The sequence below is a fragment of the Thermaerobacillus caldiproteolyticus genome, assembly GCF_013761245.1.
GTDB classification, from domain to species: domain Bacteria; phylum Bacillota; class Bacilli; order Bacillales; family Anoxybacillaceae; genus Thermaerobacillus; species Thermaerobacillus caldiproteolyticus.
On the sequence record NZ_JACDUT010000002.1, the window covers coordinates 230,245 to 287,318 of the forward strand.

61 protein-coding genes, 2 pseudogenes and 1 riboswitch (2 of these 64 only partly in view) are annotated in these 57,074 nt (G+C 41.4%); of the genes and pseudogenes, 17 read left to right on the forward strand and 46 right to left on the reverse strand.

The window, feature by feature from the left end; all coding sequences use genetic code 11:
- Positions 1-216 carry the beginning of a 2,4-dienoyl-CoA reductase gene (fadH, locus tag HNR31_RS04660; protein ID WP_181555099.1) on the reverse strand. Its footprint begins 549 nt before the window's first position, so only the first 216 of its 765 coding nucleotides appear in the window; the start codon lies at positions 214-216; its stop codon lies beyond the left edge, outside the window.
- 155 nt (positions 217-371) lie between these two features.
- Here fadH and HNR31_RS04665 point away from each other — a divergent pair, with 155 nt between their 5' ends.
- Positions 372-1,256 (forward strand): metallophosphoesterase, encoded by an 885-nt coding sequence (locus HNR31_RS04665; protein WP_181555100.1) that lies wholly within the window; start codon positions 372-374, stop codon positions 1,254-1,256.
- 206 nt (positions 1,257-1,462) lie between these two features.
- Here the strand turns inward: HNR31_RS04665 and HNR31_RS04670 are convergent, their stop codons facing one another.
- From HNR31_RS04670 to HNR31_RS04680, 3 genes are all read right to left on the reverse strand, one after another.
- Positions 1,463-1,675, reverse strand: coding sequence for a hypothetical protein (locus HNR31_RS04670; protein ID WP_181555101.1), 213 nt, complete (start codon positions 1,673-1,675; stop codon positions 1,463-1,465).
- 191 nt (positions 1,676-1,866) lie between these two features.
- A complete protein-coding gene (locus HNR31_RS04675) occupies positions 1,867-3,963 on the reverse strand; it encodes an RNA degradosome polyphosphate kinase (protein ID WP_181555102.1) in 2,097 nt (698 codons plus the stop codon).
- 14 nt (positions 3,964-3,977) lie between these two features.
- Entirely contained in the window at positions 3,978-5,513 is a 1,536-nt protein-coding gene (locus HNR31_RS04680; RefSeq protein WP_181555103.1) for a Ppx/GppA phosphatase family protein, read from the reverse strand.
- Positions 5,514-5,628: 115 nt separating this feature from the next.
- On the opposite strand from HNR31_RS04680, the gene HNR31_RS04685 reads away from it, so the two are divergent.
- Complete coding sequence (locus tag HNR31_RS04685) at positions 5,629-6,063, forward strand: YkyB family protein (protein ID WP_181555104.1); 435 nt, start codon at positions 5,629-5,631, stop codon at positions 6,061-6,063.
- Between the two features lie 451 nt (positions 6,064-6,514).
- Here the strand turns inward: HNR31_RS04685 and HNR31_RS04690 are convergent, their stop codons facing one another.
- The 4 genes from HNR31_RS04690 to HNR31_RS04705 form a co-directional block, all read right to left on the reverse strand.
- Positions 6,515-6,862, reverse strand: coding sequence for a hypothetical protein (locus HNR31_RS04690; RefSeq protein ID WP_181555105.1), 348 nt, complete (start codon positions 6,860-6,862; stop codon positions 6,515-6,517).
- A gap of 84 nt (positions 6,863-6,946) precedes the next feature.
- Positions 6,947-8,554, reverse strand: a complete 1,608-nt coding sequence (locus HNR31_RS04695) for a GGDEF domain-containing response regulator (protein WP_181555106.1) — start codon at positions 8,552-8,554, stop codon at positions 6,947-6,949.
- A gap of 69 nt (positions 8,555-8,623) precedes the next feature.
- Positions 8,624-9,529: a chemotaxis protein gene (locus HNR31_RS04700; protein WP_181555107.1), complete on the reverse strand. Its 906-nt coding sequence runs from the start codon at positions 9,527-9,529 to the stop codon at positions 8,624-8,626.
- A 749-nt stretch (positions 9,530-10,278) separates the two neighbouring features.
- Complete coding sequence (locus HNR31_RS04705) at positions 10,279-10,929, reverse strand: glycoside hydrolase domain-containing protein (RefSeq protein ID WP_181555108.1); 651 nt, start codon at positions 10,927-10,929, stop codon at positions 10,279-10,281.
- 167 nt (positions 10,930-11,096) lie between these two features.
- On the opposite strand from HNR31_RS04705, the gene HNR31_RS04710 reads away from it, so the two are divergent.
- Positions 11,097-11,669 (forward strand): TetR/AcrR family transcriptional regulator, encoded by a 573-nt coding sequence (locus HNR31_RS04710; protein ID WP_181555109.1) that lies wholly within the window; start codon positions 11,097-11,099, stop codon positions 11,667-11,669.
- Positions 11,670-11,743: 74 nt separating this feature from the next.
- Here HNR31_RS04710 and HNR31_RS04715 read toward each other — a convergent pair whose 3' ends face one another.
- Entirely contained in the window at positions 11,744-12,967 is a 1,224-nt protein-coding gene (locus HNR31_RS04715; RefSeq protein WP_258561010.1) for a PLL family lectin, read from the reverse strand.
- Positions 12,968-13,107: 140 nt separating this feature from the next.
- On the opposite strand from HNR31_RS04715, the gene HNR31_RS04720 reads away from it, so the two are divergent.
- The gene (locus HNR31_RS04720) at positions 13,108-14,631 is read left to right on the forward strand and encodes an MDR family MFS transporter (protein ID WP_220129401.1); all 1,524 of its coding nucleotides are present in this window, start codon (positions 13,108-13,110) and stop codon (positions 14,629-14,631) included.
- Between the two features lie 126 nt (positions 14,632-14,757).
- Here HNR31_RS04720 and HNR31_RS04725 read toward each other — a convergent pair whose 3' ends face one another.
- Together HNR31_RS04725 and corA are read right to left on the reverse strand one after the other, a co-directional pair.
- Entirely contained in the window at positions 14,758-15,312 is a 555-nt protein-coding gene (locus HNR31_RS04725) for a TIGR00725 family protein (protein WP_181555111.1), read from the reverse strand.
- 82 nt (positions 15,313-15,394) lie between these two features.
- The gene (gene corA, locus HNR31_RS04730) at positions 15,395-16,360 is read right to left on the reverse strand and encodes a magnesium/cobalt transporter CorA (protein WP_181555112.1); all 966 of its coding nucleotides are present in this window, start codon (positions 16,358-16,360) and stop codon (positions 15,395-15,397) included.
- A gap of 202 nt (positions 16,361-16,562) precedes the next feature.
- Between corA and HNR31_RS04735 the strand changes: the two genes are divergently transcribed.
- Positions 16,563-16,790 carry an IDEAL domain-containing protein gene (locus tag HNR31_RS04735; RefSeq protein ID WP_181555113.1) on the forward strand — a complete coding sequence of 76 codons (228 nt, stop codon included), beginning with the start codon at positions 16,563-16,565 and terminating at the stop codon, positions 16,788-16,790.
- A gap of 186 nt (positions 16,791-16,976) precedes the next feature.
- The gene (locus HNR31_RS04740; protein WP_181555114.1) at positions 16,977-18,134 is read left to right on the forward strand and encodes an aminotransferase A; all 1,158 of its coding nucleotides are present in this window, start codon (positions 16,977-16,979) and stop codon (positions 18,132-18,134) included.
- A gap of 202 nt (positions 18,135-18,336) precedes the next feature.
- On the opposite strand, the gene HNR31_RS04745 is transcribed toward HNR31_RS04740, so the two are convergent.
- From HNR31_RS04745 to HNR31_RS04805, 13 genes and pseudogenes are all read right to left on the reverse strand, one after another.
- Complete coding sequence (locus HNR31_RS04745) at positions 18,337-19,320, reverse strand: quinone oxidoreductase family protein (protein WP_181555115.1); 984 nt, start codon at positions 19,318-19,320, stop codon at positions 18,337-18,339.
- 264 nt (positions 19,321-19,584) lie between these two features.
- The gene (locus HNR31_RS18560; RefSeq protein ID WP_258561011.1) at positions 19,585-19,719 is read right to left on the reverse strand and encodes a hypothetical protein; all 135 of its coding nucleotides are present in this window, start codon (positions 19,717-19,719) and stop codon (positions 19,585-19,587) included.
- Positions 19,720-20,315: 596 nt separating this feature from the next.
- The gene (locus HNR31_RS04755; protein ID WP_181555117.1) at positions 20,316-21,083 is read right to left on the reverse strand and encodes a 2-phosphosulfolactate phosphatase; all 768 of its coding nucleotides are present in this window, start codon (positions 21,081-21,083) and stop codon (positions 20,316-20,318) included.
- A gap of 9 nt (positions 21,084-21,092) precedes the next feature.
- Positions 21,093-22,148 (reverse strand): phosphotransferase family protein, encoded by a 1,056-nt coding sequence (locus HNR31_RS04760; RefSeq protein ID WP_181555118.1) that lies wholly within the window; start codon positions 22,146-22,148, stop codon positions 21,093-21,095.
- Between the two features lie 19 nt (positions 22,149-22,167).
- Positions 22,168-23,046, reverse strand: a complete 879-nt coding sequence (locus HNR31_RS04765; protein ID WP_181555119.1) for a 3-hydroxyacyl-CoA dehydrogenase family protein — start codon at positions 23,044-23,046, stop codon at positions 22,168-22,170.
- Positions 23,047-23,094: 48 nt separating this feature from the next.
- Positions 23,095-23,600 (reverse strand): annotated as a pseudogene (locus HNR31_RS04770) (TetR/AcrR family transcriptional regulator).
- A gap of 21 nt (positions 23,601-23,621) precedes the next feature.
- The gene (locus HNR31_RS04775) at positions 23,622-24,398 is read right to left on the reverse strand and encodes an SDR family oxidoreductase (RefSeq protein ID WP_181555120.1); all 777 of its coding nucleotides are present in this window, start codon (positions 24,396-24,398) and stop codon (positions 23,622-23,624) included.
- Positions 24,399-24,414: 16 nt separating this feature from the next.
- Positions 24,415-25,623, reverse strand: a complete 1,209-nt coding sequence (locus HNR31_RS04780; protein ID WP_181555121.1) for an acyl-CoA dehydrogenase — start codon at positions 25,621-25,623, stop codon at positions 24,415-24,417.
- Between the two features lie 139 nt (positions 25,624-25,762).
- Positions 25,763-26,629 carry an NAD(P)-dependent oxidoreductase gene (locus HNR31_RS04785; protein WP_181555122.1) on the reverse strand — a complete coding sequence of 289 codons (867 nt, stop codon included), beginning with the start codon at positions 26,627-26,629 and terminating at the stop codon, positions 25,763-25,765.
- Positions 26,630-26,703: 74 nt separating this feature from the next.
- The gene (locus HNR31_RS04790) at positions 26,704-26,919 is read right to left on the reverse strand and encodes a TM2 domain-containing protein (RefSeq protein ID WP_181555123.1); all 216 of its coding nucleotides are present in this window, start codon (positions 26,917-26,919) and stop codon (positions 26,704-26,706) included.
- A gap of 114 nt (positions 26,920-27,033) precedes the next feature.
- Positions 27,034-27,819 (reverse strand): SDR family oxidoreductase, encoded by a 786-nt coding sequence (locus HNR31_RS04795; RefSeq protein ID WP_181555124.1) that lies wholly within the window; start codon positions 27,817-27,819, stop codon positions 27,034-27,036.
- 114 nt (positions 27,820-27,933) lie between these two features.
- A complete protein-coding gene (locus HNR31_RS04800; RefSeq protein WP_220129402.1) occupies positions 27,934-28,131 on the reverse strand; it encodes a hypothetical protein in 198 nt (65 codons plus the stop codon).
- 82 nt (positions 28,132-28,213) lie between these two features.
- Positions 28,214-30,187 carry a methyl-accepting chemotaxis protein gene (locus HNR31_RS04805; RefSeq protein ID WP_181555126.1) on the reverse strand — a complete coding sequence of 658 codons (1,974 nt, stop codon included), beginning with the start codon at positions 30,185-30,187 and terminating at the stop codon, positions 28,214-28,216.
- Between the two features lie 292 nt (positions 30,188-30,479).
- Between HNR31_RS04805 and HNR31_RS04810 the strand changes: the two genes are divergently transcribed.
- Together HNR31_RS04810 and HNR31_RS04815 are read left to right on the forward strand one after the other, a co-directional pair.
- Positions 30,480-30,668, forward strand: coding sequence for a DUF5370 family protein (locus tag HNR31_RS04810; protein ID WP_181555127.1), 189 nt, complete (start codon positions 30,480-30,482; stop codon positions 30,666-30,668).
- Between the two features lie 54 nt (positions 30,669-30,722).
- Positions 30,723-30,926: a hypothetical protein gene (locus HNR31_RS04815; protein ID WP_181555128.1), complete on the forward strand. Its 204-nt coding sequence runs from the start codon at positions 30,723-30,725 to the stop codon at positions 30,924-30,926.
- Between the two features lie 305 nt (positions 30,927-31,231).
- On the opposite strand, the gene ptsP is transcribed toward HNR31_RS04815, so the two are convergent.
- From ptsP to glcT, 4 genes are all read right to left on the reverse strand, one after another.
- The gene (gene ptsP / locus HNR31_RS04820) at positions 31,232-32,953 is read right to left on the reverse strand and encodes a phosphoenolpyruvate--protein phosphotransferase (RefSeq protein ID WP_181555129.1); all 1,722 of its coding nucleotides are present in this window, start codon (positions 32,951-32,953) and stop codon (positions 31,232-31,234) included.
- Positions 32,953-33,219 carry a phosphocarrier protein HPr gene (locus HNR31_RS04825; protein WP_181555130.1) on the reverse strand — a complete coding sequence of 89 codons (267 nt, stop codon included), beginning with the start codon at positions 33,217-33,219 and terminating at the stop codon, positions 32,953-32,955. Before HNR31_RS04825 ends, ptsP begins: the two co-directional genes overlap by 1 nt.
- A 118-nt stretch (positions 33,220-33,337) precedes the next feature.
- Positions 33,338-35,359, reverse strand: coding sequence for a glucose-specific PTS transporter subunit IIBC (gene ptsG, locus HNR31_RS04830; RefSeq protein ID WP_309505611.1), 2,022 nt, complete (start codon positions 35,357-35,359; stop codon positions 33,338-33,340).
- A gap of 290 nt (positions 35,360-35,649) precedes the next feature.
- Entirely contained in the window at positions 35,650-36,501 is an 852-nt protein-coding gene (gene glcT, locus HNR31_RS04835) for a glucose PTS transporter transcription antiterminator GlcT (RefSeq protein ID WP_181555132.1), read from the reverse strand.
- Positions 36,502-36,707: 206 nt separating this feature from the next.
- On the opposite strand from glcT, the gene HNR31_RS04840 reads away from it, so the two are divergent.
- The 4 genes from HNR31_RS04840 (at position 36,708) to HNR31_RS04855 (ending at position 39,182) form a co-directional block, all read left to right on the forward strand.
- Positions 36,708-37,517, forward strand: a complete 810-nt coding sequence (locus HNR31_RS04840; RefSeq protein WP_181555133.1) for an HAD family hydrolase — start codon at positions 36,708-36,710, stop codon at positions 37,515-37,517.
- A 70-nt stretch (positions 37,518-37,587) separates the two neighbouring features.
- Positions 37,588-38,037: a staygreen family protein gene (locus HNR31_RS04845; protein WP_181555134.1), complete on the forward strand. Its 450-nt coding sequence runs from the start codon at positions 37,588-37,590 to the stop codon at positions 38,035-38,037.
- Between the two features lie 138 nt (positions 38,038-38,175).
- Positions 38,176-38,940 carry an alpha/beta fold hydrolase gene (locus HNR31_RS04850; protein ID WP_181555135.1) on the forward strand — a complete coding sequence of 255 codons (765 nt, stop codon included), beginning with the start codon at positions 38,176-38,178 and terminating at the stop codon, positions 38,938-38,940.
- 32 nt (positions 38,941-38,972) lie between these two features.
- The gene (locus tag HNR31_RS04855; protein ID WP_181555251.1) at positions 38,973-39,182 is read left to right on the forward strand and encodes a hypothetical protein; all 210 of its coding nucleotides are present in this window, start codon (positions 38,973-38,975) and stop codon (positions 39,180-39,182) included.
- Here the strand turns inward: HNR31_RS04855 and HNR31_RS04860 are convergent.
- From HNR31_RS04860 to HNR31_RS04870, 3 genes are all read right to left on the reverse strand, one after another.
- Positions 39,148-40,296 (reverse strand): cation:proton antiporter, encoded by a 1,149-nt coding sequence (locus HNR31_RS04860; protein WP_181555136.1) that lies wholly within the window; start codon positions 40,294-40,296, stop codon positions 39,148-39,150. The two genes, HNR31_RS04855 and HNR31_RS04860, sit on opposite strands and share 35 nt — an antisense overlap.
- Before the next feature lie 375 nt (positions 40,297-40,671).
- Positions 40,672-40,914, reverse strand: a complete 243-nt coding sequence (locus HNR31_RS04865; RefSeq protein WP_181555137.1) for a hypothetical protein — start codon at positions 40,912-40,914, stop codon at positions 40,672-40,674.
- Between the two features lie 83 nt (positions 40,915-40,997).
- Positions 40,998-43,406: an EAL domain-containing protein gene (locus HNR31_RS04870; RefSeq protein ID WP_181555138.1), complete on the reverse strand. Its 2,409-nt coding sequence runs from the start codon at positions 43,404-43,406 to the stop codon at positions 40,998-41,000.
- A gap of 304 nt (positions 43,407-43,710) precedes the next feature.
- Between HNR31_RS04870 and HNR31_RS04875 the strand changes: the two genes are divergently transcribed.
- Positions 43,711-44,346: a nitroreductase family protein gene (locus HNR31_RS04875; protein WP_181555139.1), complete on the forward strand. Its 636-nt coding sequence runs from the start codon at positions 43,711-43,713 to the stop codon at positions 44,344-44,346.
- A 110-nt stretch (positions 44,347-44,456) separates the two neighbouring features.
- Here the strand turns inward: HNR31_RS04875 and HNR31_RS04880 are convergent, their stop codons facing one another.
- Together HNR31_RS04880 and HNR31_RS04885 are read right to left on the reverse strand one after the other, a co-directional pair.
- Entirely contained in the window at positions 44,457-45,716 is a 1,260-nt protein-coding gene (locus HNR31_RS04880; RefSeq protein WP_181555140.1) for an ATP-binding protein, read from the reverse strand.
- Between the two features lie 107 nt (positions 45,717-45,823).
- The gene (locus tag HNR31_RS04885; protein WP_181555141.1) at positions 45,824-46,069 is read right to left on the reverse strand and encodes a YueH family protein; all 246 of its coding nucleotides are present in this window, start codon (positions 46,067-46,069) and stop codon (positions 45,824-45,826) included.
- A gap of 184 nt (positions 46,070-46,253) precedes the next feature.
- On the opposite strand from HNR31_RS04885, the gene HNR31_RS04890 reads away from it, so the two are divergent.
- On the forward strand, positions 46,254-46,403 hold the full coding sequence (locus HNR31_RS04890; protein WP_181555142.1) for a hypothetical protein: 150 nt from the start codon (positions 46,254-46,256) through the stop codon (positions 46,401-46,403).
- Between the two features lie 42 nt (positions 46,404-46,445).
- Here HNR31_RS04890 and HNR31_RS04895 read toward each other — a convergent pair whose 3' ends face one another.
- The 4 genes from HNR31_RS04895 to HNR31_RS04910 all read right to left on the reverse strand — a co-directional run bounded on the left by HNR31_RS04895 (position 46,446) and on the right by HNR31_RS04910 (position 48,646).
- Positions 46,446-47,195 carry an SDR family NAD(P)-dependent oxidoreductase gene (locus HNR31_RS04895; protein ID WP_181555143.1) on the reverse strand — a complete coding sequence of 250 codons (750 nt, stop codon included), beginning with the start codon at positions 47,193-47,195 and terminating at the stop codon, positions 46,446-46,448.
- 30 nt (positions 47,196-47,225) lie between these two features.
- Positions 47,226-47,408, reverse strand: coding sequence for a GH32 C-terminal domain-containing protein (locus HNR31_RS04900; RefSeq protein ID WP_309505612.1), 183 nt, complete (start codon positions 47,406-47,408; stop codon positions 47,226-47,228).
- Between the two features lie 60 nt (positions 47,409-47,468).
- Positions 47,469-47,714 (reverse strand): hypothetical protein, encoded by a 246-nt coding sequence (locus tag HNR31_RS04905; protein WP_181555145.1) that lies wholly within the window; start codon positions 47,712-47,714, stop codon positions 47,469-47,471.
- A 464-nt stretch (positions 47,715-48,178) separates the two neighbouring features.
- Positions 48,179-48,646, reverse strand: coding sequence for a hypothetical protein (locus HNR31_RS04910; RefSeq protein ID WP_181555146.1), 468 nt, complete (start codon positions 48,644-48,646; stop codon positions 48,179-48,181).
- Positions 48,647-48,837: 191 nt separating this feature from the next.
- On the opposite strand from HNR31_RS04910, the gene HNR31_RS04915 reads away from it, so the two are divergent.
- From HNR31_RS04915 to HNR31_RS04925, 3 genes are all read left to right on the forward strand, one after another.
- A complete protein-coding gene (locus tag HNR31_RS04915) occupies positions 48,838-49,032 on the forward strand; it encodes a hypothetical protein (RefSeq protein ID WP_181555147.1) in 195 nt (64 codons plus the stop codon).
- A gap of 189 nt (positions 49,033-49,221) precedes the next feature.
- On the forward strand, positions 49,222-49,809 hold the full coding sequence (locus HNR31_RS04920) for a cell wall hydrolase (protein ID WP_181555148.1): 588 nt from the start codon (positions 49,222-49,224) through the stop codon (positions 49,807-49,809).
- A gap of 133 nt (positions 49,810-49,942) precedes the next feature.
- A complete protein-coding gene (locus HNR31_RS04925; RefSeq protein WP_181555149.1) occupies positions 49,943-50,119 on the forward strand; it encodes a YkvS family protein in 177 nt (58 codons plus the stop codon).
- A 46-nt stretch (positions 50,120-50,165) separates the two neighbouring features.
- Here HNR31_RS04925 and HNR31_RS04930 read toward each other — a convergent pair whose 3' ends face one another.
- From HNR31_RS04930 to HNR31_RS04970, 9 genes and pseudogenes are all read right to left on the reverse strand, one after another.
- Positions 50,166-50,825, reverse strand: coding sequence for an oxidoreductase (locus tag HNR31_RS04930; protein ID WP_181555150.1), 660 nt, complete (start codon positions 50,823-50,825; stop codon positions 50,166-50,168).
- A 98-nt stretch (positions 50,826-50,923) separates the two neighbouring features.
- Positions 50,924-51,268: pseudogene (gene queF / locus HNR31_RS04935) on the reverse strand (preQ(1) synthase); the annotation flags it as partial.
- A gap of 291 nt (positions 51,269-51,559) precedes the next feature.
- Positions 51,560-51,733 (reverse strand): tunnelling fold family protein, encoded by a 174-nt coding sequence (locus tag HNR31_RS04940; RefSeq protein WP_373367390.1) that lies wholly within the window; start codon positions 51,731-51,733, stop codon positions 51,560-51,562.
- Positions 51,734-51,763: 30 nt separating this feature from the next.
- Positions 51,764-52,495, reverse strand: coding sequence for a 7-carboxy-7-deazaguanine synthase QueE (gene queE, locus HNR31_RS04945; protein WP_181555151.1), 732 nt, complete (start codon positions 52,493-52,495; stop codon positions 51,764-51,766).
- The gene (gene queD / locus HNR31_RS04950; RefSeq protein WP_181555152.1) at positions 52,495-52,932 is read right to left on the reverse strand and encodes a 6-carboxytetrahydropterin synthase QueD; all 438 of its coding nucleotides are present in this window, start codon (positions 52,930-52,932) and stop codon (positions 52,495-52,497) included. The genes queE and queD overlap by 1 nt, the downstream gene beginning before the upstream one ends.
- Positions 52,932-53,594, reverse strand: a complete 663-nt coding sequence (gene queC, locus HNR31_RS04955; RefSeq protein ID WP_181555153.1) for a 7-cyano-7-deazaguanine synthase QueC — start codon at positions 53,592-53,594, stop codon at positions 52,932-52,934. Before queC ends, queD begins: the two co-directional genes overlap by 1 nt.
- An 80-nt stretch (positions 53,595-53,674) precedes the next feature.
- Positions 53,675-53,719, reverse strand: a riboswitch (PreQ1 riboswitch).
- A gap of 61 nt (positions 53,720-53,780) precedes the next feature.
- Positions 53,781-54,887, reverse strand: a complete 1,107-nt coding sequence (locus HNR31_RS04960; RefSeq protein ID WP_181555154.1) for a GerAB/ArcD/ProY family transporter — start codon at positions 54,885-54,887, stop codon at positions 53,781-53,783.
- Positions 54,888-54,925: 38 nt separating this feature from the next.
- A complete protein-coding gene (locus HNR31_RS04965) occupies positions 54,926-56,011 on the reverse strand; it encodes a Ger(x)C family spore germination protein (protein WP_181555155.1) in 1,086 nt (361 codons plus the stop codon).
- A gap of 14 nt (positions 56,012-56,025) precedes the next feature.
- Positions 56,026-57,074, reverse strand: the 3' portion of a protein-coding gene (locus HNR31_RS04970; protein WP_181555156.1) for a spore germination protein. The gene runs 466 nt beyond the window's last position; only the last 1,049 of its 1,515 coding nucleotides appear in the window; the start codon falls outside the window, past its right edge; its stop codon occupies positions 56,026-56,028.

A 57,074-nucleotide genomic window follows, 5' to 3' on the forward strand; every position in this document is an offset into this window, starting at 1 on the left:
CTTCACCATTTCGGCCACCAGCTCTGGATCCCGCACATCCATTTGAATCGGCAATACCTTTCCGTTTGGCGATTCAATTTCCTTTTTTGCTTCCTCAAGTGCTTCGAGCCGCCTCCCAGTAATGACGACATTGGCTCCTTCTTCAACAAATCGCTTCGCCATATATTTTCCCATCCCGCTTGAACCGCCAGTGACGATAATGACTTTTCCGTTCATCCTTCTCCCCCTCACCAAAATGACTGATTATTCATTCACATTTATCTTACTACAAATATACAAAATTTTCTAACATTGTTTTCGTCCATTTGTCGCTTTTCTATTTTTCTTTTTCCATTTATAATAAAACTAATTGTGAAAGGACGGCAAAAGAGATGGAACGTCTAGAAGTGACAAAAATGAATCGAAGAACGTTTCTAAAAAAAAGTATATGGACGGGAATCGGAGGAATGATTGCAACATCGTTTGGTTACTATTACGCTCGATTTATTGAGCCGGCGCGACTGACCGTTACCCATCATACGATTTTTCATCCGCTCATCCCCAAGGGATTTACCGGCATCAAGCTTATTCAATTTAGTGATGTCCACCTCGGCCATTATTACGGGTTACGCCGCTTTGTGCATACGGTTCAAAAAATCAACGAGTTGCAACCGGATATTGTGCTATTTACGGGAGATCTGCTGCACGAGCCAAATAAATACGCTCATATCGATGACGTCATTTCCGCTCTCGCTGGCATTCGCGCTCCTCTTGGGAAATTTAGCATTTATGGAAACCATGATCATGGCGGATATGGAACAGATACATATCGTCACATTATGAACAAAGCGGGATTTCGCATGCTTGTCAATGAGCATGTGATGATTGAGCTTATGGATAAAAGTAAAATTGCCATCGCCGGCGTGGATGATATGATGCTTGGAAACCCGAATTTTCCTGAGATGTTAAAAAACATTCCTCCCTCTACGTATACGATTGTTTTACTACATGAACCAGACGGTGCGGCAGAAACAAGCCGTTATCCTGTTCACCTACAGCTGTCTGGACATAGCCATGGCGGACAAATTCAGCTTCCGTTCATCGGTCCACTCATTACCCCACCGCTCGCCACCAAGTATTATGAAGGATTTTATCAAATTGGCGATTTAACGTTATATGTAAACCGCGGGCTAGGAACGACGAGAATGCCGCTTCGTTTTCTCACTCCACCTGAACTCACCGTTTTTACATTAAAGCATCAACCACCCGTATCATAGGGTGGTTGATTTGTAAAAGTACATACGCGATGGCGAGTATGGCAATGCTTCCAATAACGAAGCAGCAATGTGAAAACAGGCGTTTCGATATTGTCTGTCGCAGCAGTTGAATCCTCTTGCAATGCAAAACGCCAAAAAGGGTAATGTACCAAAAAACATGAGCGCAACGGCAACGATTAAAACGCGACACGCTTGTAAACCACGCTTCAAACCAATAGTGACAATACGGCACCAAAGGCTCTCCCTAGCGCCATTGTCCCAAGCCTCACGACGCTCTTCCCTTTCGCGCCGACAGCGGTCCCATCCCCACGATCAGACCGAGTCCGCAAACAAGCAGCCCACTGATAAGAGAAAGAGCGATATACGTCATCCCTTTCGCTTGTGAGTAATTGAACGACTTTCTTACTAAACGTAGACATCGTTGTGTATCCACCGTAATCCCTTATACCAATGGCTGCCTTTACCTAATCAGGAATCATGCAATAAACGAACCAACGATATTTATCACCTATGTCGCGATCGGCCATGGCAGTGCAATAATATCGCTGACGATATAGCGGATGACGACACCAGCCGCTTGAGCTTGCCATTTTCCGTTCATACTGATATTTTATTCTTCATCTTCGCTGACTCGATACGCCATATTAAACAAGATGAGCTGGCTATTGATTTTCTCTTCCCCATCGGCACACTTGACATAATGATAATCCCCGTTTTCGTCTTGCTCCCGCGCTTTTACATTATCAGCAAGCATAATCGATAAAATTTTCATAATCCGCTGTTTCAAGTGCTCCGCAAAAATCGGAACTAAAATCTCCACTCGTTTTTCCATGTTGCGCGTCATCATATCAGCCGAAGATAAAAACACTTTCTCTGCCCCATTATGATGAAAATAATAAATGCGGCTATGTTCAAGAAACCGCCCAACGATACTGCGGACACGAATGTTTTCGCTCACACCCGGAATACGTGGTCGCAAACAGCAAATGCCGCGAACGATTAAATCAATGGTTACCCCTGCTTGCGAAGCTTCGTACATCTTCATAATCAGCTCTTTATCGGTCAACGAGTTCATTTTCGCAATGATGCGCCCGTTACCATATTGTCGATGGAAGCGAATTTCCTCATCAATCAAGCGGATAAAATCGCGACGAAGATCGAACGGAGCTACCGATAAATGGTGAAACTCTGGCTTTTCCATATAGCCGCTTAAATAGTTGAAAAAGTTCGTCGCATCTTCGCCAATTTCACGATTGGATGTAATCAATCCTAAGTCGGTATACAGTTTCGCGGTCACATCGTTGTAGTTGCCGGTTCCTAAATGAACAAATCGTTCAATTTTCCCGTTTCGCCGCCTGACGACAAGCGTAATTTTACTATGCGTTTTTAAATGAGTAATGCCATAAATCACGTGGCATCCTGCTCTTTCTAACTCTTTTGCCCATTGCACGTTATTTTCTTCGTCAAACCGTGCCCTCAGCTCCACAAGAACGGTCACTTGCTTGCCGTTTTCCACTGCGCGTTTCAATGCCTCAATAATCGGCGAATCGCCGCTCACCCGATACAACGTTTGCTTAATCGCCAACACGTGCGGATCATCCGCCGCATCAGACACAAAATCAATGACCGGTTCAAACGACTCGTACGGATGATGGAGGAGAATATCTTGTTGTAACGCTTTTTCGAAAATATCTTCATCCGAATCTAAGTCTCTCGGCGGTTGCGGAATGAGCGTTTCGTATACTAAGTGCTCTTTAAATGTCGATAGCTCTTTATAAAATTGAAATAAAAAGGTTAAATCAAGGGGACCGTCAATTTGATACACATCCCTTCCATGAATCTTTAACTCATCTAATAAATACATGAAAATAAACGGGTCAAAACCATGTTTGCTCATTTCGAGGCGAACCGCTGCTCCCCATTTTCGTTTTTTCAATTCTTTTTCAATCTCTTTCAATAAATCGCGCGCTCCCTCTTCGTGAATCGTTAAATCAGCGTTGCGCGTAATGCGAAATTGCGTAACCGACACAACGGTATATCCTTTAAATAATATATCAATATGCGCTGCAATCACGTCTTCAAGCAAAATATATACAAAGCGACCTTGTTCAGATGGAAGGCGGATAAAGCGATGCAAAACCGATGGAACTTGAACAATAGCTAGCTTCCTTCGTTTCTCTTCTTCTTGCTCATCCTCTAACACAATCGCTAAATTCAAACTTTTACTGAGCAACGTCGGAAACGGACGATACGCATCGATAGCCATCGGTGTTAAAACTGGAAAAATTTGTTCAATAAAGTAATGTTGCAAATAATCCCGCTGTTCTTTTGACAGTTCGCCCATCGAAACAAGCGAAATGTGTTCCTTCTCCAACATCGGTAAAAGCACATCGTTATAAAATTGATATTGTACCCTCACCAATTCGTGTACTTTTTCGGAAATTTTCTTGAGCTGTTGCTTCGGCGTCAATCCTGCTTTATTCTCTGGCTTATTAAGTCCTGCTTTTACTTGGTCTTTTAATCCAGCCACGCGCACCATGAAAAATTCATCCAAATTCGAGCTGAAAATCGCTAAAAACTTTAGCCGTTCCAAAAGCGGATTCCTCTCATCAAACGCTTCTTGCAAGACACGCTCATTAAACGAAAGCCAGCTTAATTCTCGATTGTTATAATAGTTAGGATTGTTCAGTTCCGCTCGTTGTCCCATATAGTTTCCCTGCCTTACTTTTGTTGAAAACGTAATTCAATCGGGTGCTTCAATACTTTTTCTAAATGCTTTTTATTTTTTTCCGCTTGGTATTCTTCGGCACGAAAATCGCCGCAACAAATCACCTCAATGAGAATGCTGCCGTTTTGTTTCGAAAGCTGAACCGTTTGAACAATGTTTCGCTTCGTTTCATTTAGGCTATAGACAAATTTTAAGAGCGCTCCGAGAAAGCGGATCGTTCTTTGTTCTTCCTTTGTGAACCAATGCTGAAATGGTTCGATATATTGTTTAAATACAGTTCTATTTTTATAGGAAGCCATTAATGCTAGCTTAACGCGATCTTTATGCATCAATCCGTCAATCGTACGGTTCGCAAGTATATAAAACGTATGTTGGCTACTCGACTCTTCATCAATGTATTGTCCTAAATAAAAAACATGGGCAGCCCATTTGACATCACGCACATCATCATCCGTTAACGGATATAAGTCAAGACGGCGAATTTGTTCAATGAATTCCGTAAGCAACCGATTGACATAGTGAACGTGATGAACGTCGATGTCATAGTCTTGGGCAAGTTCAAAAAAACTCTCTTGGAGAACGCTCGGAAAAATCGGTGTACCAAACGGTTGCATCCCTTCTTCATAAAATATGCCATCACGCAATCCTTTGCGACTTAGTACAAAAACGGGCGCATCCACCACTTCATACAACACACGAAACACTTCAAGTGCCGGAATGATCGTATCAGCGCGATCTTTCGATAGTCCCTCGAGCTTTTGAATGTCTTCGAACGCCAACGACGTTAACAATCTTTCGACCTCCATTAAATCTTTTTGATTCATCTCATATTGATGGACGCCAGCCAGCGGATAATTTTTCATAAATTGATGAACTTGCACAACGTTTCTCGCGCTTCCCCCCATTGCGATGATGGGCACACGTTTACGAGAAATCCACGGTAATAATTGAAATTGCTCCGTCAAATAGGAAGATAGACGTTGCAATTCTTCTTGTGTCGGAACGTTTCCTGAGACGAATGCTTGCTTGAGTGACAATGCACCAAATGGAAAGCTTTCATAGTGAACAAGCTGACGATTTTTGTAATACGTGATTTCCGTGCTTCCTCCGCCGATGTCAATCGTCACCGCCTCAGGAATCGGTGTTGAATTCACAACCGCAAGAAATCCGTAATATGCCTCTTCCTCTCCCGTTAACACACGAACGCGAAAATCGGTATTTTCTTCGACTAATCTGATAATTTCATTCTGATTTTTCGCTTGGCGAATCGTTGCGGTTGCCACGCATTTGACTCGCTTTAATTGATGATATCGTGTAATCTCTTGGAAGCTTCGCAACGTATCAAGAAGAATCACAATCCCTTCGTCTGTCAATATATGATTATAATTTAAATAATTGCGAAGTCGTGCAACCGCTTTCACATTTTCAATCTCTCGCAACCGTCCGCTTTTACTTCGCTCATAAATGACTAACCGAATCGTATTGGAACCGATATCGATAATACCATATTTCTCCTTCACGTCATTCATCCTTCATCTATTATCATTTCTTATTTTTGTATTATATCAATGGAAAAGGTTGCAAACAAACGTTCATACGGTATAATAAAGATATTAGACAAGCCTAATGAAAAGGAGAGCAAGTATGGAACGCTTGGAACCAACGATAGACAACTTGGCGAAGGCGATTTTCACCGTTAACCGCCATGCCAAAACCGCTTTAAATCCTTCTTTTTTATATCTTTTAAAGAAAAAAACGATCGCCAAACTGCTTAAAGAAGGTAAAGCGAGAAAAGTCGGCTTACATTTTTCGCGAAACCCGAAATATAGCCAACAACAATCCGATGTCCTTGTCGCGATCGGCGATTACTATTTTCACATTCCTCCGACAAAAGAAGACTTCGCGAATCTCCCGCACCTTGGCGCATTAAACGACTCGTATCGCAATCCTGTCACAAGAATGCCGCTTTCCCAAGCAAAAGCATTATTGCAAGCTTATACCGGAATAAAAGAGCTTCCACACCAGCGAAAAAAGACGTATCAGAAACCTGTTTTTAAACGATTAGGCGAGAGCTACTAAGAAAAGCGCAAGCGCGTCCCAATTTCCTCCGAAAACTGTCCACGTCCTGTGGGCGAACGGCGAAATGTCGCCATCTTGATCCCTGCGATAGGCAATGTTCTTCACCCGCAGGACAGTTTGTCACCTATAGGTGGACTGGTGTGCCTCCGAGCTCTCGAGCATCACGTTTCAAGCAATGCTTTGCACAATTTTGTATCGATACCGATTCAAGAATTAAACTGGTTGCGAACGGAGCCAGACAGTTCTCTTTTTTAAAATAAAAATTCGACTTTCCTAACCTTTAAAAATGACCACTCGAAAACAGCAAACCCTTTCATCTCCACACAATACCATTCCCGTACATATGATTTCTCTTTCTTCTCAGAAATTTGTTCGTGCCGTTCCTGTTTTTATAGCACCTGTAAAATCGTCTTTGATAGTTTGACTTAGTGGATATGTCTTAATGAAATAGTCACTTTCCCCAAGCGATAATCCCTTTTCTTTTTTTAATGTTTTTACTGATAATGAGCAATTTAAATTCAAGTATTTTCCATTCAAAGGCAGAAAAAAGACAAATAGACTGAGCGAATCCAGTCTCGAAAGTGCTTATCTGCAATGTACGAATTCGCTCTTGAATCGTTTCATTCGCAAGTAATGGTAAAAAATGATCTGGAAATTCCAATAGCACTTGTTGCTCAAGAGAAGAATCAAAGGAGAGATCGGCTTCTCTGTGACTTCCTCCTTGTAGTGAAATTGCGGAACAATGCTCGGTGATATCGTTCTTTATAATCAGCGATTTGGCGTCGATGTTGATTTTCAAATACTTTTCATATAATTAGGTATATGCAAAATGACAATAGATTGTGAACAACCACTGCCACCTAAAATGCTTCTATGCACACATTTAACTCATCCTTTTCATCATTTGGCAAATTCTTTCCTCTAATTCCAACAGTTTAAACGGCTTCGTAATATAATCGTCAGCCCCTAATTCAAGCGCGCGGGCAATATCTTTTTCACTTTGTCGCGATGTTAACATAATCACTTTATAGCGTTCAGCTCCTTTTTGTGCCCGTAACCACTGTAATACTTCAATTCCGTCCATTTTCGGCAGGACTCCGTCTAAAATAACTAAACAAGGAAGTGTATCCTGATGCCACGTTGATTCAATAAAAGAAACCCCATCTTTAAATGATCGGACATCATATTTTACATTGATTTCACACGGTGATTTTTCTAAAATATCGGTAATAATCGTCCTCATAATTGCATCATCATCGACAATGGCAATTTTGATTAATTTTTGATAAGGCTCCTCTTTCGAAGGTTTAGCGACTTGCACACGGTTTCTTCCCGCTTGTTTAGCCGCATATAACGCATGATCGGCAAGCTGCAGCCAATATTCAAGAGGCCTATTTCCCTCGCTGATTTCCACAATACCGGAAGAGAAGGTACACGAAAACGTCTTCTCTCCTTGCTGAAATAGTACGTTGCTAAATTTTGTCCGTATTCGTTCGATAATCAAACAAGCTGTATCAATGTTCGTTTTCGGGAAAAGAAGAAGAAACTCTTCACCACCAAATCGAACAACCGTATCTCCTGCTCTCGTTTCCTGACGGAGAAAACGAGCAAACTCTTTTAGCACTGTATCCCCGGCAAGATGTCCGTAATGGTCATTTACCTTTTTAAAATAGTCTAAATCGAGCACAGCCAAGCAATAAGACTCTTTAAAGCGCGTTATATCGCTTTGTAATTGCTCATACACTTGCTTTAAATATTTCCGGTTATATACATGAGTTAACTCATCTAGCAATAACAGTTCATCAATGAGCTTTTTTCGTTCTAATTGACGTTGGATTCTTACAATCAATTCATCCATATCGAACGGTTTGGCAAGAAAATCGTCAGCCCCCAGCGCATAGCTTTTCAGCCGCGTTTCTTTTTTGTTATCGTCACTAATAATCATGGTCGAAATAAATTGCTGTTTAAGCTTTTCGTTTAACATCTCAAGCAGCTCAAATCCGTGCTTTTCTTTCGTAGAAAAGTGAATGACAATACAATGAGGACGCATATCGTAAAAGAATGACACGACTTTTTCCGCTTGAGCTACTGCGATGACATACCATCCCATCGTTCCGAGTTTTTCTTTCATATGCATTAAAAACGTTGTATCATTACCAACCAACAAAATAACCGGTTGCTCGCCCTGTCCTTTTCCTTTCAAAACTGATGTAGGAGAAACGAATCCTTCATTTTCATAACATAATTTTACAATTTTAAAAATGTATTGTTTGACTTCTTCCACAGTCCATTGTTGTTTGTGCTGTTCGTCTAAATCGTTCATTAGTTGACGTGCTTCCATTCCAATTTCATCAAGCCCAATAACGGCAGCTGTTCCAGCAATGGAATGAAGAAAGCGATATAACTCAGTATAAGAAACTACCCCAACATCCTCCCATTGCTCCAACTTTTTTCGAACATTTTTTAAAAAGTGCCCCTTATACTTATTCATTCGCACTCCCCTGCTTTAATATTTTCTATCCGCATAATATAAGGCTGCCCTGTAGTGTTGGGACAGCCCCTAAAGAACATGTTTGTCAATGACTTTCACTAACTCTCCGATTTCTGGCTTACTTACTTGTGCGGTTGCTCCAACTTGCTCTCCTTTGTGACGAAGGTCATCGGTAATGAGCGAAGAGAAAATAACAACGGGCAGATGCTTTAGCTTGTCATCTTCGCGAATGCGCTTCGTGAAATGGTGTCCATCCATTTGCGGCATTTCAATATCTGTAATCACAAGCTGCACTTCATGTTCAATCGGTGTTCCTTCATTGACAATGGATTGCAAGTAATGGAGCGCATCTTCGCCGTTTTCAAAAAACTCAACAAAGGTGTATCCTGCTTCTGTTAACGTATCGTGCAGCAGTTTTCTCAACAATGGTGAGTCTTCCGCGACAACGAGCTTTTTATTCGAACGCTCTCGCTTTCCGAGTTTTTTAATTTGCTCAATATTAATTCCTGTCTCTGGGTTAATGTCAACAATCATTTTCTCAAAATCAAGCAATAAAATCATATGTTCCTCTAATTTAACGACACCGATAATTTGTCCCTCTAACCCTTGATACATTTGTGACGGCTTTTCAATTTGTTTCCACGAAATGCGATGAATCCGCGTCACGTTATGTACATGGAATACGACTTTTTGCTGATTAAATTCAGCGACAATAAATTTGTCAACGTGCGGCTGTTCCGATGGTGGAAAATTGAGTGCTTTTGCAACGTCAACGACTGGAAGTACCTCGCCGCGCAATTCAATAATCCCTTCGACATAGGCATGAGAATGAGGGACTTTCGTAACAGGGACACGATTAAGAATTTCTCTTACTTTCATAACATTAATCGCGAACTTATTATTCCCAATTAAAAATTCAACAATTTCTAGTTCATTTGTACCACTTTCTAATAAAATTTCTCGTTTTTCATTCATTTTCTACTACGTCCTTCCTTATCTAAAATAGTCTATATTTATTATATTTGGTAATAAGTTAATAAGAAACCTTTTTTCATTATATTTTTCATGAAATTGACTAAAATAATAGTATGGTCATAAACAAGAGTGTGAGACAGCGGAGAAATTCAGGCACAAACGGAAGCATATCATTCCTGCCACATGAAGAGAAAACGAATTTTTAATAGTGAAGTCATGTGAAAGTCTAAAACATTAGCAACACTCAATGTGATACGACTTACTCGTTTGGTCGACACTTCCTCTTGTGAAATCATCCATTTTCCAGTAAACAGAAATACGATCAGTCTGATTTAAGAGTGCACGTTTTTCAAAAAGATACAGGCGAAGATATCCCTGTTTGTCATTGTTTCGATTGGACAAGAAAAGCATAAAAGAAGCCCTCCAACAACGGCGGCATCCTCTTCGTGACATTCGTGTGTATGCCAAAGCAAATCACTGCGCTTGTGAGGTAATAATCCACAAGGAAGCTGCTGTCCCGAGAATGTTTCCTCATTCCCTCGATAATAAAAAAACGCAAGCACTCAATTTCGCCTGAAAACTGCTCACATCCTGCGGACAAACAGTGAATGGCGGCATCCTAGCTCCGGAATTGCCAAATGTTCTTCGCTCACAGAAGGATTTGATTAGATAAAAAGAAAGCTTTAAACGTTTATATTCCCTCAATATTTTTAAAAAATAAGGTTACAACATTTTTATTGCAACCTTGTTTAGTAAAGAAACTCTAATAAACGGCGGTCAGCTAAATTCGTATCAATTGGACACGTTTCTGCATCGCGACCGTATTGCCATGCCCATACATTCGCTTTGCAATTCGGTGTAGCTGGCTGATATTTTGGCGCTTTTTGTTCTTTCGTCGTTCCAGGTCTCGGTGCCGCACTCCAAATCATCGTTTGAACAGCCACTTGATTATTTTGTTGAACAGCCTCGCAATAAGCGTTAGAAAAATCTCCTTTCGTCGGGTCAGCATATAATCCCGGTCGATACCCCGTTGGATACAAGGTCTCTACCCAGCCGCGAATCCATCCTTCATCAACCGGGAAATAATCTTCAATGTTGGCAAACAGTACTTTGTTCTTAGGAATACCAAGACGGCGTGCGTGGAAAATAGCATTACGCGCTGCTACTTGGCCATTTGCATATCCAACTGCCTCACGAAAGACATTGTAAATCGGCATTACTTTTATACCATAGTTTCGAAGTAATGTGATTTCCTCTTTGTTTAGGCCATCGGACACATTCGGTACATCGGTTAAGTAACGCCCCCAAAATTTTGGATAACCAAATTCGTTTTTTACACAATAAAATAGCTGCTCCGTGGCCCTTGCCGCAGAATCAACACCCCAAACAGCTCTCGCCATCTTCTTCCTCCTTTTTAGCTCCCGTTCTTTTTCATGTATATGACGTTATAAGCCTGTTTCATACAATAGTTCTAACCGTTGGAAACACGAACTAGAAAAAAAAGATTATAATAGGAAATATAGGCTATTAAATAGGAAATATAGACTATTCTCGTTGGAGGGTTTCGATGAATAGACAAAAACAGAAAGAAAAAATAAAAGCATTATTGCAACAAAAGGCGATTGATTTATTTCGGACACAAGGATACGAAAAAACGACGGTACTGCAAATTACAGAAAGTGCTGGAGTGGCCAAAGGAACATTTTTTAATTATTTTCGCACAAAAGAAGACATTTTGTCTTCTATCAACAGACAGCATATGAGAACAATTGAAGGAGAGTTTCGTAAATGTATGAACCATCGCAGTTCATTTGAACAGCTACATACATTTCTTACAAAGCTAGCAGAAATTAACGAACAACTTGGAAAAGAGCTTATTAAATCCGTCTGTTTTTTTTCAAAGCAAGAAGAACAAGCAACGATTCAATTATTAGTGGATATGATTGTTCCCCTTTTTGAAAAGGGAAAAGCGGCAGGAGAATTACGCAACGATGTGCCCACTATCAAACTCGCTTTAACATTTATTCAATTATATGTAGGAGTGCTGCATTACTGGTGTTCTCAGCCTTCTTCTCCTCCTCTCATTCAACTCATGAATGATGCTTTTCTAATTTTTTTTACTGGGATTAAAAAAAACTAGCGAAAGGAGATTCCACCGCTGAAAAACGATCGAAAAAACACGCTGGCTTCTCTTTTGCCAAGCGTGTTTTTCTCTCAGTCTCGAAAACGATGAAGCAACTGATTGTTTTCACCGCGAGCAAAAACATCAAGGCGACCGCGTCCCCAAGAAACCGCCGCTGGTTCTGAAGCGATTTGGCCGTCAAGGCGAAGAAAGTTACTCCAACGACGCCCGTCCCAATATTTATAAATAAGTTCGTTATTTTTTCCTCTTGCAAACACATCAAGTCGATGTTCTCCTGAAGAGGCAGCAGTTGGACTTGAGGTAAGGCGTCCTCCTAAGTCTTCCCACTCGCTCCAGCGGATGCCGTCCCACCATTTATGGACGAGCTGACGTTTCGGACCACGCGCGAACACATCAATGCGATTTCTTCCCCACGAAACTGCACCAGGTGCTGATGTAATGACTCCTCCCAAGCGTCCCCACTCGCTCCAACGGATGCCATCCCACCATTTATGCACTAAATTTCGATTTTCATCACGGGCAAAAACATCAAGCCGGTTCACTCCCCAAGAGGCTACCGCAGGGCTGGAACTGAGTACACCTCCTAAATCTTCCCACTCACTCCAACGGACACCGTCCCACCATTTATGGATTAACTGATAGTTCGCTCCGCGGGCAAACACATCAACGCGATTTCCCCCCCATGAAACAGCAGCTGGAGAGGAAGTTAACACCCCTGAAAAGCTCTCCCACTCACTCCAACGGACACCGTCCCACCACTTATGAATTAAATTCCGGTTCGTCCCCCTTGCAAACACATCTAACCGATTAGGCCGCCAAGACGCCACCGCCGGACCAGATGTTAAAACTCCCCCTAAGTTTTCCCATCTGCTCCAATCCTGTCCGGGTTCATAGCCGATTTGTTTAAGTACAGCTTGAATAACGGTTTTGACGATTTTTTCGATTTCTTGTTCTGGAACACGGTACGCTTCAAGAACAATAAACATCCATGGCGCTTTCGTTTTTAAAAATTGAAAAAGTCGCTGAATTCGTTGTTGAAATGAACCGCCTGTATCACTTTTATGTTCGAGAACCGTTTGCACAATTACGCGAAACATATAACGCGATACATTGCGCGGAACATAATATTGTTGCAACTCCGTATATAATGGCTGCAACGCCGGACGAATCATTCGCCAAATGTCTTCGAGTTGCTGATTTCGCTCCGCTTGTTGACGGGTATAATAATCGATTAGCATTTCCGTAAATCCCGGTACATACGATGGAAATGCACCATACGGATCAAGGCGGTACATATGCGACCCTCCTTTAATGAAAAGTCTGTCATTCTATTGTATGACGCTGTCCAAACGACTAGCCCATTTTTTTCTTGTCACTTTAAAACAGTTGATTATAATAAATTTATCAATGATAATGAATGAAAAGAGGGAAACAGATGAAAATAGGGGAAAAAGAAAGTAAACGTGGCTTTGTTGTCGCGGGCTTGTTGCTCGGCATTTTAATGGCCTCCATGGACAATACAATCGTCGCTACGGCGATGGGAACGATTGTTTCTGAGCTCGGCGGCCTTGATCAATTTATTTGGGTGACATCTGCCTATATGATCGCGAGCGTCGCCGGTATGCCAATTTTCGGGAAGCTTTCCGATATGTATGGCCGGAAACTGTTTTATGTCTCCGGTTTGACGTTATTTTTAGTCGGCTCGATTCTTTGCGGGCTTGCGCAAAATATGGTGCAGTTAAGTATTTTCCGGGCCATTCAAGGGCTTGGTAGCGGCGCATTAATGCCGATAGCTTTTACGATTATGTTTGATACTTTTCCACCGGAACAGCGCGGCAAAATGTCTGGATTATTCGGTGCTGTTTTCGGGATTTCTAGCGTATTCGGACCGCTTTTAGGCGCTTACATTACCGACTATATTGACTGGCGCTGGATATTTTATGTCAACGTCCCACTCGGACTTTTATCACTTCTTTTTGTCGTGAAGTTTTATTTTGAATCGCTTGAACACCGCGAACAAAAAATTGACTGGTGGGGAGCAATTTTGCTTGTCTCCTCTGTTCTTTGCCTTATGTTCGCCCTTGAGTTCGGCGGCAAAGAATACGCATGGAATTCGGCAACAATTATTGGATTATTCAGCGGGTTCGTTGTACTGCTCGCTCTGTTTTTATGGGTAGAAACAAAAGCAGAAGAACCGATCATTCCATTTCATTTATTTAAAAAACGCTTGTTTTCTACTGCGCAAGGAATTGGTTTTTTGTATGGAGCAACCTTCATTCTTGGAACGATTTTTATTCCCATTTTTGTCCAAGGAGTATATGGCGGTTCTGCAACAAACTCTGGGTTAATTTTAACACCGATGATGCTTGGTTCTGTCGTCGGTAGTCAAATCGGCGGGCGATTTGCAGTAAAAACTTCTTATCGCAATTTAATGATTATCTCAGGTTTTTTATTGTTCATCGGCATTTATTTGTTAAGCACACTATCCGCTGATACAGCGCGCTCGCTAGTGACTGTCTATATGGTAATTACGGGAATTGGTGTTGGGTTCTCCTTCCCATTGTTAAGCATGGCCGCTGTTCATGGCATTGATATGCGCCAGCGTGGTACTGCCAACTCAACAAACACATTCTTTCGTTCGATTGGGATGACGCTAGGTGTGACGGTTTATGGCACGATTCAAAACCATCTATTGATGGATAAGTTAAAAAAAGCGCTGCCGATGATGAAACAATTCAATCCGTCTGGCGATACACGCGTGCTTCTTTCTAAAGAAGCGCGTGCCCATATCCCACCTGAAGCTTTGCAAAAGATCACCCATGCATTAGCCGACTCGATCGCGACGATGTTCACATGGGCCATCATCCCAGTCGTCATTTCGATTATCCTTATATTCATGATGGGGCCGGCGCGCTTAACAGACCAATTCTCTGCTCAAGCGAAAGAAAAGCACTCATAAAAATCGAAAGTCTCCGTTTGAGCTATAACGCCCTGCCTCTAAACAGAGTGTAGATTGGAGACCTTCTCGGAAAAATGTGAAAAGAGGGCAGCCCTTTCTTTTTCAGGGCTGCCCTCTTGGCTACTGTTAATCACCGATTCGACCGGTGTTTCTCTCTTCGTTTAGCGGCTCTTCTATTCGCTTGAATGCTAGTTCCACAGCAACTTTCGCCGAATCGCAAAACGCGATTTCAACAGTGCGGCGCTCGTCTAAATAGCCGCCTTCATAAGCGACTTCTTTCATTTTTGTCGCCCATCCACCAGTTGTTTCAATGATGACAACGGGCTTTTTATTCATATATGCAGCTGACAATTCTCCGAGTGTCCCGTTGCCGCCGCGAATCATAATCAACGCATCAGACGAATGGACAAGAACAAGGCTCCGAAAATCAAAATGGAGTCCGGTTGTAATCGGCACATCTAAATAGTCGTTGGCAACATCGGTAGAATCTCCTGCCAAAATACCAATGACGAGCCCCCCTGCTTCTTTCGCTCCTTTAGAAGCCGCTTCCATGACACCGCTTCCGCCGCCCGTTAACAAAACGGCGTTTCGTCTCGCAATTTCTGCCCCTACTTCTTCGGCAATTTTTCTTACTTCACTAGGAATTTCCCCCGATTGTCCAATGACCGCAATTCGTTTCATCATATCTTCTCCTCAATTTGCTTTTTCCTTATTTATACTCTCTTTATTCCGTAATCAGAAGTACAATCTTTTAGCGATCTTTTCAATCATTGCCTTTATGAAAGCGAAACCAACCGTTTCGTTTAAACCAAAAATACATCGCAGTCGCAATGAACGCCATAACTCCAAGTACAGCAAAATACCCGTATTTCCAATGTAATTCAGGCATGTAATCAAAATTCATTCCATAAATCCCGACAATGAATGTCAGCGGCATGAAAATCGTTGTAATGACTGTTAGCGTCATCATAATCGTATTCATTCGATTCGAGTTTAATGATAAATAACTATCGCGAATATCAGACGTAATTTCCCGATTCGCTTCAATCATTTCGACAAGCTTAAGGAGATGGTCATAAATATCATGAAAATAAAGCTGTCGTTCTCTCATTCGTTGCAATCGTTCAGAATAAATAATCCGATATAATAAATCGCGCATTGGAACAATGGTTCTTCGTAGTTTCGATAAATCACCGCGAATGTCGAATACTTTCTCAATGATTTCTTGAATCGTCTCATTTTTCGTGTTTTCCTCTAGCTCATTTAATACATCTTCAATATGGTAAATCGGTGGAAAATAATCGTCAACAAGCTTATCTAAAATATGATACATGATATGAAGAGGTCCGATTTTAAAATCTTCCTCCGTTTTTAAACGCGTCCATACTTGATTAATCCCTCTTATCGTTTGCTTATGAAACGAGACAATAAAATTTTGCCCGACAAATAAATCGACCTCTTCTGCTTCCAACGTCTTTTGCTCGATCGCATGCAAGACGACAAATAAATAGCGGTCATAAAAATCGAGTTTTGGACGCTGTACGTATTCTAAACAGTCTTCAATGGCCAGCGGATGAAAATGAAAAAAATCAGCTAGCAACTTTACCTCTTCATCCGTTGGCTCATGAAAATCGACCCAGTACCAAGAAACATCTGGGCTTTTTACAGACTGAAGAGGTACATCATAAATGACGTTAAAATCTTTTGTCACCACACATGTTCGTATCATACAAATCCCCTTTTAACAAATTCACTCTCTTTACATATCATAACCGAAATGTGTTACATCCCCAAATAAAATAAGTAACAATATGTCTTTTTTGAAAAAATTACTACGTTTGAACTTATCAAAATTTTCTTTACATTTTCTCTAAAAACGACGATAATATAAAAAAGGGAACCTTTCGTTTCCGAATAAGGGGGAATCACACATGTACGAAAAACAATATCCTCACGAAGGCATTATGATTTTTGGGAAAACGGATGAAAAAAATCATTATGGTTCGCTTGCGGAGAAGATTCTCGAACAAGCGATTTTCCATTATCAAAAATGCAAACTAATGGAAAAAATCGATGAAGCGCTCGTCACACGAAATAAGCAGCTCTTTTTAGAACTGTCAGCACAATATAATGAATTGTTAAAAAAATACGGAGCATAAATGAGGAGTTAACGACGAATGATAGAATGCGAAGCCTCGGAGCAATATAGCCAATGGACAACAGATTAGGTGAGCCACTTTCTTCATACAAAAGAAGAAGTAGGCTCACCTTTTATATTTTCGTGACAATTGGGCGAACCGTGATAAAATATTGTAAAGATACCATCATGGAAGGATGAATAATTCGTGGAACATCTCATTCACTCACGTGTCAAAGACATTGAAATATCTGGAATACGCAAATTTTTTAATATGGTGTCTCACCACCCTAATCTTATTTCTTTAACGATTGGCCAACCAGATTTCCCTACCCCGGAACATGTGAAAGAAGCAGGGATAGAAGCGATTTCCAACAATTTCACGACATATACCCATAACGCTGGATTTCTCGAGCTGCGCCAAGCGGCTTGCGATTTTGTCCGCGAGAAATATAGCTTGGACTATAGTGAAGAGGAAGTCATTGTCACTGTAGGAGCAAGCCAAGCGCTCGATATCGCGTTTCGCACGATTTTAGAAGAAGGAGTAGAAGTAATTTTACCGGGGCCGGTGTATCCAGGATATGAGCCGCTTATTCGCATGTGCGGTGCAAAACCGGTGTATGTTGACACGCGCGGCAATGGATTTCGTCTCTCTGCGGACCTCGTTGCTCCTTATATCAATGAGCGAACTCGCTGCATCGTGCTACCATATCCATCAAATCCAACGGGAGCAACACTATCGGAACAGGAACTTCTTGAATTCGCTCACTTACTGAAAGATCGACCAATTTGGATTTTATCAGACGAAATCTATAGCGAGCTCGTTTACTCGGGACGTCATTATTCCATCGCTAAATGGCTTCGCAATCAGACGATTGTCATTAACGGACTGAGCAAATCGCATTCGATGACAGGATGGCGTATCGGGTTTGTGTTTGCTCCTTCGTTTTTAATGAAACACATGTTGAAAGTGCATCAATATAGCGTGTCGTGTACGTCTTCGATCTCACAGAAAGCTGCATTCACCGCCTTAACGGCTGGAAAAGACGATGCAGAAGAAATGCGGAAGCAATATAAAGAACGAATGGAATACACCTATGATCGGCTTGTCAATATGGGGCTTCATGTTGAAAAACCGACCGGGGCATTTTATTTATTTCCATCGATAGCTTCATTTGGTCAACCGTCATTTGATTTCGCTCTTGATTTAGTCAACCAAGCAGGTGTCGCCGTCGTTCCCGGCAGTGCTTTTTCCCAATATGGAGAAGGGTACGTCCGCCTTTCATACGCCTATTCGTTCGAAACGTTAAAAGAAGGATTAGATCGACTTGAGCGGTACATATACGAAAAGCAAAAGCAAGCTTAGTCGCAATCAACAAAAGAGGTGAGAACTAGCTATATGCTGGCTTCTCACCTTTGTTCGGATAATAAGAAAATATAAAAATATTAAAAGAGAACAGTCTAACTCTCATGCGTGAAATAACCTTCGTCTTTGAAATGGCAAGCGCTTTTACAGACAAAGAACATTTGGGCTTCGAGAGCTATCCGCAGCGCTTGCGCTTTCTTCATTATGGAACGAGAATGAGTTTTCCGTATGTTTGTCGCGATTGTAATAAACGGTGTACATCGGCTGCTTGGTCAAGCGGATACACGCCGCCAATCGTCAACTGCAATGCCCCTGTTTGTACATATGTCAATAATTCCTGTAAACTTTGTTGATATAATTTGGATTTTCTCATGATTTGCGGTAAAAAGAAACCAATGACTGATAAATTTTTTCCCATCAAAACAGAAGGAGTCATCTTCGTAAACTGTCCGCTTGCGACTCCGTAAACGACAAGACGACCAAACGGCGCTAAACAAGCTAATGTTTGATGGAAAATGTCGCCCCCTGCCATCTCAAGAGCAACGTCGACTCCTTGTCCATTTGTATGGGCAAGAACACCTTCGCTCCATCCTTCTTTCGTATAGTTAATAAGAACATCAGCGCCGAGACGTTTCGCGATTTCCAGTTTTTCCTCTGTGCTTGCAGTAGCGACGACTTTCTCGGCACCGAACAATTTCGCAAGCTGGACAGCGATCGTTCCGACTCCTCCCGCAGCGGCATGAATCAACACCGTCTCCCCTGCTTCCAAGCGTCCCATCGTCTTTAAAATATGGTAAGCGCTCAATCCTTGAAGCGGAAGAGCAACAGCGGTATGAAAATCCATCCCCTCCGGAATCGGAATTACTCCTCGTTCATCTGCAAGCGTATACTCAGCATATCCTGTTGCATCATCGGAACCGAGCAATGTGACAACACGCTGTCCGACTTGAACGGATGTGACGTCCTCTCCGACTTCACGTACAATCCCAGCGACTTCAGCGCCAGGAACAAACGGGAGAGGCGTCGGGATGACATATTTTCCCTCGCGTCGCGCCGTATCCGCATAATTGACGCCGATCGCTTTCACTTCAATTAATACATTTCGCCCCGATGGTTTTGGAGTTTCTATCTCCACGACTTGCAATACTTCCGGTCCGCCGTATTGCATAAATTGGATCGCTTTCATTGTAACTCTCCTTCCAGTATCATTATGAACGAAAAAAGACTGGCCACATTGAGAGATGATCAGAAATACAGCGATTTCGCTCAATCGCTTGTCTGCCGCCCAGCTCATTAAGCCATTCGGATAAAATGATAACCGTGACTTCGGCTCCTTTGTCATGTTGACGATGGGCCATTTGCTATGTTTTTCTACACTAGCTAATACCTCGGTCAATATAAATATATGCGGCGGCTAGCCATTCCTTCTTTCGTTTTCTCTATTTCACGCCTATTCAGCGGCATGTAAATAAGTGACGATGTCAGCTAATTTCATGATCACTTCTTGCTGTCCCAATATATCATTTTTCGTATGCTTCATAAGCGATGCAAAACAGGCAAGCAGCACATTCTGCATCGTACGCACCGCTCTCCGCTCACGTACTAACGGTTCTTACCACATAAGTAACGGCATCTGTAACTGTTAAACAGCTCGATAAATCATTGGCTCGATCACAATTTCTCCTTTCGTGATCTTTCAAAAGAAAATATAGGAATCCGTAGACGGTTAATGATGAATACGCAAATCTTGGTACATCCGTTCAATGCGCTATTCTTGAATAAATCCCAGCGTCACAACGTAATTGCAGTTCCTCGTCGACAACCGCATCCAACGTTTCGGAGCCGAATACAAATCACGCATTCGCTTGCGTATTTATCTTCCAACAATTGTTTCGACATTACAGCGATTCCGCAGAAAAAATGCGCTCGGCCATGTCCGACACTTTTTCGTCATCGTAGATTCTGCGATGGGCAGCACGAATTGCCTCCGTTCATTCGTATAACGAAGCTCCAATTCAAGCACATACTTCCACAAAGCCGAGGTTCAATACGTTGCATTGTTCGATATCGAATAAATACAGTTCTACCCCTTTTGTCACAAACTGTATTGCTGTTTCCGATGTCATGCGATGTTCTTATATCAATTTTTCCGGCGTAAAAATATCGTTTGCGCCGTTGCCTTCATAAAGAAAATGACCGCCTCGTCACATCGGTAATCTCTCCTCCCCATTTCGTTTTTTGAAAAAGCGGAATGACGGACGTCGTTCCTTGTTCGCTAATATAATCGATGTCCGACTCAAGTCCATGCGCCATTAGCCATCGTCCGACACCCGCTGATTTTAAAATCGTTCTTCCGCTGCTTACTGTTCTGTATTGCTGATAAAAAAGAAATGCCGCCGCTGCCGAGTCAGATAAATCATTGAGAGAAATGCCGTTCATCAGCAAACAAGCAATGAAATATCCTGCTCCGTAAAAATCTTCTAAGCAAAATCTGCCTGAAGAACCGGCACATATTGCAACAATCGTTTCTGTTTCGTGATGGCGACAAATATGTCGGGCAAGCGCTTGGCCGTTTAATAGACTTCCAACGTAAAGGTGAGACGCTGCCATCGCTTTACGAATGGCGACCGTTCCATTGGTTGTTGATAACACAATCGTCTTTCCTTCACTAATGTCTTTTAAGGAGAGCGGAGCCGGGGAATGAAAACCACCAATCGTCCTTCCTTCATACTCTCCGACAAGTTCGTAGCTATCGTTTGGAAGCAAGCGCGCATGCTCTTTTGCTTCCAAGCCGCTCACAGCAGGAATGACTGTTTTTGCCCCAAACGAAAGAGCCGCCGTAATCGTCGATGTCGCTAGTAAAATATCAAACACGACGGCGATTTTATGATTCGCTAATGCCGTTTCGTCAATATCTTCTTTTCGGAATAAGAGATGAACTTTTGCCATACATTCACCTCAACGAAGCGAAAGCTGCCAAGCGTATTGGATGAGCGATTGCACAAATTGGCCGAAGTGGCGGAAGCGTTCATCGTTTGTTTGTCCACGTCGGAATCGGTAATAAATTTGCTGACAAATGACCGCTAGTTTAAAATAAGCAAACGTTAAATAAAAATGAATATGCGACACATCGCGTCCACTTTTTTCAGCGTATGTTTGAATAAACTCATCGCGTGTATAAAATCCCCGAAAAACAGTAACAGGCGGTTTTCCTAATCCATTTTTTAAAAACGGTGGATCGTCATCTTGAATCCAGTAGCTCATCGCTACCGCTACATCTGCAAGCGGGTCGCCCACCGTCGTCATCTCCCAATCGAACAATCCGACAATGTTTGTCACATCATCTTCTGCAAATAAGGCGTTATTTAATTTATAGTCATAGTGGATCACGGTTGCTTCGCTCGTTGCCGGAATATGTTGAATGAGCCATTTCATTAATGCATCCACTTCCTTCAACTCGTCCGTTTTCGCCCGTTCATACCGCTGAATCCAGCCGTGTACTTGCCGCTCCATAAATCCAGCCGGTTTCACCATCTCTGCTAAACGGGTCTTTTTATAATCTAACCGATGCAGTTCAACAAGCGTATCAATCATTGTTTCTGAAATATTCCGACATATTTCTTGTGTCGGATTGATATGGGACGGAAACTCCGTATCTAAGACAATACCTTTTCGCCGCTCCATGAGAAAAAACGGACTTCCAATAACGGACTCATCACCACAAAACAAAAGCGGTTTCGGCGCAAGCGGAAAAAGCGGATGAATCTCTTTTAACCATTCAAACTCCCGTTTCATATCGTGTGCTTTCGGAGCCACCGGGCCGAGCGGCGGCCGCCGCAACACGGCTTCCCATTCACCATTTGACAGCAAATACGTTAAATTCGAATGTCCAGCTGAAAATTGTTGAATACGAAGCGTTCCGTCCGGAAAATCAGGAAGCGCCATTTGTAAAAAGCGCATCAACTTCTCTACGTTCAACTCTTCCCCTTTACGAACTGGGATAATAGACGCCATATGATTTTCTCTCCTTCCATTACGAACGGTTGAGCGGCTGTTTTTCATATACATACCATCCTCTTCCTGTTTTCCGACCAAGATGCCCTTGTTTTACTTTTTCTTCAATACAAGCAAACGGTCTATCTTCCGGATCTCCCGTTTCTGCATACCGCTGCTGCATGACATAATACACGACATCAATTCCTGATAAATCCATTAATTCAAATGGTCCGATCGGATGGTTCAATGCTTTTTTGCAAATCAAATCAATATCTTTAAAATCAGCAATACCCTTCTCATACAGTGCAACCGCTTCTCGCTGAAGCGCTCCTAAAATGCGATTGGCAACAAAACCGGAAATTTCTCTGCGCAACAATACGCCTGTGCGGTTGATTTGTTTGCATACGTCCATTGTAATGTGCGCTGTTTCATCTGACGTTTGCTCACTCATCACTACTTCAATGCAATCCATCACAAGCGGCGGAAAAAAGAAATGCATGTTAATCACTTTATCAGTTCGATTCGTCACATCGGCAATGAGCGAATTGACAATGGTTGAACTGTTTGTCGCTAAAATGGCATGGGCGGGGGCGAACCGATCCAATTGCGCAAATACTTCTCGTTTGACATCTAATTTTTCAACGACCGCTTCAATGACAAAATCGGCCTCTTTTACTGCCTCTTCTAAACTGGTTGTGAATGATAATCGCGAGAAAGCCGCCTCCTTTTTCTCTTCAGTGATTTTGCCTTTATTCACCCATTTGTTCATAATGTCTTCAAGCGTCGCTTTCGCCTTCGTTAACGCATGCTCATGAATATCTTGTAGCTTCGTCGCATAACCGCCTAACGCACATAACATTGCGATTTGATGCCCCATCGAACCAGCTCCGATGACAGCAATCGTTTGAATCGTCATATAAAATCCTCCTTCTTTTTCCTGGATAGTTAGCATGTTGAAAACAAGCTACTTGGTACCGCTTCTTACCAAGTAGCTGCTTTGTTCACTGTTTTTCATTCCTTCTAAAGATTGTTTCGCAACTTCTTTGTCACTCAGTTCGCCGTTGGGATGAAAGCATTGATATCTCTATCTCCAATTTACTGCTCCTAAAATCGGCAGCACGTAAATCGCTGCGAAACTCTCCCATTTGTATTCTTTGTTCAATGAACGCTTGCAGTTCGTAGCGAAATTGGTCGCGTTTTTCACAATATCCTGTAAAAACCTCTTGCTTATCGCGAAAGAAAATACACGCTTGTCTTTCCTGTTTCTTGATGCTATGAATGAGCATATACACGATTTCGAACAATTTTTCTTCCGCTGTTTTCGTTTGGTCTTGGATAATTTGTTTTGGTTTCTCTAGCAATCCTTCAATATAGCGAAGATGAATGTCTGTCACCAATTCTTCTTTACTCTTAAATATAGTAGTAAAGCGTCCCTTTTATAATCTCCAAAACATCGACAATATCTTGAATTGAAGCTTTTTTCTTACTCCTTTAACAGTAGGCGTGTGTGCCGCCGTCAACAACAAGTAAAGACCCCGTCACAAAATCGGAAGCGCTTGACGCCAAAAACAACACCGCTCCCTTCAAATCATTTTCGCTTCCAAATCGTTTCAGCGGCGTATTTGCTAAAATTTGCTCGCTCCCGCGTTCAATCACTACCTTTGACATCTTCGTCGGGAAAAATCCAGGAGCAATCGCATTGACGTAAATACCGTATTCCCCCCATTTGACCGCTAAATCTTTTGTAAACGTAATGACTGCACCTTTGCTTGTGTTATAGGCAATCGTATTCATAACGGCTGGATTCGTTCCGCCAAGACCGGCCACGGAAGCAATGTTAATGATTTTTCCGCAGCGCTGTTTCATCATTACTTTCCCAACAGCCTGGCTCATCAAAAATGTTCCAGTTACATTCACATTAATGACTTTTTTCCATGCCTCAAGCGGCATCTCCTCCACTGTTGCTCCCCACGTCGCTCCGCTGTTATTCACTAAAATATCGATTTGTCCAAATTCACGCACTGTTGTTTGAACGACCGCTTCGACATCATCCGGATTCGTGACATCGCATTTTAAAGCAAGAGAGCGAACTCCTAATTGTTCTAGTTTTTCTTTTACTTCTTCACACGCTTCAACCTTTCGTGAACAAACAACGACATTCGCTCCTGCCTCCGCTAGTCCAATTGCAATTTGTTCGCCAAGACCGCGCCCGCCGCCTGTGACGATCGCTGTTTTTCCAGTTAATTTAAACAATTCAAGAACATGCATCAACGATCCTCTCCCTTCATTGATATTTTCGCAGTTCTAGTTTTGCAATTTGTGCTTTGTGCACTTCATCAGGTCCGTCAGCCAGCCGCAGCGTTCTCGCGTTTGCCCAATGTGACGCAAGCGGGAAATCCTCGCTCACCCCGGCAGCGCCAAACGCTTGAATTGCCCTGTCGATAACTTTTAGTGCCACATTCGGAGCGACGACTTTAATCATTGCAATTTCCGTTCTCGCCGCCTTATTTCCAACAGTATCCATCATATAAGCTGCTTTTAATGTCAGTAAGCGCGCTTGCTCAATTTCGATGCGCGATTCGGCAATCCAATCTTGAATGACCCCTTGTTCGGCAAGAGCTTTTCCGAAAGCGACGCGTTTTTGCACGCGCTCGCACATGAGCTCAAGCGCCCGTTCTGCCGCACCAATCAAACGCATGCAGTGGTGGATTCTCCCAGGTCCTAGACGCCCTTGCGCAATCGCGAACCCTTTTCCTTCCTCCCAAATGATATTTTCTTTCGGGACGCGCACATGATCGTACGTAATTTCTGCATGACCGTGTGGCGCGTGATCATAGCCGAACACCGAAAGCATTCGTTCTATTTTCACGCCCGGCGTATCAAGCGGCACAAGAATCATTGATTGTTGTTCATGTTTTGGCGCGTTTGGATTCGTTTTTCCCATCACGATGGCGATTTTGCAGCGCGGATCACCTGCACCGGATGACCACCATTTCCGTCCGGTAATGACATATTCATTACCATCACGGATGATGCTCGCTTGAATGTTTGTCGCATCACTTGACGCCACATCAGGCTCCGTCATTGAGAAACATGAACGGATTTCGCCGTTTAATAACGGCAACAACCACCTTTGTTTTTGCTCCTCCGTGCCGTAACGAACAAGCACTTCCATATTTCCCGTATCGGGAGCGCTGCAGTTAAACACCTCAGGGGCGATCAGAGAGCGCCCCATCATTTCACAAAGCGGCGCATATCCAAAATTTGTCAAACCCGCTCCATATTCGCTGTCAGGTAAAAACAAATTCCATAAGCCTTCTTTTTTTGCTTTTTCCTTTAATTCTTCAATAATCGGCGGGACAGCTGACCAACGTGTTTCCAGCGCATTTAATTGCTGCTCATAGACTTTTTCATTTGGATAAATGTACTGTTCCATGAAAACGCTTAATTTTTTTAACAGTTCCTTCACTTTCTGCGAATACATAAAGTCCATCTATATCCCCCTTATACTGACCGGTTAGTATGTAACGTTACTTTTACTATAGACCCATTTATATAAATATTCAATATTTTTTGATAAATAACTAAAAAAGAAAGACATCTTCTCCGTTAAGATGTCTTTCCAGCATAACTTATTTATTGACATACTTTTTATATAATGCATGCGTGCCGCTATTTTCTTCACCCTCTGCAGCCAATTCTTCATACATCGCTTTGGCTAGGGCAAGCCCCGGCAGATGCAAATTCATTTTTTCCGCTTCGTCTAAGGCGATTTTCATATCTTTAATAAAATGTTTGACGTAAAATCCCGGTGCGAAATTTCCGGAGATCATTCGTGGCGCTAAGTTGCTCAACGACCAGCTTCCGGCTGCTCCTTGAGAAATACTTTCAAGCACTTTCCACGGATCAAGGCCGGATCGTTTGGCATAAGCCAGCGCTTCACAAACACCGATCATATTCGTCGCAATCGCAATTTGGTTGCACATTTTCGTATGCTGCCCAGCCCCCGCTTTTCCTTGAAGAACAATGTTCGTACCTAGCACTTCAAAAATCGGTTTGCATTCGCGAAACGCCTCTTCGTCGCCGCCGACCATAATCGTCAAGCGCCCTTCTTTCGCTCCAATATCCCCGCCGGAAACAGGAGCATCTAACGCAAATACGTTTCGTTCTTTCGCTGCTTTATAGATTTTTTCAGCCAGCGAAGGAGTAGAAGTTGTCATATCAATCAGATATGTACCTTCTCTTGTATTCGCAATTAAGCCGTTCTCACCAAAATAAACTTCCTCTACATCACGAGGATAGCCGACCATCGTAATGACAATATCCGCTTCTTTCGCTAGCGCAGCGACCGTATCTCTCCAACCAGCTCCTTCACTCAATAAATCTTCGGCCTTTTCTTTCGTGCGCGTATACACAATCAGTGGGTAACCCGCTTTTAATAAGTTGCGCGCCATGCTTTTCCCCATCACACCAAGGCCAATGAAACCAATTGTTTTCATGGTTGTCCTCCTTATGAACCTGAGTATTTCCTTTTATTGTATCACACAAGAAAGAGCCTTGGTTGCCCAAAGCCCTAATCTTCTAGATGATAGTTGTATTTCTGATTAAATTTTTCGTCAGATTTAACTAAATAGAGGATTCCTTCAATGAATCCGATAATACTCGGAATTCCGGTCCACGAAAATAATAGATATAGAATGCCTTGCCCAAGCTTTCCTAAATAAAATTTATGAATGCCAAGCCCGCCTAATAAAATCGCTAAAAGCCCCGCTACGATTTTGTTTTTCAAAACGTCTGACTCCTTTCTCTACAAAGGTGCATAGTTCATTTGTATTCACCTTTGTAAGAAAGTAGCACCGCAACACGAATGCCTCTCTCGACGTCACTTAAAGACAGGGGGGCGTTAAATCGATTTCACCATGCCACCGTCAACAATGAAAGACTGACCTGTCATATATGAATTCGCTTCGGAAAGAAGGAACGTCACGACATTGGCGAATTCCTCTGGTGTACCGTAACGCCCAAGAGGAATCATGTTTTTCATGCGTGTTTCCATTTCTTCCTTCGAGATACCAAGCTTGTCGGCATTTATCTTGTCTAAAAACGCCACTCGCTCGGTGGCAATTCGTCCAGGAGCGACCGTATTAATTAAAATGTTGTATGGAGCAAACTCGGTTGCCAATGTTTTCGTTAAACCGACGATGCCAGTGCGGAATGTGTTGGATAAAAGCAATCCGGGAATCGGCTCTTTAATCGATGAAGAAGCGATATTGACAATTTTTCCTCCCTGTTTCTTTAAATACGGAAGCGCCTCGCGAATGATGCGAATATAGCTTAATAAATTGAGTTCAAATGATTTATACCAATCTTCATCGCTGATCGTTTCAAACGTTCCCGCCGGGGGACCGCCGGCATTGTTCACTAGCAATTCAATCGTTCCATAGGTTTCGACCGTCTTTTTCACAAGGCGTTGAATATCTTCCACGTTTGTTACATCAGCTTGAACGTAAGCGACATTTCCTTTATGTAAGGCACGTAATTCTTTTTCTACCTCTTTTAATCTTTCTTCATCTCGGCTTGTAATCATGACATTGGCACCTTCTAGTACAAGCTGACGGGCAATCGCTTTGCCAAGCCCCTGACTGGAAGCAACGACAAGGGCCGTTTTTCCTGCTAATTGCAATTCCATGCCTTCACACTCCCTGTTGTTTTTACTATTATTATAACATTTCGGCATACGCCTCCTCTTTCCTTCTTCAAATGATAAGAATTTGATTATGAAAAGGCGATCCGTGTTGACGAATCACCTTTCTGTCCCTTCCTTCATTGAGCAAAACTGTTCCATTTGCAGATTCACTTTCACTGTTTCCGCTTCAAATGAATGTTTTCGCTCTATAGGTTCGACTCTCACTTCAGCTGTATCGCTGCCTATTGCAAGCGTGCCATTAATGACTTTTTCACGCTGTCCGTCAAAATGAGGAGGCATGATCGTTTTATCCACATCCGGCATCATTTATATTCTTTCATTCGATAAAAAAATGCACCCTCTTCTCCATTACGAAGAATTCGGGTGCTGACGTTTGTTACAATTTAAATTTTTCTACTATTTTTTGTAGTTGTCGGCTCATTTCGCTCAGTTTTTCAGCTGATTCAGTAACTGTGCTCAATGCTCGAAGCTGGTCATCAGCAGAAGCTGCCACTTCCTCAGCCGCCGCCGCGGATTGTTGGGCAATCGCTGAAATATTTTGCATTGCTTCGACTACATGATCTTTACTGTCATTCATGCTTTTCACTTCGGCTGTAATGTTCGCGATCGCCGTCGTTAATTCCTCCATCATCGTCGCAATGGTCATAAATGAATCTCCTGTTGTATGGACGGCTTTTTGCTGCTCCGCATGCATATCTTTTGAGCGTTCGACCGCTTTCATCGCTAAGTCAGCTTGTTGTTGAATGGTAGTGATCGTTTGCCGGATTAGTTCTGTTGCGTGAGCAGATTGTTCGGCAAGCTTACGCACTTCTTCCGCCACAACCGCAAATCCTTTTCCATGCTCTCCTGCTCTTGCCGCTTCGATGCTTGCGTTTAATGCAAGCAAATTGGTTTGTCCTGAAATGGCAGTAATCGTTTGAATGACTTCATCGATTTGCTTCATCTTTTCTACTAAGTCATCCATGACTTTTTCAACGGCTTGTAACTCTTCTTTTGCTTCATTGGATTTTAATTGCAATTCGTTCAACTTCTCTAAACCGTTATAACTTGCGTCTTTCGTGTTATTCGACAACGTTTGCATATCGGATGTGGATTGTGCTACTGTTTCGATTTGCGTTGACAACATCGTGGTTCGTTCATTTATCGTATCTAAATCGCTCGCTTGCTCCGTTGTTCCTTTTGCAATGTCATTAATTGCGCCTGCGACTTGCTCGCTTGTCGTCATCGTTTCTTCGGAAACAGCGCTTAAATGATCGGCGGATGCCGCTAATTCATCAATTGATTCATTGACTTGATGAATCAGAGTACGCATTTCATGAACCATATGATTAAAATGGTTCGCGAGCTGACCGATTTCATCTTTGGATTTTGTTTCAACCTGAACCGTCAAATCACCTTGCGCTACTTTTTCAAGTTGTCCTTGTAAATAAACAATTGGTTTGGCAATCGAGCGAGCAAGCAAGTAAATCACGATGATGCCAATGAGTACCGCAATAATCGTAATAATGAGCATTTTTGAAGCAATCGAATTGCTGACAGCAAACAAATCCTTTTCCTTATAAACGGCTCCAACTTTCCAACCTAGATCTGGAATGGTGATAAAATACATCATTCGTTTTTCATTGTTGAGTGTATATTCATATAAGCCGCTTTCTCTTTGAAACATGTACTTCAGAGCTGCATTATTCGACATATCTTTCCCTTTGTACTGAGGATGAACGATGGCAATGCCATTTTGGTCGAATAAAACTGGATAACCGTGATAGCCTACGTCAATATCGTTGACAATCTTAGTTACGGCATCTAACGACATATCAATGCCGAGCACGCCAATGACTTGAGAGCCTTCTGTTACTGCTTTCGCAAGCGTAACAACATATTTTCCTGTTACTTTATCGATATATGGATCTGTCCAAACGACCTCATCCGGATGTTCCGCTGCTATTTTATACCAAGGACGAGAAGTCGGATCGAAATCAGCTGGTAAGTCTGCGTTTGGCGTTGTATACATTTTTTTATCTGCTGTCCCAATATAAATAAGCTGGGTATTTTTATGTATTTTTAAAAATGTATTAAATTCACTATCCACAGTCGACCAATTTTTATGGTCTTTCGCCATTTGCCTCATAATAGATGATTGGCTAAATTGTTTTAAGCTATTCTCTTCGCTGTGAAAACTATTCTGAATATCCCCAACTAGTTGCTCCACGATAGACTGGGCACGGCCTTCGACATCTTTTCGAATCATTTGTTTCGTTTCCACGACCCCAACGATTTGTGTAATGGTTAAGGAAGCAATCATCAGTAGTGCCATCAAGATAATAAGTTTGGTTCGCAATGTTCTGAACACTGTTTTCATTCTCCCCTTTTATACAATTCATCATTTTTTGTCGAATCTTACCATTAATTATTATAAAATTCACTAGGACTATCGTCCATAGGATTATGTTCTTATCAATGAAAAATTTGTATGACATTCCTATAACCCAGAAACACTATTAACATACATGCATTGATTTCGCTTTCAAAACCGCATGCCATCGCTGAATTACCTTCCGTCTCGACGATAAATGGTTTGTCATAAAAGATCTAGTGGCGGAAACAGAACAAATTAATTTTTTTCAGACAAGGGTGGTGAGAAAATGGGAGCTGTTGAACGAGACGGTTATATTTTTGACATTGAGTATAGCGTGATTCAGCAAAAAGGAGAGATTCTTGTATATCAAAAAGGAACATTGATTGACGAACTTTCCTTTTCTTTTAACGGAAAAAAACCAGATGAACATCAAATTGAATCGCTTATTGATGCATATATAGAAAGAACAAGATAAGTTGTTAGCACTATGGGGGTGAGTTTTTGCTGCCATTCATGAATGCGCACCTATATGATTAGAATTCATATCCATTTTTATGAGATGCTGCCGTGTATCGAAAATAACTTTATGGTATTTAACGGAAATGTTCCACAAAAAGCAGTCATTTGTCATTATTATACAAAAGACGATTCTCCAGAGCTTATTCGCATCCAACAAGAAAGTTTTCCTCCTTCGTTTCCACAGAATTATGGCGGAATGAAGAGCGGTCGATAAATCCATATTTGTTTGTTTCCTAAAGAACACCATGTGTGGAAGTGGAAGGGAGATGGTAGGTTCGATGACAGGACTGCTTGTCCTTCCTACCGGCCCATACATAAGAAGAAATAACTGATAGAGGATACATTCGCGATTATCCCCCCGATGGAAACACATTGCATGTCTTGGATATTTGTGTCTCTTCCTCTCAGCGGGCGATTGCAACTAAAATTCCCCGACTATTAGACAGCAATTTGGATATGAAATAAATGCGCCAATTTTTGTCTAAAAAAATGAGCGGTGGTCATTTCCACCGCTCATTTTTATTCAATATGAAATGTTTGTTTCACAAACGCCACGACCTCTTCCGCTGTGCTCATTGATAGAAGTGTTTGCTTGAAGCGCGCTGCTTCCTCTTTCGACAGCTTCTTCATTTGTGAACGAGCACGTAAAATTGATGTAGCGCTCATGCTAAACTCGTCCAATCCTAATCCAAGCAAAATCGGAATGGCTACTGCGTCTCCAGCCATTTCTCCGCACATTCCTGCCCATTTTCCTTCTTTATGAGCCGCATCAATGACATTGCTAATGAGGCGTAAAATTGCTGGGTTGTACGGCTGGTAAAGGTAGGAGACACGCTCATTCATTCGGTCAGCTGCCATCGTATATTGAATTAAGTCGTTTGTACCAATGCTAAAGAAATCTACTTCTTTAGCAAATTGGTCGGCTAATACAGCAGCAGCTGGAATTTCAACCATCATGCCGACTTCAATGTCGTCAGCGACTTGTACGCCTTCTTGTTGAAGCTTTTCTTTTTCTTCTAAAAGAATCGCTTTAGCTTGACGGAATTCATCAAGCGTCGCAATCATCGGGAACATGATCTTTAAGTTACCGTACACGCTCGCGCGCAACAAGGCACGAAGTTGCGTGCGGAACATATCTTGCATTTCTAAGCAAAGGCGAATCGCCCGGAATCCTAAAAATGGATTCATCTCTTTTGGAAGATCTAAATACGGAAGCTCTTTGTCCCCGCCAATATCAAGCGTGCGTACAACGACAGGTTTTCCTTCCATTCGTTCTAATACTGTTTTATATGCCTCGAATTGTTCCTCTTCTGTTGGCAACTCGGAACGACCCATATACAGAAATTCCGTTCGATATAAACCGATACCTTCTGCTCCGTTTTCTAACACGCCTTTTACATCATCTGGTGTTCCGATATTGGCTGCTAATTCAACGTGATACCCATCGCTTGTCACTGTTTTTTCGTTGACAAGCTTGGCCCATTCTGCTTTTTGCGCTTCGAAACGAGCGCGTTTTTCTTCATACTGTGCCATCACATCCTCAGATGGATTGATAATAACTTGTCCATCTAATCCGTCAATAATGACCGTATCTCCATTTTTAATTTCCGATGTGACCGCCTTTGTTCCAACAACAGCTGGAATTTCCATCGAACGCGCCATAATCGCGGAATGAGATGTCCGTCCGCCGATATCAGTTGCAAATCCTTTTACATATTCACGATTTAACTGAGCCGTATCAGAAGGAGTCAAATCTTCCGCAATAACGATGACTTCTTCAGAAATTAAGCTTGGATTGGAAATCGTGACACCAAGTAAATGAGCAAGCACACGCTTCGTCACATCGCGAATATCGGCGGCGCGCTCTTTCATATATTCATTGTCCATCGCCTCAAACATCGAGATGAACATCGTCGCCGTTTCGTTCAGTGCATATTCCGCGTTCACTTGCTCAGTTTGAATTTTTTCTTTTACCGGATTTAACAGCTCTGGATCACTTAATACAAGAAGGTGCGCAGCAAAAATCGCAGCTTTGTCTTCCCCTAATTGTTGCAATGCGTGATTTTTAATGAGCTCCAGCTCATCTTTTGCCTTTGCAACCGCCGATTCAAAACGAGCCACTTCCGCTTGAGGATCGGCCACCGTTTTTTTCTCGACGACTAAATTAGGGGTTTCTAAGCGGTATGCCTTTGCGATGGCAATACCGCTTGATGCAGCAATTCCTTGAATTGTTTTCGACATTATTGTGCAAGACCTTCTTTTGCTAAAGTTTCCGTTAATGCTGCCATTGCCTCTGCTGCATCTGCTCCTTCCGCTACGATTTTGATTTGAGCACCTTGCGGAATACCTAAAGACATAACACCCATAATAGATTTTAAGTTCACTGTTTTTCCATTATATTCTAAATTAATGTCGCTGTTAAATTTGCTTGCTGTTTGGACAAGCAATGTCGCAGGACGAGCATGAATTCCAGATTCTGAAGTTACTTTAAATACTTTCTCAGCCATTTTCTTCAATCTCCTTTTCATTAATTTTTTTCCCTTGTCATCATAACAAACAGTAGGCTGATATTCAATCCAAAGGAAGCACATAGAGAAACTTTTTTGTTTCTCTATGTGCAAATCATTATTTGTCGATCGTCACGACGTTGTCTTCACCTTTTGTCACATTCCCTTGTTTTTCAACCTTCACGATTTCATCTGCTGACAAGTTCGTGAAAATAATTGGAGTGATGATAGAAGGTGCATTGTTTTTCACATAGTCTAAATCGACTTTTAATATCGGCTGTCCTTTTTTCACTTCATCGCCTTGAGCCACAAGCGCTTCAAAACCTTCACCGTTTAACTTCACGGTGTCAATACCGAAGTGAATTAAAATTTCCCGGCCGCTTGTGGATTCAATACCAATCGCATGTTTGGTTGGGAACACGTTGACGATTTTTCCATCAACAGGAGAAACGACTGTTCCTTCTGTCGGTAAAATCGCAAAACCGTCACCCATCATTTTTTGTGAAAACACTTGGTCTGGCACTTCAGAAAGCGGAAGTACTTCACCTGTTAACGGCGCGGCAATCGCTTCCGTTCCTGCTGCTGCTTGAGAAGTTGATGGTTTCGGCTCCTCTGTGACACGTGATGGAGCTCGTCCTTCCATGATGTCTTTAATTTGTCCTTTTAAAATATCTGACTTCGGACCAAAAATAGCTTGCACGTTGTTTCCAACTTCAAGAACGCCGGCAGCTCCCAACGCTTTTAAGCGGTCTTTATCAACTTGTTTAATATCGTTGACGGAAACACGTAAACGAGTAATGCACGCATCTAAATGAGCGATATTTTCTTTTCCGCCAAGCGCCGATAATACTTCATATGGAAGATCGCCTGCATCAGCCGCTACAGTTGGTGCTTCCTCTGTTGCTTTTTCACGTCCAGGCGTTGCTAAATCCCATTTCCGGATCGCAAAGCGGAATCCGAAGTAATAAATAACAGCAAACACTAATCCAACTGGAATGACAAGCCACCATGCTGTACGGTTTGGTAACACACCAAATAACAAGAAGTCAATAACCCCGCCGGAGAATGTCATACCGATTTTCACATTTAAAATGTGCATAATCATGAACGATAATCCGGCAAAAATTGTATGAATCGCAAATAACGCTGGTGCAACGAATAAGAATGAGAACTCAATTGGCTCTGTAATCCCTGTTAAGAAAGACGTTAATGCTGCTGAACCCATAATACCAGCAACAACTTTTTTGTTTTCCGGACGCGCTTCGTGATAAATCGCAAGCGCCGCTGCTGGAAGACCGAACATCATGAATGGGAATTTACCCGTCATAAATGTTCCCGCTGTCAATGGAACACCGTCTTTTAATTGCTCGAAAAAGATTTTTTGGTCACCATGAACAACTTGACCAGCTTTGTTGACATACTCTCCAAATTCGAACCAGAATGGTGCATAGAAAATATGATGCAAACCAAATGGAATTAACGCACGTTCAATGACACCGAAAATAAACGCCGCTAATGTTTTGTTTGCGTCAATCATGTTATGTGAAAATGCATTTAATCCATGTTGGACAGGTGGCCATATCCATGTCATGACAATTCCCAGAACAAGGGCAGACACTGCTGTGATAATTGGGACAAAACGTTTCCCAGCAAAGAATCCTAAGTATTGCGGAAGTTCGATATTGAAATACTTATTATACATATAAGCTGCTAAAATACCAACGATAATACCGCCGAATACCCCAGTTTGTAATGTCGGAATCCCTAACACATTAGCAAATGCTGGGTCTTTACCAATCATGTCCGGAGTGACACCTAAAATGACACTCATAGTAATGTTCATGACTAAATAACCGATAATTGCGGCAAGACCAGCAACACCGTCGCCGCCTGCTAAACCAATCGCTACCCCGACGGCAAAAAGTAAAGAAAGATTAGAGAATACTACACTTCCAGACTGCTCCATTACTTTTGCAACGAGAACAATCCAGTCTGCTTTTAACGCAGGAATTTTGTCGGTTAACGCCGGGTTCTGTAAAGCGTTACCAAACGCGAGCAAAATTCCCGCTGCCGGTAAAATCGCAACAGGCAACATAAGCGCTTTACCGACCTTTTGCAATGTACCAAACATCTTTTTCATCATAACTAACCTCCTTCTCTGTATAAGTTTTGCCACAAACGTCTTGTTCATGTACGGTGGACAAATAATTTCTTGATCGGTCAGACGTCCGACAAATGTAAACATTTGCAAAAAAACAAATGAAGCAACAATTACGCAACCAGAAATAAGGAAAAACAAAAGGCATAAGCAAAGAAGAACAAAATAGAACGCTTACAACGGAAAAGAAACTAACCTTTCCCCTTGCTTGTCCCATCTTGTCTCCTTTACTCATGCCTGATCGAATCAGTAACACGTAAAGATAGACAACATTATTCGTTTTTTTCCTTTTCTGCAAGCCTTTGCAAATGCATTGTCAAATAGACGGCTTCTGCATCGTCCACCGGCAACTGTAACGTTTGTTGCATCACTTTAATCAACTTCCATGCAAGATTATAGCATAGTGGATATGCTTCTTTCAAGATTTTCGACAATTTTTTTGGTTCTTCGACTCTTTCCCCTTTTTTAATGCGCTCAATCGCATAACGCAAATGACGAATAAACCGCAAATAATGGATACTTTCCCGATCAATGACGATGCCGAGCTGCTCTTCTACAATCTCGATTAGCTTTGCAATCAATTGAGAATGCTGGTTCACCTCAGAAAGGCTTTGTTTTGAAATGCCGCTATGAATGTGCAACGCGATAAATCCTGCCTCCCCTTCCGGCAACTTTACCCCTAGCTTTCGATTAATCATGTCGACTACTTCTTGTGCAATCTCATATTCAAGAGGGTAGAGGCTTTTCGTTTCCACTAAAAACGGATTTTTTAAATCGAGCCCTTGTTCAATCCGCTTCAGCGTAAACGAAATATGATCCGTAAGAGCGACGTGGATATGCTCATTCAATGGTACATGGACGCGGCCTTTAATATGTTGCATTACTTCATTCATGACCCCGATAAATTCCTCATCGAGCTCCGGAAGCAATTTTTTATATTGCTCTTGCTCCCGCTCATTTTTTAAAATAAACCATTTTTCGACCGCGCTTTGCTCAATATAGTCTCCTTTTTTCTTTCCGAATCCAATCCCTTTTCCAAGCAGCACCACTTCATCATATTCCGGATGCGAAGCGATAAGAACGTTATTATTTAACACTTTTTCCACCCGAAAGGACTTCCCCACAAAGCCCATCTCCTTTAAATTAAACGTTTACAATACTATCATCTTACGCAACGAAACAGAAATCGTCAACGTCAAAAAATTGACGTTTTATGAAAAGATGTCATTTAAGTGACAAAGAGCGAAAAAATTGTTTTCACTTCTATCGTCCGCTATAATATAGAACACGTCACAGGCGCGACGAAACCAATTGAAAGGCGGGAGTACCATTGATTAAGTTAATTGTTAGCGACTTAGATGGGACATTGCTCGGATTTGATAAAAAAATTAAGGAAGAAGATAAGCGCGCCATTCAATTAGCCATTGAGAATGGAATCGATTTCGCCGTTGCATCCGGACGGATGGATATTGAAATTTTAGAAGTGTTAAAAGAAATCGAACAAAAAGCACATCGCGTCAGTCAAAACGGTGCTTATATTTATACGAAAACAGACGTTTCTCTCCATTCCGCAGCATTCGAACCGGACATTGCGCGCCAAATTTATAAAGAAGCAAAACAATTAGAAGCCATTGTCCTCGTTTGTAACGAAAATACAAATTTTATTGAAGAAATGAATGAACATGTGAGTGAATTGCAAAAGCGGTTATTTTACGGACTATGTGAAGTTCCAAATATGAGTGGGACCATCGGTGCTGACATCCTTCCTTCCAAAATTACCGTCTTAGCAGAAAATGAAGTCATTACATCGTTTCAGCAACAAATAATGGAACGATTTGGCGATGTAGTCGATACGTTTATTTCAGAACCGCGCTGTCTTGATATCATGCCGAAAAACATCAGCAAAGGAAACGCGCTTCGTTCGCTAATGAATCACTTAGATGTTCAGCCTGAAGAAACGGCTTGCTTTGGCGATGCGTTTAACGATATACCGATGTTCCGCCTTACCCCTTACAGCTTTGTGATGTCTCACGCTCATCCGGACGTAAAAAAAGAGGCGCGATATATTGTTGACTCTGTGAGTGAAGCAGTACAAATCATTCTTACCGAAATCAATCAGCCAAACCTCACGCAAAAATAAGACTCCAAACGAAAAAGGAGTCTTTTTTCATCTCTATGCATACATTGTTGAAAAAGGAGGGGATATGATCATGAAAAAGTTACAACCGCAAAAATTACATGTGCAGCGAATGGAACAAACCGATGCTATCACTCCTACAACGGGTAGAAAATATACGCTTACTCATTCCGATATGACAGGAAATCTATATTTACATATCGGGCGAACGTTTTTCGTTCAACATATCGGACCGGCACGTGATGAAGTACTAGCTGAATGGAAGCAGGTAAAACAGACGCTTATTTTGTTCGTCTATGTGTACATTGGAAATCAAAGTATGGGAAAAGACATAAACCAATGGCGAAAAAGTATTTTTGATAAAGAATTACCGCTTGCACTTGAGGCCATTCGCTATGGCGACCATCCTTTGTTTCAAGCATATCCTTCCTTAGACTTTAGCCCGATTCTTGTTCATTTTACATCCGAATATCCTGACTTGAACACAACCGAATATTACGGTTCTCCATATATGTACAAATGAGACATCCTCCCTATCCTTCTCTCTCCCAGCTGCCTGTTACACTAACGTGAAAACCCGTTCCTATCACAAAGTAATGATATTTTCCGTTCTGTCAATCCATACTAATCAAAGGACTATCCAGAATGGAGGACAAGAAAAATGCCATACATCACTATAGATGACGTCATTCAGCTTTATTATGAAGAAGAAGGGAACGGTAAACCACTTCTATTCATTCATCCTCCGGGAATGGGAAGCATGGTTTTTGCCAATCAACGAGCGTTATCAAGCGATTTTCGTGTGATTACGTATGATATGCGCGGAAATGGAAAAAGCAGTCCCTCCAACTGCCCTATTTCTATTCCTTTGCTTGCGGAAGATATAAAGCGATTGTTTGATACACTTGAACTTGAACGAGCAGTTGTTTGCAGTTATTCAAACGGAGGCTCCACCGCCTTAGAATTTGCCTTGCGCTACCCTCATCATGTCGAACAGCTTATCTTAATCGGTGGATTTTCCGAAGTATCGACAATATGGTTACATGCAGAATTTTTATTAGGCATTTACATTGTAAAAGGCCGTGCCGTCTCTTTCCTTGCGAAAGTATTAGGGCAGTCGCACGGAAAAAACACTGCCGAGAAAAAAGCGATTGCACAATATGTCAAGTTAGCGAACAAAAATGATCTGCTCGCTATGTATAAAGAGGGGCTCACATATTGCTGTACAAACCGTTTATCGCAATTAACAATGCCGCTTCTTCTTATATACGGCGCCTGTGATTACTATATGCACCCTTACGAAGCGTTATTTACGACCTATGCTCCTCACGCCAAAGTTGTCTATATTGAAAAAGCACGACATCAAATTCCAACGAAACACTTTTGCGAATTAAATGCGATTATAAAGACATACTGTTTAACATAGCCACCATTATCCATAATAAGGAGGGAAAAAGAGTGGCAAAGAAAGGACGCCAACATAAAGTCAGTCAAAAACAGCTAATCCAGCCGTTTCAAAAACGGAAGCAGAAATGGCAAAAGATAGCGTTGACACAGCAAAACAAGCGAAGACAAACCGTTCATAATAATATAAAAGCGAGGCCGGCGTTATCGGCCGGCCTCGTGTCATTGGTCAAGCCGCTTGCTGGGCCGTCGCATTTTCCTTAAAAATCGCTTTCATTAGCGGAGGAGTGACAATCGTCGTGACAAGTACAACGACAACAAGAATCGCAAATAAATCTGCCGTTAATAACTTAGTCTCTAAGCCAATCCCCGCAATAATTAAGGCGACCTCTCCGCGGGAAACCATCCCTGCACCGACAGCCAGTGAACTTCTCCATGCAAACCCAGCCAGTTTCGCCCCCAACGCGGCACCGATTAATTTCGTTAAAATGGCAAGGATGCTTAAGCTAATCATGAGCCAAAGATGCTGACCCACTCCAGAAAACTCAACCGCTACCCCGATGGACGTAAAAAAGACTGGAACAAAAATAGAGTAACCAATTGTTTCCACTTTTTCAAAAACTTCATGCTTGAAACTAGTAAAACTGATTCCCAATCCAGCGATGTAGGCTCCAATAATCGCAGCCACCCCTGTTGCTTCCGCAAAATACGCAAACGCAAAGCAAATAATGAGCGCTGCCGAAATGACCGTCTCCGTCACCCGTAACGGGGCAAACAGACGCAAGACGATCGGAATCGCTTTCCATGCTAATAAAATCGCAATTACAAAGAAGATAACTTTCTTGATAATAACGGCACCAAGGTTAACATCCCCTCCCGTCATACTCATTAAAAACGCCAAGGCAATAATGACAAGAATATCATCAATCACAGCCGCTCCTAAAATCGCAGAACCTTCTTTCGATTTCAGCTGCCCCATTTCTTTTAGCGCTTGTACAGAAATGCTGACGCTTGTGGCCGACAGTAAAAGCCCGAGAAACACCGCTTGTGCCGTCGATAATCCTATAACAAGTCCCGCTATATATCCTAGTGATAAAGGAACGACAATACCTAACACCCCAACAAATGTGGAGGCTTTTCCTGTTTTTTTAAACTGATCCATATCCGTTTCCAAGCCAGCGATAAACATTAATAAAATCACGCCAATTTGGCTAATTTCCTTCAGAATCTCTGTGTTATCGACCACTCCTAATACGGTAGGACCAAGAACGATTCCGATCAGCAATTTTCCGAGTACAGACGGCTGTCCGAGACGAACACTAATATCCCCCGCAAGTTTTGACGCAAATAAAATCGCTGCTAGCTGTAAAATTAACATTGCTCACTCTCCTTTTTTCTTCTTTGCATCGTTAATGATTACGTTTAGCGTGCGCAAAAGGTTTCATTTTTAACATAAGAAAAGCGCAATCTCCCCATTCCCATCTAAGAACGTCCCATGTTCTGGGGTATTGCCATTTCCCGCTCCCACGATGAGCAAATGTTCTTTGTCTGCCAGAAGCGCCTGTCTTTGATGTGATGGTTATTTTGCCCCCGATCTGCTTAACACATCACGTTATCACGTCATACTTTACGCAAGTTTTACATGGAGGTTTATCCAAGCAAGTAAACTGGCTGGAAGCTGAAGCTAGACAGTATTTGAAAAATTATATTTTCCTAGCCCGAAAAATAAACGGCTAAACCACTTATGATAGGTTTAGCCGTTTTCTAATAGATTACAAGTAATTTTCATTTTTGTTTTTGTTGCTTGAAGCGTTGTCTCACGGTCGATATGTTCGTTTAATACAACAACTGTTAAATCGTAAACGACCCTTGCCAGCTGCTCCACTGCCTGTTTTAAATACTGCTCCTCGTAAGCGACTCCATCCTTTACCAACAGTGTAAGCAACTCTTCTGTTCGCTTTTGAATCTCGTCCATATCACCTGCATAACTGTTCATTTCCTCATTCCCCCGTCCCGTATTCTTTTTTTATACTCATACGCGACAGGTTGGATAAATAGAACCATTCGGAGTAAAAAGGGTTATTTCCATTTTGCTATCAATGATTGTAAATCGTTAAGCACGCTCGGCAGCTGTTCAAGCGGAACAGGCTGGCTAAAGTAATAGCCTTGCATCTCATCGCATCCTTTTTCCAGTAAAAAACGAACTTGTTCTTCTGTCTCTACTCCTTCAGCTGTGACCTCTAAATTCAATCGATGTGCCAGCGAAATGATCGCTTCCACAATCTCCGCTCCTTTATGATTTTCGTCTAAATCCCGAATAAAGGAACGATCAATTTTGACAGCATCAATCGGAAAGCGATTTAAATAATTAAGCGACGAATAACTAACGCCAAAATCATCAATGGCAATCGTAATCCCTTTCTGTTTTAGTTTTTGTAAAATCCGAATAACTTCGTACGGCTCTTTCATCACCGTTGTTTCAGTAATTTCGAAGACAAACGATGAAGGGGATACGTTCGCTTCCGCAAAAATGTCACTAACCATCGTTTCCAAATGTTCATCCATAAATTGCCTTGCCGATAAATTCACCGCCATTTTCAGTGAGGTGAAGCCCATTTTTTGTAATCCTCTTAAATCGTGACACGCCTGTTGCAATACCCATGTTCCGATTTTGTCAATTACATTCGTTTCCTCCGCAATCGGAATAAACTCTGCCGGACTAATCATCCCTAATTGCGGATGTTTCCACCTTATCAAAGCTTCTACATTAACGGTTCCTAATCGTATATTCACCTTTGGTTGGTAATAAAGAGAGAACTCATGGTTCTCTAATGCCACTTGTAAATCATTTTCCAGTCGGATTTTTTTAGCAAAGATATCATGAAGCTTTGATTGATATTCAACAACGTGACTGACTCCATTCATTTTTGCGTAGTAAACCGCTTTATCCGCATTGCTGAGCAACGTCTCCACCGAGAGGTTCGCATCGCATGCATGACTAACCCCAATATTCACTGTAATATTTAGCTTTTCCCCGGCAATAAAATAAGGTTCATGCAACAAACGATCGAGCTCACGAAGCAGCGTATCGACTTCCTTTTGCTGCTCATACACGGATACAACTGCAAATTCATCATCGCCAATTCTCGCTAAAAACACGTGTTGCGATTCCATCTTTTTTAGCCGCTGTGCTACTTCTTTTAAAAGCTCATCTCCGTTGGAGTGTCCAAGAAAATCATTAATAAATTTAAAGCGGTTAATATCGATTAATAAAACCACAACCCCTGTATGATGAAGCATAAACTCATTCAACTTTTCTTTCAAATAATTGCGATTGGCAAGCCCTGTAAGCGAATCATACTGTGCCATAAATTCGATTTCTTTCTCTTTATTTTTTTGTTCGGAAAGATCACGCATAATAAGAAATTGAGCATTTTGACCATAATAATGAATGGACGTTTCTTTTACCTGTACTTCTTTTTTCTCTCCATTCAATGATGTAAGTATCCATTCTTCCGACTCTTTGTCTCCTTTTTCAAGAAAATCGCTCAACTTCCTCCCTTGTACGTGATGCAGACAAGCGGCTTTCATCATTTCCAAGCCAGACGGATTCATATAACGAATCGCTCCGTCTATTTGAATAATAACTGGGTCTGGCAAAAATTCAATGACTTTTCGATATAATTCTTCACTGTGTCTTAACTGTTCCTGCACTTGAATTAAGTCAGTTAAATCCCTAAGCATCGACAGGCCTGCTACGATTTTTCCGTCTTTATTGAAAACTGGCGTAATATTCGCTGATACGTATGCTCTCGTGCCGTCTTTACGCATCAGTGATAATCGAATCGATGTCAAACTCTCTCCCCGACCAAGCTTCATTAAACTTCGTTGCAATCTTGTACGGTACTCCGGCAAAAACGTCAATATGTCTTTCGAAAGCATTTCCTCTTCATGCCAACCTAACAGCCGTTCTACTTCTCGATTCACAAGCAAAATTCGTCCCGCTAAATCAAAGACAATTAGCGCATCATGGGAGTGAGCGAGAAAGGAATGAAATAACTGATGAATTTCTTCCAATTGCTCTTCCTGTTCGATTTTTTCCGTAATATCCCTCGTAAAACAAATCAGGTAAGGAATCGTTCCATCTTCTTTTACAATCGGTACAATGGTCGACTCGGCAATTCGGAGTGAGTCTTTGACATTCATTTGATCCCGATAGGTCACAATCGCCTTCGTCTCAACGGCTTTTCGATATTGTCTATTTAAATGAGCGGCGATCTCTCTTGGATAAATCTCTTCAATGCACTTTCCCATATCTTCCTCAACAAGGCTAGCTAAATGAAGAGCATCGGAGCTTACACGAACATAACGAAACCGCGGCCCCTCTTCTACTTTCATTAAAAAAACAACATCAAACAGCTGGTTCATAATCGTGAACAACAACTGTTCATCGAAGACCAGCTCTTTTATTAATTCACTTTGTCTCATTTTTATTCATTCCTTTATGCAACAAAATACTAGTTGTTAATCCCCTTACTTATTTTTTCGGCAAAAAAACAATATTTTTAATATGTTTTGTTTGCATAAATTCTGTTAAAATCCTCTGATTGTTCGCCGTACCAATATCAACAAATACTGTCATCAGAAAAAGAAGGTATCCATTCCTGTAAAACACATCGTTAAAATAGTTGACAAATAGGAAGGATAACTTTATGATGATATCGCTTGCTATAATTACAAAATATTAGTTAGTTACTTTTCTAAACTGATAAAAGGAAATGGGGGAAGAAATATGGCAACTTCAATGGAAACTGCAAAAGACTTTTTTACAGTCGTAGACGAACGCCAATCCATACGCAAATATGATCCGACTGTAACGATTAGTAAAGAGGAGTTAAGCGATATCATCAAAACGGCATGCAAAGCTCCATCCGCGTGGAACTTACAACATTGGCATTTTGTTGTCATCCGTGGAAAGGAAGCCCAACAGCGCTTACTTCCTATCGCTTATAACCAGCAGCAAATCGTTGATTCTTCTGCTGTTATTGCTGTATTAGGGGATTTAGAAGCAAATGAAAATACAGATGCTGTCTACGATCCATTAGTAAACGAAGGGCATATGACAAAAGAAGTTAAGGAAATACTCGCTGGACAAATTAAATCCGCATATGAAAACAAGCAGTATGCACGCGATGCTGCGTTTAGCAACGCTTCTCTTGCTGCAATGCAACTCATGCTTGCTGCTACTGCAAAAGGATGGGCAACATGCGCAATCGGCGGCTTTAACGCAGAACAATTTATGAGCGAATTCAATATTTCCAAACGCTATGTTCCTGTTATGTTAATTACGGTTGGAAAAAGCATTGCGCCTGCACATCGTTCCACACGGCTTCCGCTTGAAACGATTACGACATGGATCGAAAAATAAACGTAAAAAAGGGATAGCCTAAAAGGCATCCCTTTTTTAGAGAAAGTATAAAGTTTTAAGGGAAAACTGCCCAGTGCGGCTGAACAAGCCATCTCTCTATTGTGCAGCAGTTACTGTTTATATTTCGGCAGCGATAAATGAACATTTGTCCCATTTCCGACTTCACTGTCGATTTCTAATGTTCCTTTATGCTCCTGCATAATTTTCGTGCTTGTTGTTAATCCAAGCCCCATCCCTTTTTCCTTTAATGTAAAAAAAGGTTCACCAATTTTTTCTAAACGCTCTTTTCCGATTCCAATTCCTGTATCAGAAATCGTTATTTTGATGTTTTCTCCCTCTTCCCGTACATATAAGCGAATCGTTCCGCCTTTTGGCATTGCCTCAATTGAGTTTTTTATAATATTGATAAACACTTGAATAAGCTGATTTTTATCTCCGTAAATACACGCATGAGGTGCTGCATTTTCGACAGAGATATCTACATTATTTAAAGTCGCTTCATGGCTAATTAAATTCACGACATAGTGAATGACATCGTTCAACAAAAGCGGCCGGTAATCATTACTTTGTGGTTTCGCTAACACTAATAACTCGCTGACAATTTGATTAATTCGCTCCAATTCGTTTAACATAATATCAATATACAGATCTTTTATTTCTTTTGTTTCCTTCATCATTTGCATAAACCCTTTAATAGAAGTAAGTGGATTGCGTATCTCATGAGCAATTCCTGCCGCAAGTTCCCCTAACACCGATAACTTTTCTTTTTTCAGCAATAACGTTTCCGCTAACTTTTGTTGTGTAATATCGCGTCCAATTATGAGCAGCCCTTTTCGCTCGCCATTTTCATAAAAAAGTGGTACTTTAATCACATCAAACGTCTTCGTTTCGCCATTTGGCGTCGGAAATGACTCTTCGCTCCGAGTTAGTGTCCCACTTTTCCAAGCCTCTTCATCAGACTGAATACAATGTTCAAATGTTTCCTTAAAAAACGGAACAATTTCGCCGAGTTCTCGATCCGTTTTTCCTCGATAATCAACATGTTCCAGATGATAAAGTTTTCTCCCAAAATCGTTGACGCGAAGCCAACATCCCTTACTATCCTTAAAACAAACGAAATCCGGCATTGAATTAATTAATGTTGATAGCTGCTGTTCATCTTCCGTTGTTTTCCGCAGTTGTTCGCTTTTGTTTAACATTTGATAGAGGAAAATTCCTGAGAGAATAATAAATATACCGGCTTTTCCTATACCGATCATAAGCAGCATATAGCGGCCAACGTGCAGAAAATGAATCACTATATCTGTGAACAAAACCCAGCATATACTAAATAGTAAGTAAAAAAACACCGCTTTTCGTTTTGTCAACACCTCATCATCGAACTCCTAACATACAAAAATCATCCTATTATAAAAGCGGCGAAGCTCCAAGAGCCCCACCGCCCCCTATCTTCTCTACCGCGGTACAACAACATGATTTACATTTCGCGAACCCAATACAAGAGTTTATTGACCAATGGTTCAACATGTTCTTTTGTCAACACTTTAGTTAACGACGAAAATAGTCTCTCCTTCAACGTATCTGTTTCCTCTTCGTAGCATATAAGAAACGACCATTCGAGGTCAGGAATGGCAATAACAATATATTCTTCTTTTTTGTTTTCATAAATATATACATTCGTTGTTGTCCGTTCATCAACAATGTTTGCTTTCCGGATTTTCATGCTGCCACCTCTTCTTATATAACAAAAAAACGGCATTATTTTTTTATACTATTCTATCAAATTCTTACTAAATATTCAAATTAAAGTCGTTTCTCCACATAGTATAGAGAATTTTCAAAATATCATATTGACGTTTTGTGACAAAAATGTGACAATAGAAAAAAGCAAAAAGGACGTGAGAGAAATGAAAATTACGAATTTCTTTAAAAACGCACTTCTCTCTTACATGACTGTGCTTGTCGTCCTTGCGTTACTTCCAGCATTTATCATAACAAATGATATTAGTCTCGTTGATGCTTTGATTGAAGCCATTAATCGTCCTCCTTCTCAGTAAAACATAGAAGGCTGCCCTTTTCATGTTGGGTAGCCCTTTCTTTTATTCTATATAAATCATTTTTCGTGTCATTCCGCCGTCGATAACAAGATTGGTTCCTGTAATAAAATCGTTGTTATCATCGCATAAATACAGGCAAGCACGCGCGATATCGTCCGGTTTACCAACACGGCGCGCCGGATGCTGCTCATGATCAATCGCTCTTAACTGATCATAATCTCCCGTCTCAATCCAACCGGGGCTAATCGCATTGACACGAATGCGATCATCAGCAAATGATACTGCTAGTGCATGCGTTAACGATAAAATTCCTCCTTTAGAGGCGGCATACGCTTCTGAATGCGGCTCAGACATCAATGCCCTCGTCGAAGCGATATTCACAATCGCTCCGCCTGTTTCATTTTTTCGTATATATCGCGCTGCTTCGCGCGAACAGAAAAATACGCTGCGCAAATTCGTATTTAACACATCATCCCACTCTTCAACGGTCAGCTCATACGGTGATTTCCAGCGTGAAACCCCTGCATTGTTAATGAGATAATGCAAAAACCCATACGTTTCAAAGGTCATTTTCATTAGCCGTTCAATATCATGTACTTGACGAACATCCGCCTTGATAAACCGAGCTTCCAAACCTTTTTCGCGAATCGATGCAGCAAGCTGCTCCCCTTTCTCTTCGGCAATATCAGCAATGACGACATTCGCCCCTTTTTCAGCAAACATCGTCGCAATCGTTTTGCCAATCCCATTAGCTCCGCCAGTGACGACGACAACTTTTCGCGCAACACTCATATTGTCACCACCCTTTTTCGTAATAAAAACTTACCGAATCGCTTTCAATCGCCATGCATCTAACGGTGTAATGCGCATCTTTTCCGCCTGCACAAAAAATTCAACATCTTGACTGGATAGACATGGATAATGGCAATCCGTAAACACGCTTTCTCCATCGATGTCAAAAATCTCTAGCGAAGAATGATCGATCAACATATGTAGAGTTACCACGTCATTTCTTTATTTTCGCCGCCACTTGGCAAATTCCTGTTAACTCTTATCCAAAATTTGTCAAATCAATAGAAAGCGTTTCTTTCGACCTCCAAACAAAATCACGGTCTCTTCATCATTTTCTTCTGATGCTCGTACTTTAGCCGAAACATTTTCTGCTTCTCTACCTACGGCGAATTGAGCGAGATTTTCTGAACTCATTCCTTTCACGTTCGCAAGAAGATTAGGGCTGGTTTCCGTCAACGTTTCGTTCACTAGGTACATGTACTGTTCACGAAGTTGCTTCAGCTCAGCTATCAGCTTCACAAGAAACATTTCGTCTTGAAAAATCGTAAGTCACTTGGAAGCGTCATCGCTCCTGACTAGCCGTTCGCTTGTGACGGCATTTTCGTTTTCCACATATCCATTCCAACTATAAAAGAAGACATCCATTTTCATCTTGAAACGTTTTGTGGTACGTAAAAATGAAGTCCCTAGTCTAAAGGACTATGATGAAGCGACGTAAACGTATCGGTTTCGTAATCCATCTTACCAACAAAATAACGGTTTTTCCAACCATCTTGATCGATGACAACACAAGCACGTGGTATTGACCAAGCAGGAATAAGTCTGGATATTACTATAAATTTCTAACTTTCCATTCCTGCAATTATTGGAACGATAGAAAAGCACCTTTCTGTTTCCATCTTTTCCTATATCAAACGTCAACATTTTTTCCTCATTTAAAAAGAGAAAAGATCGCAACAATGATTGCGATCTTTTATCACCTTTTATCGGTACGGAGTATATGGTGATGGAGAAAAAGAGCCGTATGGTGAGACAGGTGTACCGTAATAAGGTGTATAGCCATATGGAGCTGGTGTTGTTGTGAAAGTAGGTGCTCCCGTCATCGGTATCATCGTGCCTCCTGCAGAAAATGGCGTGCTTGGCATCGATAATGCCATATCCGGACTATCGACATCAGCAACACCAGTAGTCCATGGCACACCACACCATATCGATGGTGGGCAGCCACATGTCTGTGGTAATGAATAAGAAACAGGAGCTACAGGCATAGCCGGTACATTAGGCATAGCCGGTACATTAGGCATAGCCGGTACATTAGGCATAGCCGGTACATTAGGCATAGCCGGTGCATTGTTTTCATTCCGTATCAACTCATCATCAAACGTTTCATCTACATCATATTCCCCATCATAGGAATAATCGTTATACATATATGGATCCCAATGATTCATATTCCTCTCCCCTTCTTTATTATTAATCAAGCATGGTCTATGACACATACCCACCATATTGTATGATGAAACAAGCAAAGGGTGTTTGCCCGTATAAAAAATGGGTGTTTATCCTAACAAAAGCAATAGTCAAACCATTCCGAGTGCGCTACAATATAAACGAATAAATGTTCATCGTTGAGGTGAGCAATATGGACGAGACAACAGCAACAAAACTACTCGATGAACTCCGCGACGGAAAAATTTCTGAACTATTGGTAAAAAAAGAAGACTTCCTTGTGTTCCGGGCTGCCCTTGTCAAACGCAGCGACTTCAAACATTTCCGCGGCATTGCCCAACGCGGCGGCGATATTCTTTATCACTATACAAAGCAACCTCGAAGCTAATAACTCGCTTAACCGATTCCACAATGGAATCGGTTATTTCATATTGACTGAGCACTTCCGAAAAAATTTCCAGAAAGCCTATAAAACTAGTTATATCAACGGAAAACAAAGATTTCCAACATTTAGCTAATGATAGGATCAAAAATCCTTGTTAGTCTAGTAACGAACGACGAACAAGGAGGGAATTTTATGAAAAAGCTCAAAAAACTTGCCCTTACCTCAGCTTGTTTTGCAGCATTTTTCTTTGCAAAAGAGGCCAGCGCATCGACAATCCATGAAGTCAAACGCGGGGAATCGCTTTGGACCATCTCCAAACATTATGGAGTGTCTGTAATAGAATTGAAGAAACAAAACAAAAAACGGGATAGTTTTATATTCCCTGGTGAAAAACTAGTCATCCCCTCCACTATTTCTCCAAGCGAGAAAGATTTATTAGCTCGGCTCGTGCATGCTGAAGCAAAAGGAGAACCGTTTGCGGGGAAAGTAGCTGTCGCAACAGTAGTATTAAATCGGGTTGATCACCCTGATTTTCCAGATACAATTCGCGAAGTTATTTATGAGCGCTCTGGCGGCCACTATGCCTTTACTCCGGTTCAAAATGGTGCCATTAATGAACCGGCAGATCGTGAATCATATCGTGCCGTTGAAGAAGCACTTGCTTTTCGCGGTTTAGGAAATGGTTCATTGTTTTTCTACAATCCAAAAACGGCGAAAAGCAATTGGCTGCGCTCTAAGCCAGTAACTGTTGTCATCGGCAATCATGTATTCGCTAAATAAATGCATATGTAATGAACGAAAGGGCGCTTTCATTCGCCCTTTTATTTTTTCAAAAAAATTAGGAACAAAAGGTCTTTACTTAAACAAGAAAATAAGGCAAACTATAACAAATACGATAAAAAGGAGAATGTAAATGAAAAAAGCAGAAGTCGGTAATATTATTGAGTTTAAAAACGGATTACGCGGCATTGTCGAAAAAGTGAATGAAAACTCTGTCATCGTTGATTTAACGTACATGGAAAACTATAAGGAGTTGGATTTACAGGAACGAACCGTCGTCAACCATAAAAATTATAAAATTATTAAATAATAGAAATAAAAAGGAGGCTGTTCCTTCAGATGGGACAGCCTCCTTTTTACGAAATATGAGAAATGTGATCGGATTCATATATATAAATCCCTTTTTGACAAGACGTAGCAGCGTAAAACATCGCTAAAGCGACCTTTTTCGCTTCAACCGGCTTATATTTCCGCCATTTTCCAATAAACGAAAATGGAAGGAGAGAAAGAAGCCATTCTGCTAGTTTTTCCGCCAGACGAAACTCTTGGCGTTTCCCAAGAAGCAACGAAGGACGAAAGATGTGTAATGACTTAATAGTCAACCGTTTTAATGCTTCTTCTGTTTCTCCTTTTACACGGTTATAAAAAAACGGAGAGCGCGGGTTAGCCCCAAGCGAAGAAACCATTAAAAAGCTTTTGACGTCACATTTTTCTGCTAGTGCCGCAGCACGCATTGTATATTCATAATCCACTTTAATAAATTGCTGCTTCGTTTTGGCTTTCTTCATCGTCGTGCCAAGACAACTAAATACATCATCAACGTGAAAATAGTGTTCGTACGATTCTAACTCATTAAAATCGACCACGACTTGCTGAAGCTTTCGGTGCTTTATCGGCAATTCCCGGCGCACGAAAATGGTGACATATCTGTATATGTCGGATTCAAGCAGCAATGTCAGCAGCTCGCTTCCGACGAGCCCACTTGCTCCAATTAACAGAGCCGTCCTTCCTTCCAAGACCAACCCCCCCAAATAAAAAAACAATTATATAAGTTTTGTAAAAAAACTCTTCGACCATATCAAACAAATCTCCCCAACAAGTGGGGAGACGTCGCTTAACGATTATCAACTTTTTCTGGATATAAATCATGATTCATTAAACGGTATTCCGCCATTTTTTCGTATTTCGTTCCTGGACGCCCCCAGTTGCAGTAAGGGTCGATCGAAATGCCGCCGCGCGGTGTAAATTTCCCCCATACTTCGATGTAACGAGGCTCCATAACTTTAATTAAATCGTTCATAATGATATTAACGCAATCTTCGTGGAAATCGCCGTGATTTCGAAAACTGAATAAATACAGTTTTAACGATTTGCTTTCGACGCATTTTTTATCAGGAATATAGCTAATATAAATCGTCGCGAAGTCCGGTTGTCCGGTTTTTGGCATCTGTTTGGAAAAACAGGTGGACTATATCATATTCTTATTCAACTGCGATATTGAATAAGAACCCTCGCGCTTCCATCATAACGATGTACTCTACTCTCTTCCTCCAACACTACTCTTACTCGCTTCATGTTGGAGTGATTTCGATAGTCTCTGCACCTTCCTCAAACGGAAATTTGAGGCTTGGCTCAGGGTTGGGGAAACTATTGGAAGAAACATTGGGTTATTACATACCTTGTAGTCCCATAGCTCCCTTTCCCTGAATTCACGAGGTTTAATCGACAGTGTCACCACTGAAGTGTGCCCTTATTGACACAAGCTTGTAAACTCCGGACAATTGAACTTCACGAAATAATCCCGATCAGGATGTTTGTTATCAAATACTTCTAAAACTTCTGGACTGTACTCAAATAAATATTTTGTTCCTTGATTGCCTAGTAACGTAATTCCTTGTAGTTCTTCGTCTTTTCTTCCTGCCATATTTCTTCTCCTTTCTGTTACTATAATTATTTAAACGCCGCGCTTATTGCCCCAAACTAACGCATGCAATTGCGGCAACACGCGCGCGTCATTCATTTCTTTCGTTTCCACCGTTTTTTCAATCAACCACTCTAGTTTGTCAAGCAGCTTTGTTCGTAATGTCGCGTTGTCACATTCCGTCACTTCATCATTGCCAACTTGTAAATAAAATGAGATATACGGATAACGCTGATGTACCATTTTTGCATATTCAAAATCTCCATCATCAAAGACGACGACCTTTAAACTGACATGGTCAATGCAGCCGCTCTTCATTAACTTTTCTATGATTTCATCAAGAACAGCAAAATTGGTCGTCATCCCTGAGCTTGGAGGTTTGGGCGAAATCGTTAAATCGTCGATATGATAAAACCAATCTTGCCAACGGCTTCCTTGCGTTTCTAACGCGACGCGAATGCCGTTGTCCTTTAATAACAAAATCAACTCATCCAGCGCTTTAATTAATGCAGGATTGCCGCCGGAAATAGTCACGTGACTAAAACGGTCGCCGCCAAGTTCAAGGAGACGCTCCCAAATTTCTTCTGCTGTCATTTGTTTGATTTCGTCTTTCGCTGAGCCGTCCCATGTAAAGGCAGAGTCACACCAGCGGCATGAATAATCGCAGCCCGCCGTGCGAACAAACATCGTTTTTTGCCCAATGACCATCCCTTCTCCCTGAATCGTCGGACCGAAAATTTCAAGAACAGGGATTTTGCTTGCCATTATTGTTTCCCCGCTTTCGGGCGATACACAACATAACTAGTTGGTGACTCACGCACAAATACTTGTACACACGTTGGTCGATTTGGTAATGTATCAAGATGGGCTTGAACGATTTCAGCAATTTTTCTCGCCACCACTTCAGTAGTTGGAAAATCGTTCGCATTTTCATTATTAAACATATCTTTATGATCATTCATTAACGTATGGTCGAATTTTCCATGCACAATTTTCTTTAATTGTTGGAAATTCACTAAGAAACCCGAATCATCCAATTCATTTCCAGCCACAGTAATATTTACAAAATACGTATGACCATGCATTTGCGCACATTTTCCTGCCGCCTCATGCGGAATAAAGTGCGCAGCAGCAATTTGCATATCCTTATTAAGTTCATATTGAAAATCGTGAGATACTTGTGGGTAAATTTGATGAATCATTACACATCCGCCCCTTCCTTTTCGGACAAATATTGTTCTAAGCCGCGTTTGCGCAATATACATGCTGGACATTCGCCGCAGCCATCGGCAATAATGCCGTTATAGCACGTTAATGTTTTCGTTCTCACAAATTCAAACGCGCCTAGCTCATCAGCGAGCTTCCATGTTTCCGCCTTATTGAGCCACATTAACGGCGTATGAATGACAAATTGATAGTCCATCGCTAAATTTAATGTTACATTTAATGACTTAATAAAAATGTCACGGCAATCTGGGTATCCACTAAAATCCGTTTCACACACGCCTGTAACAAGATGACGCGCCCCTTTTTGTTTCGCGAGCACAGCCGCAAACGATAAAAACAACAAATTTCGTCCATCGACAAACGTCGACGGTAACTGTCCTTCTTTCTGCTCAATCGCTATATCGGTTCGCGTTAACGCGTTCGGTGCTAATTGATTTAATAGCGACATATCAAGAACTGTATGACGTACGCCAAGCTCTTTCGCAATCGAAGACGCGACTTCGATTTCGAGCTTATGGCGCTGATTATAGTTAAACGTCACCGCTTCCACTTCAGAAAAATGTTTTAATGCCCAAAATAAACATGTCGTACTATCTTGACCACCGCTGAACACAACAACGGCTTTCTCATTCTTCATCGCCATTCGCTCTCCTTTCTCATTGACTAAAGAAGAACGAGCATTCTAAAACAAAAACGCTATACCCCCTAAGGATATAGCTTTCCCTAGTTTTTTATAGAGGGTTGTTCTAGAACCTCTCCCGCACAATGATCATGTGCGGATTTCTTCTTTCAGTTTTTCCTTCAATACTATACCACATTCTTCTTACTGTTGAACAGTTTTTTTGAACCGTTTCGCAATCGATATATAAATATACAAAACAGGAATATACACGATGACGACATAAAAGCCTATTTTCGATGTCAACATGTTTAATTTCTCAATATTCTCTCGCTGAACGATGAACAGAGAAACGACAAATAATAAGCTTAAAATAATAGGTACAGATTTGCGCTGTTTAATAGAAAATATTCGCTTCGCGCCACGCGAAACAGACCAGACCGCTAAACAAATAATCGGAAAAATCACAAGGACATAAATAGAAAGGACAATATACTCCATCCGTTCGATAAATGGAACTTCTGGAATTTTTGCCAATGTTAACGTCGGCCATATAATATGCTGTACTTGTTCTTCATTATAAAACACAAGCGAAATAAAAATGACGATTAAATAAATGAGAGTGGTAAATGCGTTCCCCCATTGTGCCCACTTATGGGACTGTTCAGGATGTTTGAGAAATGAATAATACATAAGTAGCATTTCAAACCCAAGATATTGAACCGTCATCGCTTTCGCCCCACGGAAAATATCGATCAATGAATGATCAAAGATTGGTAATAAATTGCGATAATGTGCATATTCAAGTGGAAAAAACAGCATTGGTAAAATGACCCAAAGTGGAATAACGACTCCCCAAAAACATAAACCGACGACAACCCGAAAGCCACCCAATACTGTATAATACGTGAGCAATAAAAAAATAAGACTAAATTGCCATGCTCCTATAAGCGAAAACATCCATACTTGAATGATTTCAATATACGTGCGCAATACAGTAAGTGCGAGCAAAAAAAAGTATATCAATAACAAAACGCTAAGAAGATTCCCCAACCATTTTCCAAGGTATTGGGCATGAAGGGAAACAATGTCCTCCGCATTTGGAGCGGACTGAAAAATTTTATACACTATCCATATAAGCACATGGACAACACAACTAGCAACAATGACACTCATCCATGAGTCATGGCCTGCTTCTTTCATTACTGCTCGTTGAAAGCTAAGGACACCAACCCCTACCTGAGAACAGTGGATGATAAAAAAAACGAGAAACGGTGAAATCAAAAATCGCTCATTCCCTTGCTCGTTCATGAAAAATCTCCTCCTCGCTTCGTCCGCTTTTTAAGCATCTACTCTCCAATTCCCGTTTGAATAATATCAACTTTCACATGCGGACGAATATCAATCTCCTTATATTCTCTGTAAAACTCTTCTTCGTTCCAGTTTCTCGTCTGGCTGCGAACAAAATCACCAATTCCGAGCGGGTCGACTTCCTTTTCTTTGAAATACTCCATTAAATTCTTTACACTCGTTTCGATATCTTTTTCCATTTTTTCTCGAACCATTTTCAATGTATTTTTTTGTGGCATATCCAACCACGATGGATAATCTTTCACCGCTGCTTGAATATGAATAGAAATCGTTAAAACAGGCCGTTCCCCTCTTTTCTTCCATTCGTAACGAGATCGGGCAAATAAATTTTGCAACAAAACACGGCTTTCTTCTTTTTTACGATAATCCGCTACCCGTAATTGATACATTCCGTTTTTCGTTTCGTTTAACAGCACTTTGACTAGAAACGAATCGCGTAAATTTACCTTCCCTACAAATCGTCCATCTTTGAATAAAGCAATCCCTTCTAGTTTTACGAAATCTCCCTTTTTCTCAAAGTACGGTAAGAAAGGGTCTCGTCCCTTGCCAAAATAGTTATACAAAAAAAGATGTAAGTTCATCTTTGGTAAGTTCATTGCACGAATGTTTTGTTCGACAAGGTTAGACAGATAGAGAGTATCGCTCAATGTTTTCTTTGCTGTAATCCGCAACAGTTCTTCCGCATCCCCTTTCGCCACTGCTAACTGCAAACGGCTCCCTATTTTATTATTGCGCGCTAAGCTATGAACAACTTCCGTAATCCCTCCTTTCGCAAATTCTTCGCCGAACAGCACAAGACGCAGCTGCCCTTCCTCAATTGGCAAAGCCGACTTAGACGAAAGTCGCGGAATTAAATCATATGTCGTAGAGGATGACGTCGTTAAAATATTAGGCTTTGTCATCGGCCCTTGCTTAAATGTTGGATAGATCGCTGTTCCGATATAGTTCCCGTTTTTAACGTCATAGCCCATCGCTTGGATAATTTGCACTTCGTCAACAACGCGATAATTTTTACACCCTGTAAGAGCGAGCATAATCAAAAGAATGAAAGCGATTCGTTTCATCAATTTGTCTCCCCTTACTCATCAATGTCTTTTTTCTGCTTGGCTTTTTTCGGATCATAGCGCCAAAATGTACGGGGACGTAAGTAACTCGGACGCCTCACTGTCCCGCTATACGATGAACGAACAAGACTATCTACAAAATCCTTCCGGCGCAATGGATAAAACGGCACTAAGTAAGGGCTGCCGAACGATTGTAACCTTCCTAAATGGATCAGAAGCAGACAAATAGCAAATACAATCCCAACACCGCCCCAAAATGTGGCAAAGAAAATAATCGGAAAGCGAATAAAGCGAATCGTATTTGACATTTTAAAAATTGGTGTCGTAAATGAAGCAAGAGCCGCTAACGCAACAATAATCAGCAATACATTACTTGTTAACGCTGCCTCAACTGAGGCTTGACCAATGACAATACCGCCAACAATCCCGAGAGTTTGCGCTACTTTTGTTGGAAGACGTGCCCCGGCTTCCCGGAGCAGTTCAATTGTAATTTCTAAAAATAACACTTCTAAAATCGGCGGAAACGGAACATTCGAACGGGAAAAGATAATAGGACCAAGCAAATCTTTCGGAATCATTTCATAATGGTATGTTAGCACTGCTACATAAATGGGAGAGGCGAGAGTCGAAAACATGACTCCAAAAATGCGAATAAGTCTAAAGAAAGAACCGAGAATCCAAGGTAAATAGTAATCTTCCGGCGATGTAAAAAAATGAAACAATGTCGATGGACCGGTAATGACATACGGAGAACCATCAGCAAAAATGGCAACTTGTCCTTCAACCAATGCATAAACAACCCGGTCAATCCGCTCCGTTGAGACAAACAGCGGAAATGGAGAAGATGAGTTATCTGAAATCATTTGATCCAGTAATGAGTTGTCAAAAACAATATCGAATTCGATATCATTTAATCGTTGAACAACCGTTTGAACCGTTTGCTCGTTTGTAATCCCGTCAATATAAGCGACCACCACTTTTGTTTTTGACATGGAACCGATAGTCATTTCACGAAAAATTAAGTTCGGAGTAACGAGCTGCCTTCTTATTAAATGAAGATTGG

What these genes read in the sequence shown, in the direction of transcription:
- HNR31_RS04665 (WP_181555100.1), top strand. Translation starts at nt 372, where the DNA reads ATGGAACGTCTAGAAGTGACAAAAATGAATCGAAGAACGTTTCTAAAA.
- HNR31_RS04670 (WP_181555101.1), bottom strand. Translation starts at nt 1,675, where the DNA reads ATGTCTACGTTTAGTAAGAAAGTCGTTCAATTACTCACAAGCGAAAGG.
- HNR31_RS04675 (WP_181555102.1), bottom strand. Translation starts at nt 3,963, where the DNA reads ATGGGACAACGAGCGGAACTGAACAATCCTAACTATTATAACAATCGA.
- HNR31_RS04680 (WP_181555103.1), bottom strand. Translation starts at nt 5,513, where the DNA reads ATGAATGACGTGAAGGAGAAATATGGTATTATCGATATCGGTTCCAAT.
- HNR31_RS04685 (WP_181555104.1), top strand. Translation starts at nt 5,629, where the DNA reads ATGGAACGCTTGGAACCAACGATAGACAACTTGGCGAAGGCGATTTTC.
- HNR31_RS04695 (WP_181555106.1), bottom strand. Translation starts at nt 8,554, where the DNA reads ATGAATAAGTATAAGGGGCACTTTTTAAAAAATGTTCGAAAAAAGTTG.
- HNR31_RS04700 (WP_181555107.1), bottom strand. Translation starts at nt 9,529, where the DNA reads ATGAATGAAAAACGAGAAATTTTATTAGAAAGTGGTACAAATGAACTA.
- HNR31_RS04705 (WP_181555108.1), bottom strand. Translation starts at nt 10,929, where the DNA reads ATGGCGAGAGCTGTTTGGGGTGTTGATTCTGCGGCAAGGGCCACGGAG.
- HNR31_RS04710 (WP_181555109.1), top strand. Translation starts at nt 11,097, where the DNA reads ATGAATAGACAAAAACAGAAAGAAAAAATAAAAGCATTATTGCAACAA.
- HNR31_RS04715 (WP_258561010.1), bottom strand. Translation starts at nt 12,967, where the DNA reads ATGTACCGCCTTGATCCGTATGGTGCATTTCCATCGTATGTACCGGGA.
- HNR31_RS04720 (WP_220129401.1), top strand. Translation starts at nt 13,108, where the DNA reads ATGAAAATAGGGGAAAAAGAAAGTAAACGTGGCTTTGTTGTCGCGGGC.
- HNR31_RS04725 (WP_181555111.1), bottom strand. Translation starts at nt 15,312, where the DNA reads ATGAAACGAATTGCGGTCATTGGACAATCGGGGGAAATTCCTAGTGAA.
- corA (WP_181555112.1), bottom strand. Translation starts at nt 16,360, where the DNA reads ATGATACGAACATGTGTGGTGACAAAAGATTTTAACGTCATTTATGAT.
- HNR31_RS04735 (WP_181555113.1), top strand. Translation starts at nt 16,563, where the DNA reads ATGTACGAAAAACAATATCCTCACGAAGGCATTATGATTTTTGGGAAA.
- HNR31_RS04745 (WP_181555115.1), bottom strand. Translation starts at nt 19,320, where the DNA reads ATGAAAGCGATCCAATTTATGCAATACGGCGGACCGGAAGTATTGCAA.
- HNR31_RS04755 (WP_181555117.1), bottom strand. Translation starts at nt 21,083, where the DNA reads ATGGCAAAAGTTCATCTCTTATTCCGAAAAGAAGATATTGACGAAACG.
- HNR31_RS04760 (WP_181555118.1), bottom strand. Translation starts at nt 22,148, where the DNA reads ATGGCGTCTATTATCCCAGTTCGTAAAGGGGAAGAGTTGAACGTAGAG.
- HNR31_RS04765 (WP_181555119.1), bottom strand. Translation starts at nt 23,046, where the DNA reads ATGACGATTCAAACGATTGCTGTCATCGGAGCTGGTTCGATGGGGCAT.
- HNR31_RS04775 (WP_181555120.1), bottom strand. Translation starts at nt 24,398, where the DNA reads ATGCATGTTCTTGAATTGTTTAAATTAACTGGAAAAACAGCGATCGTC.
- HNR31_RS04780 (WP_181555121.1), bottom strand. Translation starts at nt 25,623, where the DNA reads ATGGACTTTATGTATTCGCAGAAAGTGAAGGAACTGTTAAAAAAATTA.
- HNR31_RS04785 (WP_181555122.1), bottom strand. Translation starts at nt 26,629, where the DNA reads ATGAAAACAATTGGTTTCATTGGCCTTGGTGTGATGGGGAAAAGCATG.
- HNR31_RS04795 (WP_181555124.1), bottom strand. Translation starts at nt 27,819, where the DNA reads ATGGAATTGCAATTAGCAGGAAAAACGGCCCTTGTCGTTGCTTCCAGT.
- HNR31_RS04810 (WP_181555127.1), top strand. Translation starts at nt 30,480, where the DNA reads ATGGGAGCTGTTGAACGAGACGGTTATATTTTTGACATTGAGTATAGC.
- HNR31_RS04815 (WP_181555128.1), top strand. Translation starts at nt 30,723, where the DNA reads ATGATTAGAATTCATATCCATTTTTATGAGATGCTGCCGTGTATCGAA.
- ptsP (WP_181555129.1), bottom strand. Translation starts at nt 32,953, where the DNA reads ATGTCGAAAACAATTCAAGGAATTGCTGCATCAAGCGGTATTGCCATC.
- HNR31_RS04825 (WP_181555130.1), bottom strand. Translation starts at nt 33,219, where the DNA reads ATGGCTGAGAAAGTATTTAAAGTAACTTCAGAATCTGGAATTCATGCT.
- ptsG (WP_309505611.1), bottom strand. Translation starts at nt 35,359, where the DNA reads ATGAAAAAGATGTTTGGTACATTGCAAAAGGTCGGTAAAGCGCTTATG.
- HNR31_RS04845 (WP_181555134.1), top strand. Translation starts at nt 37,588, where the DNA reads ATGAAAAAGTTACAACCGCAAAAATTACATGTGCAGCGAATGGAACAA.
- HNR31_RS04850 (WP_181555135.1), top strand. Translation starts at nt 38,176, where the DNA reads ATGCCATACATCACTATAGATGACGTCATTCAGCTTTATTATGAAGAA.
- HNR31_RS04860 (WP_181555136.1), bottom strand. Translation starts at nt 40,296, where the DNA reads ATGTTAATTTTACAGCTAGCAGCGATTTTATTTGCGTCAAAACTTGCG.
- HNR31_RS04865 (WP_181555137.1), bottom strand. Translation starts at nt 40,914, where the DNA reads ATGAACAGTTATGCAGGTGATATGGACGAGATTCAAAAGCGAACAGAA.
- HNR31_RS04870 (WP_181555138.1), bottom strand. Translation starts at nt 43,406, where the DNA reads ATGAGACAAAGTGAATTAATAAAAGAGCTGGTCTTCGATGAACAGTTG.
- HNR31_RS04875 (WP_181555139.1), top strand. Translation starts at nt 43,711, where the DNA reads ATGGCAACTTCAATGGAAACTGCAAAAGACTTTTTTACAGTCGTAGAC.
- HNR31_RS04885 (WP_181555141.1), bottom strand. Translation starts at nt 46,069, where the DNA reads ATGAAAATCCGGAAAGCAAACATTGTTGATGAACGGACAACAACGAAT.
- HNR31_RS04890 (WP_181555142.1), top strand. Translation starts at nt 46,254, where the DNA reads ATGAAAATTACGAATTTCTTTAAAAACGCACTTCTCTCTTACATGACT.
- HNR31_RS04895 (WP_181555143.1), bottom strand. Translation starts at nt 47,195, where the DNA reads ATGAGTGTTGCGCGAAAAGTTGTCGTCGTCACTGGCGGAGCTAATGGG.
- HNR31_RS04910 (WP_181555146.1), bottom strand. Translation starts at nt 48,646, where the DNA reads ATGAATCATTGGGATCCATATATGTATAACGATTATTCCTATGATGGG.
- HNR31_RS04915 (WP_181555147.1), top strand. Translation starts at nt 48,838, where the DNA reads ATGGACGAGACAACAGCAACAAAACTACTCGATGAACTCCGCGACGGA.
- HNR31_RS04920 (WP_181555148.1), top strand. Translation starts at nt 49,222, where the DNA reads ATGAAAAAGCTCAAAAAACTTGCCCTTACCTCAGCTTGTTTTGCAGCA.
- HNR31_RS04925 (WP_181555149.1), top strand. Translation starts at nt 49,943, where the DNA reads ATGAAAAAAGCAGAAGTCGGTAATATTATTGAGTTTAAAAACGGATTA.
- HNR31_RS04940 (WP_373367390.1), bottom strand. Translation starts at nt 51,733, where the DNA reads ATGGCAGGAAGAAAAGACGAAGAACTACAAGGAATTACGTTACTAGGC.
- queE (WP_181555151.1), bottom strand. Translation starts at nt 52,495, where the DNA reads ATGGCAAGCAAAATCCCTGTTCTTGAAATTTTCGGTCCGACGATTCAG.
- queD (WP_181555152.1), bottom strand. Translation starts at nt 52,932, where the DNA reads ATGATTCATCAAATTTACCCACAAGTATCTCACGATTTTCAATATGAA.
- queC (WP_181555153.1), bottom strand. Translation starts at nt 53,594, where the DNA reads ATGAAGAATGAGAAAGCCGTTGTTGTGTTCAGCGGTGGTCAAGATAGT.
- HNR31_RS04960 (WP_181555154.1), bottom strand. Translation starts at nt 54,887, where the DNA reads ATGAACGAGCAAGGGAATGAGCGATTTTTGATTTCACCGTTTCTCGTT.
- HNR31_RS04965 (WP_181555155.1), bottom strand. Translation starts at nt 56,011, where the DNA reads ATGAAACGAATCGCTTTCATTCTTTTGATTATGCTCGCTCTTACAGGG.